The organism is Paraburkholderia sp. RL17-381-BIF-C (assembly GCF_046026435.1).
GTDB lineage: Bacteria > Pseudomonadota > Gammaproteobacteria > Burkholderiales > Burkholderiaceae > Paraburkholderia.
In genome coordinates this window covers 1-57,671 of the sequence record NZ_JARESX010000030.1, presented here as the reverse complement: position 1 = coordinate 57,671, position 57,671 = coordinate 1, and the positions used below count along the sequence as shown (strand labels likewise).

Below are 57,671 nucleotides of genomic sequence, written 5' to 3'. Positions count from 1 at the left end.
TCGGCCAAGTCCTTGTCACGCTTGGCGAACTCGGCCTCGAGCTTGACCTGCGCGGCCTTCGCAGCAGCGGATTCGCGCAGGATACGGTCGGAGTTGACCGCCGCGATCCTCGCCTCCTGCGCATGCGCCACCCCGACCCCCAAGGTCATTGCCAGCGCCAGCGCGCACGCCACACGTTTCGAAAACATACCGGTTAGCAAAGTCATCCTCTCGATACTGTAGTTTGGCCAGCCGCTTCTGGCCGAGCCGCCAGCCGCCCGATCAGAACGCCGTCCCGATCTGGAACTGGAATTTCTGATACTGGTCGCCCGTATGCTTCGTGAGCGGGAAGCCCAGGCTCAGCTTCAGCGGACCGATCGGCGAGATCCACGCCAGACCGACACCATAGCCGTAACGCAGACCGTTGGCGCCGATGCTGTTACCTTCCGTGCCCCACACGTTACCAGCGTCGAGGAACGTGAAGACACGCAGCGTGCGGTCGTAACCCGTGCCCGGCAGCGGGAACGTCAACTCGACGTTACCCACCAGCAGCTTCGAGCCGCCGATCGGGTCGTTCGTCTTGGCGTCGCGCGGACCCAGCGAGCTCGGCTCGTAGCCCCGCACCGAACCGATACCGCCCGCATAGTAGTTCTTGAAAATCGGATAAGGCTTGCCGCCGAGGCCGTTACCGTAACCGCCCTGGAAGTTGAAGCCCAGCACGAACCCGCGCGAGAACGAGTAATAGTACTGCGCGTTGATGTCGGCCTTGTAGTACTGCGTGCCACCGATCGGCGTGCCGTACTCGGCGTTCGCCTGCGTGAAGTAACCGCGGCTCGGCACCAGTGCGCTGTCACGCGCGTCGCGCGACCAGCCTACCGTGATCGGCACGTTGTTCGACACACGGCCGAATTCGTGCACGTAGTCGATATAGCTTTGCGGCGTGTTTGAGTCGATGTCGAGCTGGTTCTGCTCGAGGCCGGCGCCGAAGTAGACCGTGTCCACTTCGGAGAACGGAATACCGAACTTCAGGTCACCACCGATCGTGACGATCTTGAAGCTCGAATCCGTGGAGTAATACAGCGGCTGATACGTGCGGTAATAAACGTCGGTAATCCGCTTGATGCCGTCGACCGTAAAGTACGGATCGACCTGCGTGACCGTCAACGTACGGTACGTCTTCGCGGTATTCACGTTCACCGCGAGACTCGTACCCGAGCCGAACACGTTGTCCTGCGAGACGCCTGCCGAGAGCACCACCTTGTCGGTCGACGAAAAGCCCGCACCCAGCGTGATCGCGCCGGTCGGCTTTTCGGCCACCTTGACGTCCACATCGACCTGGTCTGGCGTGCCTTCCACCGGCACCGTGGTCACGTCGACGTCCGTGAAATAGCCGAGACGGTTGATCCGGTCTTTCGACAGCGCGAGGCGGTTCGAATCGAACCACGAGCTTTCGAGCTGGCGCATTTCGCGGCGCACCACTTCGTCACGCGTGCGGGTGTTGCCCACCACGTTGATGCGGCGCACGTAGACGCGGCGGCTCGGGTCCACCTGCAGCGTCAGGTCGACCTTGTGGTTCGACTGATCGATCTGCGGCTGCGCATTGACGGTGGCGAACGCATAGCCGTATTCGCCCAGTTTGTCGACGATCGCCTTGGTGGTGGCTTGCAGCTTTTCAGCCGAGAAGCGGTCACCCGGTTTGATCTTGATGAGCTTGGCCAGCTCCGGCTCGCGGTCGAGCAGATTGCCTGCCAGCTTGATGCTCGAAATCGTGTACGGCTCGCCTTCATGCAGCGTGACCGTCAGATACATGTCCTTCTTGTCCGGCGAGATCGAGACCTGAGTCGAGTCGATGTTGAACTCGAGGTAGCCGCGATTCAGGTAATACGAGCGGACGTTTTCGAGGTCGCCGGTGAGCTTGTCTTTCGCGTACAGGTCGTTCTTCGTGTACCACGAGAACCAGTTCGGCGTGGACAGCTGCATTTCGTCGCGCAGCGTACCCGTGCTGAACGCCTTGTTGCCGATGAAGTTGATCTGGCGGATCTTCGCGCTCGGACCTTCGGCCACCGAGAACAGCACCGACACACGGTTGCGGTCGATCGGCGTGATCGTGGTGGTGACCTCGGCGGCGTAATAACCGCGCGTGAGGTACTGACGCTTCAGTTCCTGCTCGGCCTTGTCGACGAGCGCCTTGTCGTAATAGCGGCCTTGCGACAAGCCGACCGCGCGCAGCGCCTTGGTCAGGTTTTCCTTGTCGAACTCATGAATGCCGGCGAAGTCGATCGTGCCGATAGCCGGACGCTCCAGCACCTGCACGATGACGACATTGCCTTCGGTCGCGATCTTGACGTCGTTGAAGAAGCCCGTGGCATACAGGGCGCGAATGGCCTCCGATGCCTTGTCGTCGCTGAAGGTGTCGCCCTGCTTGATAGGCAGGTAGGCGAACACGGTACCAGGTTCGACGCGTTGCAATCCCTCGATCCGGATGTCTTGCACCACGAAGGGCGTCGTTGCGTGAGCAACCAGCCCATGCGCGGCGAATGCCGCGGCTATAACCGTCTTTGGAACAAAGCGATGAGGTTTAAACAACGTGCTTCCCCAGTGTGTATAGCTGCATCAGGTCGGGCGGTCGCCATCGTGAACGCCGCCGAACACTTTAAAAATGGATTAAACGAGCCAGATCGTTGAACAGCGCGATCGCCGACAACGCGACGATGCAGGCGAGACCCGCCCTCTGAAAAACGAGTTGCCAGCGATCGGAGACAACTTTACCGGTAACAGCTTCAACCAAATAATATAACAGATGACCCCCGTCCAATACCGGAATTGGTAACAGGTTCAGTACGCCAAGACTAATACTGACAAGGGCCAGGAACGACAGGAATGCAGAAGGACCTAGACGTGCGCTCTTTCCTGCGTAATCGGCGATCGTCACCGGCCCGGAAAGATTCTTGAGCGATGCTTCGCCCACGATCATCCTGCCGAACATCCGCACCGAATACACCGCGAGATCCCACGTGCGGCGCGCGCCCAGTTGCAGGCTTTCAACCGGCCCATAGTGCACGTCGATCGACGGCACCTGGGTAGCCAGTTCCGCGCCGATGCGACCGATCTGCTGGCCCGTCGCTTCGTCACGCTGCGCCTGCGGGACGATGTTCACGTCTTCGAGCTTGCCCGCCGCCTTACCTCCGCGCTCGACCTGCAACGTGACTGGTTTGCCGGCGTGCGATTTTACATAAGCGATAAAGGCCGTGGCATTTTCGGTCGGAATTCCGTCGACGGCACGCAGACGATCACCGGCGACGAGCCCAGCCTTTTGCGCCGCGCTGCCCGGCTGCACACCGGCCACCGTCAGCTTGCCACCACCCGGCTCGAAACCGAGATGCGACATGAAGTCGTCGTCGACGTCTTTTTCGGTTAGGCCGCGCAGATCGAGTTGAAAGTCCGACGTGCCGTGCGCGTCTTTCGCGCTCAGCACGACACGCTTGTGATCGAATGCCGCACCCAGCAGTTTCCAGCGCAGGTCCGACCATGAGCGCACCGGCTCGGATTGGCCGGCGTTCTCGGCACGCACGGCAACGATCGTCTCGCCGCCGTCGAAGCCCGCGAGCGCCGCGGGCGTATTCGGCGTGGGCGCCGCGACCACGGCCGCCGGCTCCGTCACGCCGGTGGCGAAGACGAGCGCGAACAGCACGATCGCCAGAAGGAAGTTCGCGACCGGACCGGCCGCGACAATCGCAAAACGGCGCCACACGGACTGCCGGTTGAACGCATGCGGCAATGCTTCCACGGGAATCGGCTCAGCGCTGTTTTCGCGCTCGTCGAGCATCTTCACGTAGCCGCCGAGCGGCAGCGCGGCAATGGTCCATTCGGTGCCGGTCTTCGGGCTCACCCACTGGAACAGCGGCTTGCCGAAGCCGATCGAAAAGCGCAGCACCTTGACGCCGCACAGGCGCGCCACGCTGTAATGCCCGTATTCGTGGACGACCACGAGTACGCCAATCGCGACCGCGAAGGCGAGCAGTTCGATCAGCAGGTTCATGAGCGCCTCACTGGACGGCGCGTTCCGTGCGACGGGCGCCGTCGGGCAGACGCGCGATGAATTCGGCAGCGGCGCGACGCGCGGCGGCATCCGCTTCGATCACGTCCTCGAGCGCGTGCGCGCTGCGGTTCGGCAGCGCGTTGAGCACCGCGTCGACCACCTGGGCAATTGCCATGAAACCGATCTGGCGCGCGAGGAACGCCTCCACCGCTATTTCGTTCGCGGCGTTCAGCGCCGCGCTCGCGAGGCCTCCCTCGGCGAGTGCCTTGACTGCAAGGGCGAGACACGGAAAGCGCGTGTAATCCGGCTTTTCGAACGACAACGACGCGACCTGCAGCAGATCGAGTTGCGCCACGCCCGAATCGACGCGATCCGGAAACGCCAGCGCATGGGCGATCGGCGTGCGCATGTCGGGATTGCCAAGCTGCGCGAGCACCGAACCGTCGGCGTACGAGACCATCGAGTGGATCACGCTTTGCGGGTGAATCAGCACGTCGATGCGCTCGCCCGGCAGATCGAACAGCCAGTGCGCCTCGATCACTTCGAGGCCCTTGTTCATCATGGTGGCCGAGTCGACCGAAATCTTGCGACCCATGACCCAGTTCGGATGCTTACAGGCTTCTTCCGGCGTGACGTCGACGAGCGTGGCAGGTTCGCGCGTACGGAACGGGCCGCCCGAAGCGGTCAGAATGATCTTGGAGACGCCGCCGTGCAGCGCGGCTTCGCGCGGCAAGCATTGGAAAATCGCGTTGTGCTCGCTGTCCACCGGCAGCAGGACGGCGCCGTTGTCGCGCACCGCGTCCATGAAGATCGCGCCGGACATGACCAGCGCTTCCTTGTTGGCGAGCAGGATGCGTTTGCCGGCGCGCGCGGCGGCAAGGCTCGGCGCGAGGCCGGCCGCGCCGACGATCGCCGCTACCACCGTATCGCAGCCGTCGCTCTTCGACACGTCGACGAGCGCCTGCGGTCCGTACGTGACCTCGGTCTTGCAACCCGCCTCGCGCAATTTCGCGGCGACGCTGGCGGCCGTGGCGGCGTCGCCGACCACCGCGACTTCGGGCTGAAAGCGCAGGCATTGCTCGACGAGCTTGTCGCCGTTGCGATGCGCGCTCAACGCATACACCGAAAAACGCTCGGGATGACGCGCGACGACGTCGAGCGTGCTGTCTCCAATCGAGCCCGTGGAACCGAGCAGTGTCAGACGTTTTTGCATATCTCTTTCTCTAGCCGAGCAGCAGCATGGCAAGCGGCAGCACCGGCAACAATGCGTCGATGCGGTCGAGCACGCCACCGTGCCCCGGCAACAGGCCGCTTGAATCTTTCACACCGGCCTGGCGTTTCATCATGGATTCGAACAGGTCGCCCACCACACTGAATGCGACCAGCAGGGTCAAGGCGAGCAACGTGCGCACGGCGCCCCAATGCGCCAGCAACGCAGAATACAGGGTCGGCTCGAACGCATGCAAAAAGACCGCCGCCGCCGCGACGATCATCACCACCAGCCAGCCGCCGATCGCGCCCTCCCAAGTCTTACCCGGACTGATGGCAGGCGCCAGCTTGTGTTTTCCGAATGCTTTTCCCGAGAAGTATGCGCCGATATCGGCCAGCCATACCAATAGCAGCAACGACAGCACGAACGGCACGCCCTGCATGCGCGCGGCGACGAGAGCATGCCAGCACGCGACGAATACCACAATGCCGGCGAGAAACAGAAAGGAGCGCCATGCGCCTTGGGCGAGCGTGGGCTTGCGCAACAGCACGAACGGGCCGGCGATCACCCAGAAAATCGCGGCCGCCTGAAAGAGCGGCCTCGCCTGCTCGATACCGGTGCCAAGGCGCGTGCTGGCGACGAGCGCCACTGCGGCCACCAGCGCATAAACGACCGGGCCCACGCCGCCCAGCTTGAGCAGGCGTGCCCACTCCCATGCGGCGAACACGACGACGAAGGCGATCAGCGCGCCGAACGCGCCCACAGGCGCGAACAACGTCACCGGCAGAAATACCGCCAGCAGGATGATCGCCGTGATGACACGGGTTTTTAGCATGGAAGCGAATCGACGTTTTGCGATTGCGGCTCGAGTTGAGCACTGGTGCGGCCGAAGCGGCGTTCGCGCTCCGCGTACGAAGCGATGGCGTGGCCGAGCGCGTCGGCGTCGAAATCCGGCCAGAACGTGTCGGTGAAGTAGAACTCGGTGTAAGCGAGCTGCCACAGCAGGAAGTTGCTGACACGGCGCTCGCCGCCGGTGCGGATGAACAGATCCGGCTCCGGCGCATAAGCCATGGAGAGGTGCTCGGCGAACGATTCCTCGGTCACCTCGACCGCCTTGCCCGCCAGCGCCGACTGTTCGGCGAGCTTGCGGGTGGCCTGCATGATGTCCCAGCGGCCGCCGTAGTTCGCGGCGATCGTGAGTGTAAGGCGGGTATTGCGCGCGGTCTTGGTCTCCGCGCGCTTGATCAGGTCGCGGATGCGCGTATCGAAGCGCGACAGATCGCCCACTACCCGCAAACGGATGCCGTTGGCGTGCAGTTTGCCGATCTCGCGCTCCAGCGCGGTCACGAACAGGCGCATCAGGAACGACACTTCGTCGTTGGGACGACGCCAGTTTTCCGAGCTGAAAGCGAACAGCGTCAGATATTCGACACCCTGACGGGCGCACGCCTCGACGGCCGCACGCACCGCGTCGACGCCGCGCGTATGGCCCGCCACGCGCGGCAGGCGCCGCTGGGTGGCCCAACGGCCGTTGCCGTCCATGATGATCGCGATATGTCGCGGCACCGCGGCGACATCAGGCACGCGCACGGTTGAGCTGGTATAGGTCATGGCCGTCGGGACAGTGACTGCAAATAAAGAAGTGGAAACCCTGAAAGTACCGAGTGCCCCCAAACCTGGCGCTTCACGCCAGCCGCCCGAGGGGGCAATCCCCGAAGGGGATGTCCTGCGGGGCGGAAAACCTGGGGCGGCCCGGCGTTTTTCTGAGAGGCGACCGGCCTCAGACCGTCATGATCTCGGCTTCTTTCGTCACGACGAGTTTGTCGATTTCGGCAACGAACTTGTCCGTCAGCTTCTGAACGTCGTCACCGGCACGACGCTCGTCGTCTTCCGAAATTTCTTTGTCCTTCACGAGCTTTTTCAGTTGCTCGTTTGCATCACGGCGCAAATTGCGCACGGCGACCTTGGCCGTTTCCGCTTCGCTCTTGACCACTTTGGTCAGTTCGCGGCGGCGCTCTTCGGTCAACGCGGGCATCGGCACGCGAATCACGTCGCCTTGCGTGGCCGGGTTCAGGCCGAGGTCCGACTCGCGGATCGCCTTTTCGACGACCTGAACCATCTTCTTTTCCCACGGCTGCACGCCAATCGTGCGGGCGTCGATCAGCGTCAGGTTCGCGACTTGTGAAATCGGCACCGGCGAACCGTAGTAATCGCACTGGATGTGATCCAGCAGGCCCGTATGCGCACGGCCCGTGCGGATCTTCGACAGGTCGTTCTTGAACGCGTCGATGGAGCGCTGCATCTTTTGTTCAGCGCCCTTTCGGATATCAGCCACAGACATTTTTAAACCTCCGAACCTTCAAAACGGTGCGAGCCGGCCAGCGCGCGCAAGATGCGGCGACCCGGGCTCGCGTCAAAGCCCACGTTATGTGAACGAGAGTTTACACGTGGACGAGAGTGCCTTCGTCCTCACCTTGTACGATGCGCTTGAGCGCGCCCGGCTTGACGATCGAAAACACGCGGATCGGCAGCTTCTGGTCGCGGCACAGTGCGAACGCCGTGGCGTCCATGACCTGCAGATTGCGGCCGATTGCCTCGTCGAAGCTGATCGTGGTGTAACGGGTCGCGCTCGGGTCTTTCTTCGGGTCGGCGGAGTAGACGCCGTCCACCTTCGTTGCTTTCAGCACGACTTCCGCGCCAATTTCCGAGCCGCGCAGCGCTGCGGCCGTGTCGGTCGTGAAGAACGGGTTGCCCGTGCCGGCCGCGAAAATCACGACTTTGCCTTCTTCGAGCTGGCGAATCGCGCGGGGCCGGATGTACGGCTCGACCACCTGGTCCATGCGCAGCGCCGATTGCACGCGCGCCTCGATACCGGCGTGGCGCATGGCGTCCTGCAGCGCCAGGGCGTTCATCATGGTGGCCAGCATGCCCATGTAGTCGGCCGTGGCGCGATCCATACCCGCCGCGCCGCCTGCGACGCCGCGGAAAATATTGCCGCCGCCGATCACCACGGCCAGCTGCGTTCCGAGACGGACCACTTCGGCCACGTCCGCCACCATTCGTTCGATGGTCGCGCGATTGATGCCAAAGGCATCGTCGCCCATCAGAGCTTCACCGGAGAGTTTGAGCAGGACGCGTTTATAGGCAGTGGGCATAGGGGTATCCAGATCGCGCAGAACAGGGCAACAACAAGGGACTAATGTAGGGGTGAAATGCTGATTCGGGCAAGCGTCGCCAAATTGACGAACCCTGGGGTTCGCCAGTGGCGGCTGCGCCACGAGGGTCAACCCGCGCGCAGCCTTGCGGCGCTGCCGACCGCGGCAAAGTCTTGCTCTGCCGCGGGTCCAACGATACAACAGTGATGCTTGGGTGAGACTTATTGTTGCTTTGCAGCAGCGACTTGAGCGGCCACTTCAGCTGCGAAGTCGTCCTGCTTCTTCTCGATGCCTTCGCCGACCACGAACAGTGCGAACTTCTGCACGCTCGCGTTGCCGGCCTTCAGCATCTGCTCGATCGTCTGCTTGTCGTTCTTAACGAACGTCTGGTTCAGCAGCGACACTTCCTTCAGATACTTCTGCACGCTGCCGTCGACCATCTTGGCGACGATTTCAGCCGGCTTGCCCGATTCGGCGGCCTTCTGTTCAGCAATGCTGCGTTCCTTGGCGATCAGATCCGCCGGCACGTCGTCCGACGACAGCGAAACCGGCTTCATTGCGGCGATGTGCATTGCCACGTCCTTGCCGACCTGCTCGTCCGCGCCCGTGTACTCGACCAGCACGCCGATACGCGTGCCGTGCAGGTACGCTGCCAGCTTGTTGGCGGTGTCGAAGCGCACGAAACGGCGGATCGACAGGTTTTCGCCGATCTTACCGACCAGCGCGAGACGCACTGCGTCGACCGTCGAGCCGTCCAGCGGCAGTGCCGACAAAGCAGCGACGTCAGCCGGGTTTTGCGTAGCGACCAGCTCAGCGACCTTCTTCGAGAAAGCCAGGAAGTCGTCGTTCTTCGAAACGAAGTCGGTTTCGCAATTCAGCTCGACCAGCGAACCTGCATTGCCGCCGATGAACGATGCGACCACGCCTTCAGCCGTCACGCGCGACGCTGCCTTGCTGGCCTTGTTGCCCAGCTTCACGCGCAGCAGCTCTTCAGCGCGCGCCATGTCGCCGTCGGCTTCCGTCAGCGCCTTCTTGCATTCCATCATCGGCGCGTCGGTCTTTGCGCGCAGTTCTGCAACCATGCTTGCGGTAATTGCCGCCATCATTTGCTCCTTGAGTTCCGTCTGTCACACGCCGCCCGCATTTCGATGCCGGCGGCAAGAATTCGTTTCAGCGTTGCGCGTACTTTTTTACGGACAACGCCTGGGCACCGCACGGAAGACTGCCGGCCGCACCCTACTACAATATCGCGGCTTAAAAAAAGGGGGCCTGTAGAAAGCCCCCTTTTTTGCCGGACACGGGGCAGCTTTACGCTTCCGCGTTGACCTCGACGAACTCGTCGCCGTCGCCACCACGTGCAGCCTGCACCACTTCGTTGACTGCGTTCGCACGGCCTTCGACGATCGCGTCAGCCACGCCAGCCGCGTACAGAGCGACAGCCTTCGAGGCGTCGTCGTTACCCGGGATCACGTAGTCGATGCCTTCCGGCGAGTGGTTCGTGTCGACCACGGCGATGACCGGAATGCCGAGCTTGTTGGCTTCGGTCACGGCAATCTTGTGGTAGCCGACGTCGACCACGAAGATCGCGTCCGGAATGCCGCCCATGTCCTTCACGCCGCCGATCGACTTTTGCAGCTTGGCCATTTCGCGTTCGAACAGGAGCGCTTCCTTCTTGCTCATGCGTTCGGTTTCGCCTGCTTCCAGCGCCGCTTCCATGTCCTTCAGGCGCTTGATCGATACCTTCAGCGTCTTGAAGTTGGTCAGCATGCCGCCGAGCCAGCGAGCGTTGACGTACGGCATACCAGCGCGTTGTGCTTCTTCAGCGATGGTGTCGCGCGATTGACGCTTCGTGCCTACGAACAGGATCGTGCCGCGGTTCGCCGCCAGTTGACGCGCGTACTTCAGCGCGTCGTTGTACATCGGCAGCGTCTTTTCGAGGTTGATGATGTGAATCTTGTTGCGATGACCGAAAATGAACGGGGCCATCTTCGGGTTCCAGAAGCGCGTTTGGTGACCGAAGTGGACACCTGCTTCCAGCATTTGACGCATGGTAACTGCCATGAAAATCTCCGCGAGGGTTGGGTCTTAAGCCGGCTGCCGTATCGGCCGCGCCGCCATTTCATCTATCTGGCTGAACGCGACGGACACCCTGGGTGCGCCGGCTTGCGAGTCTGCTGCCTTGTCATGCTTTACTACCTCATAGCGCAGGCAACCAGCGCCATGAGAAGCCGCTCCTGCCAAACTTTTCACTCACATGGAGACCATATGAAGCAATAAAGCAAGACAGAGATCGACTTAGCCAAAGATTATAGCACGCGACTATTGCACGACTCAACCTGCTCCGGTAGCTCCTGTCTGACGCCGCCGGTTGCACCCGCGTACTCGCCGCCCGCCCCCGATCGACCAGCCCGAGCCAGCCGACCCAACCCGCCCTGGCATGGTGCAATGCCGACTGCGGCGCGCCTTCGGCACTCAACGGCATTGCGCCACCGCGGCGAAAGCCGCCCGCTCAATGGACCACCTCAAGGGATCACCTCAGGGACTCGCGCACGAGCCCTCGACAGGCGTCACTCCCGTCGCAAAAGCCTGCGGCGGCAGGAATATGGTGCGATAATCTCGCAATAAATCGCATTTCAGGCCCGACTCATGGCTATTACGCTCAAAAACGAACACGATATCGCGCAGATGCGCGTCGCTTGCAAACTCGCGAGCGAAGTGCTCGACTACATCACGCCGTTCGTCACGGCGGGCATTACCACTGGCGAACTCGACCGCCTGTGCCACGAATACATGCTGAAGGAACAGGGCACGATTCCGGCGCCGCTGAACTATCAGCCGCCCGGCTACCCGCCCTACCCGAAAGCCACCTGCATTTCCGTCAACGACGTGATCTGCCACGGCATTCCGGGCGACAAGACCTTGAAGAACGGCGACGCGCTGAATATCGACGTCACCGTCATCAAGGAAGGCTATTTCGGCGACACCAGCCGCATGTTCATCGTCGGCGAAGGCTCGATCCTGGCCAAACGTCTGGTTCAGACCACCTTCGAATGCATGTGGCTCGGCATCGACCAGGTGCGTCCGGGCGCCCATCTCGGCGACATCGGCTATGCGATCCAGAAGCATGCGGAAGGCCAGGGCTACAGCGTGGTGCGCGAATATTGCGGTCACGGTATCGGCACGGTGTTCCACGAAGACCCGCAGATCCTGCACTACGGCCGCCCCGGTACTGGGCTCGAGCTGCAAACCGGCATGATCTTCACGATCGAGCCGATGATCAATGCCGGCCGCCGCGACATCCGCACCATGCCGGACCAGTGGACCGTCAAAACGAAAGACCGCAGCCTGTCGGCGCAGTGGGAGCATACCGTGCTCGTCACCGAAACCGGCTACGACGTGCTGACCGTTTCGGCCGGCACGCCCGCGCGTCCGCCGATCGTCGCGGCCACCGCCTGACTGACTTCCGAACCCACCGCCGCCTGCCAATGAGTAGTGTTCCAGCCCTCGCCCAATCCCCTGCCAGGTCGCTCAAGGCGGAGTACAAAGTGGCCAAAGCCCAACTGCTGGAACGCTTCAGGACGGCCACCAACGTCGAGGCGCTGATGGCCTCGCTCGCGCGCGCCACCGACGACTCCCTGCGCGCCGTCTGGAACACCTGCGATCTGCCGCCCGAGCTGGCCTTGCTGGCGGTGGGCGGCTACGGGCGCGGCGAACTGGCGCCGCATTCCGACATCGACATTCTGGTGTTGCTGCCCGACGCGCCGATCGGGCATCTGGAAGCCCGCATCGAACGCTTTATCAGTCTCGCCTGGGATTTGGGGCTCGAACTGGGCAGCAGCGTACGCAGCGTGTCGCAATGTCTCGATGAAGCCGCCAACGACGTCACGGTGCGCACCTCGCTGCTCGAAGCACGGCGCATAACCGGCAGCGCGGAATTGTTCGACGACTTCGCGAAACGTTACCGCGACGCGCTCGACCCCAAAGCCTTCTTCCAGGCAAAAGTCCTGGAAATGCGCCAGCGCCACGCTAAATTCCAGGACACGCCTTACTCGCTCGAACCCAACATCAAGGAAAGCCCGGGCGGCCTGCGCGATCTGCAACTGATTCTGTGGATCACCCAGGCGGCCGGTTTCGGCAGCAGCTGGCGCGAACTCGAAGCGCGCGGCCTGATCACCGAGCGCGAGGCACGCGAACTGCGCCGCAACGAGAGTTTCCTGAAAGCGCTGCGCGCGCGGTTGCATGTGATCGCCGGGCGTCGTCAGGACATCATGGTGTTCGACCTGCAAACGGCGGTGGCCGAGAGCTTCGGCTACAAGCCGACCGCCACCAAGCGCGCCAGCGAACAGCTCATGCGCCGCTACTACTGGTCTGCCAAGGCTGTCACGCAACTCGCCACGATCCTGATCCAGAACATCGAGGCGCAACTCTTTCCCAGCACGAGCGGCGTCACACGCGTGCTGTCGGACCGCTTCGTCGAGAAGCAGGGCATGCTGGAAATCGCCAGCGACGACGTGTTCCAGCGCGAGCCGAACGCGATCCTCGAGGCTTTCCTGCTGTACGAACAGACCCCCGGCGTAAAAGGCCTGTCGGCGCGCACCCTGCGCGCGATCTACAACGCCCGCGACGTAATGGATCAGCATTGGCGGCGGGACCCGGAAAACCGGCGCCTCTTCATGGACATCCTGAAGCAGCCGGCCGGCATCACGCACGCACTGCGCCTGATGAACCAGACCAGCGTACTGGGGCGCTATCTGCTCAACTTCCGGCGCATTGTCGGGCAGATGCAGCACGATCTGTATCACGTCTACACCGTCGACCAGCACATTCTGATGGTGCTGCGCAATCTGCGGCGCTTCGCCGTGGCCGAGCACGCGCACGAATATCCGTTCTGCAGCCAGCTGATCGCGAACTTCGACCGGCCGTGGGTGCTGTACGTGGCGGCGCTGTTTCACGACATCGCCAAAGGCCGCGGCGGCGACCATTCCACGCTCGGCATGGCCGACGCGCGGCGCTTCTGCCGCAATCACGGCATTCTCGGCGACGACGGCGAACTCGTCGTGTGGCTGGTCCAGCAGCATCTGACCATGAGTCAGGTCGCGCAGAAGCAGGATACGAGCGACCCGGAAGTCATCAAGCGATTTGCCGAACTGGTCGGCACCGAGCGCCGCCTTACGGCGCTCTACCTGCTGACCGTGGCCGACATCCGCGGCACCAGTCCGAAAGTCTGGAACACGTGGAAAGGCAAGCTGCTCGAAGATCTGTACCGCGCCACCCTCTCCGTGCTCGGCGGCGCACGTCCGGATGCGCATTCGGAACTGAAGTCCCGGCAGGAAGAAGCGCTTGCGCTGCTGCGCCTCGAAACCGTGCCGGAAGGCGCGCAGAGGGCGCTATGGGACAAGCTCGACATCGGCTATTTCCTGCGTCACGACGCGGCGGATATCGCGTGGCAAACACGTGTGCTGTATCGCCATGTCGAAACGCCGACGCCGATCGTGCGGGCCCGTCCGTCGCCGATCGGCGAGGCGCTCCAGGTACTGGTCTATGTGAAGGATCAGCCCGATCTGTTCGCCGGCATTTGCGCGTATTTCGACCGCAATGGCTTGTCGGTGCTCGATGCGCGGGTCAGCACGACCCGTCACGGTTACGCGCTCGATAATTTCCTCGTCGCGCATACCGAAGAAGACGTGCATTATCGCGATATTGCCAATCTGGTCGAACAGGAACTGACCGCCCGCCTCACGGGTGACGGGACCCTGCTTCCGGGACCGTCGAAAGGCCGTCTGTCACGGCTGTCGCGGACCTTCCCTGTTACGCCGCGCGTCGATCTTCGGGCCGACGAGCGCGGCCAATATTACATCCTGTCCGTGTCGGCGAACGACCGGCCAGGCCTTCTTTATTCGATTGCGCGCGTGCTGGCCGAGCATCGGGTCGGCGTCGCTTCGGCGCGGATCAATACGCTCGGCGAACGCGTCGAAGACGTGTTCCTGCTTGATGGACGCGGCCTGTCTGACAGCCGCCTGCAAATTCAGGTCGAGACCGAACTGCTGCGCGCGATTGCAGTGTGAGATTTCATGCGAGTCAAATTAACAGCCAAGCACCCGCGGCCGGCTTCGTCCGAACGCGCCCCTGTCCGTACCGGAAGTCCATCGGCGCGTAAGCCGACGCGCCCGGCGGGGCCGAAGCCTTCTGAGTCGACCGCGGGTGTCGGCGGAGCCCGGAGCGAACGTGCGGGCGCGCCGGCTGGAAGCGGCAAGCGACCGGCCGGCGGCAAGCCGGCGGGCGCCGGCGCTCGTCCGGCACAGGCCGAAGGGTCGTTTTCGCGCGAGCGGACGGCGGGTGGGACTCAGCGCGCCGCGTCGGATCGGCCGCCGCGCCGCGAAGGCGCCGGCAATACGGGTGCGCCGCGCCGGTTTGAAGGCAGCGGCGAGCGCGCTCCGCGTCGCGACGATGGTGAACGCGCCCCGCGCCGGTTTGAGGGCAGCGGTGATCGTAGCGAACGTGGGCCGCGCAGGGCCGAGGGTGAGCGGGCACCGCGCCGCTTTGAAGGTGGCAGCGAACGTGCCCCGCGCCGCGCCGAGGGAGAGCGCGCGCCACGTCGGTTTGAAGGTGGTGCTGACCGCAGCGAACGCCCACTCCGTCGCACCGAAGGTGAACGTGCACCGCGTCGCTTTGAAGGTGGCGCTGACCGCAGTGATCGCGCACCCCGCAGGGCTGAGGGTGAACGTGCACCGCGTCGGTTTGAAGGCAGCAGCGACCGCGCCCCGCGCCGCGACGATGGCGAACGTGCCCCGCGCCGGTTTGAAGGCAGTGGCGATCGTAGCGAACGCGCCCCGCGCCGCGCTGAGGGTGAACGCGCCCCACGTCGGTTTGAAGGTGCCGGCGACCGCGCCCCCCGTCGCACCGAAGGTGAGCGCCCGCCACGGCGGTTTGAAGGCAGCAGCGAACGCGCCCCGCGCCGCGACGATGGCGAACGCCGCCCGTTCAGCAGTGCGCGTCCTGGCACGGGCCGTCCGTCCGAAGGCTCGTCGCGCGGCGATCGTCCGGAACGTCGTGAGCGCGATGCGTCCGACCGTCCGCGCTTCGGCAGCGACCGTGGCGCTCCGCAAGAGCGCCGTGGCGGTGAGCGCGGGCCGCGCAGCGACAGCGCGCCGCGCCGTTTCGAAGGCGAGCGCGGTTCGTCCGAACGCGGTGAACGCAGTTTTGCCAAGCCAGTCAAGAGCGGCTACGGCGAGCGCTCCGACCGTCCGGCACGCGCTCCGCGCGACGAGCGCGGCGATCGCGCGCCGGCCAAACGCGAATTCGGCGACCGTCCTGTGCGCGGCGCGGAACGCACCGAGCGCCCTGCCCGCAGCTTCGACAAGACCTTGCCCGCCGCCGGACGCCGCTTCGGCGACGAGCGTCCCGCGCGCGCCGACAAGCCGCGCGGCACAGCACGAAGCGAGCGCGATTCCGAAGTCGATGCCGCGCCGCGCACGCCGCGTCGCGATTACGAAGACGCGCCGGGCACTTTGCGCCTGTCCAAGCTGATGTCGGAACTCGGGATGTGTTCGCGCCGCGAAGCCGACGAGTGGATCGAAAAAGGCTGGGTGATGGTGGACGGCGAGCGCATCGACACGCTCGGCACCAAGGTTCGCCCGGACCAGCGTATCGAGATCGACCCCGCCGCCGAAGCCGCGCAAGCAAGCCAGGTGACAGTGCTGATCCACAAGACAGTGGGCTTCGTCTCGGGTCAGGCGGAAGACGGTTATCAACCGGCCATCACGCTCGTTACGCCGGAGAACCGCTGGGAAGGCGACCGCTCGGACATTCGCTTTTCGGTCGCGCATTTGCGTCAGCTGGCACCGGCCGGCCGTCTGGACATCGACTCGACGGGCTTGCTGGTACTGACTCAGGACGGCCGTATCGCGAAGCAGCTGATCGGCGGTCATTCGGAAATCGACAAGGAGTATCTCGTGCGCGTGGCGTTCGGCGAGCACACCACCGACGTCGAAAGCCACTTCCCGCCGGAAAGTCTGGCGCTGCTGCGGCACGGCCTGTCGCTCGACGATGTGCCGCTCAAACCCGCGCAAGTCAGCTGGCAGAACGGCGAGCAATTGCGTTTTGTGCTGCGTGAAGGCAAGAAGCGCCAGATTCGCCGCATGTGCGAACTGGTCGGCCTCGAAGTGATCGGCCTGAAGCGCGTGCGCATGGGCCGTGTGATGCTGGGCGCGCTGCCACCTGGGCAATGGCGCTACCTGTCAGCCGACGAATCGTTCTGAAACTATGTGTCCGGTGCTGAGGGCGCGGTTAGATCCTCACCTGGTCGATAGCAAGGCGGCGGTGCAAAACGACCCCACGTTTGTTCGAAAACGTGGGGTCGTTTGCTAATGAGCCGGTCCTTCCGGCGCCTTGCCGCCTGTCAGCGTAGACGACGCTGGACGAGTCTCACGCTTCACCAGGTCCGAGAGTCGCGCCAGTTTGCCGCTATAGGAACACCCGCGGTGGTCCATCACGCCGCGCCACATCACCCCAACAGCTTCAATCGTCGCTATTCGGATCCATATCCGGAAACAGCACTTCCGTGAAACCGAACTTCGCGAAGTCGTTGATCCGCATCGGATAGAGCTTGCCGATCAGGTGATCGCACTCATGCTGCACGACGCGCGCGTGAAAACCCTCCGCGACGCGATCGATCGGTTTGCCGTATTGGTCGAAGCCGTGATACTTGATCATCGAAAACCGGCTCACCGCGCCGCGCAAGCCCGGCACCGACAGGCAGCCTTCCCAGCCCTCTTCCATGTCCTGCGAGACCGGCGTGATGGTCGGATTGATCAGCACCGTTTCCGGCACCGGCGGCGCGTCCGGATAGCGCTCGTTGTGGCCGAAGCCGAAGATCACCACCTGCAGATTGACGCCGATCTGCGGCGCGGCAAGGCCCGCGCCATTGGCGTCATGCATGGTCTCGAACATGTCCTTCACGAGTTCATGCAATTCGGGCGTGTCGAAGTGATCGACCGGATCGGCAATACGCAAAAGGCGCGGATCGCCCATCTTGAGAATTTCGCGGATCATAACTGCCCCTCCAGGAGCTTACGCATACCATCTTCGTCGAGTACGGGAATGCCGAGTTCCTCGGCCTTCGCCAACTTGCTGCCGGCTTCAGCACCCGCCACCACATAATCGGTCTTCTTCGACACGGATCCCGCCACTTTCGCGCCGGCGGCCTCCAGCATTTCCTTCGCCTCTTCGCGCGCGAGGCTCGGCAAGGTGCCGGTCAACACGACCGTCTTGCCGGCCAGCACGCCTTGCGGCGCTTTAGGGGCGGGCGGCCCTTCCGCCCACGTGACTTTGCCCGGCGCGCGCAGTTGCTCGATCACCGTACGGTTGTGCTCTTCGGCGAAGAACTGATGAATCGACTCGGCCACTACCGGCCCGACGTCGTTGACCTCCAGCAAGGCTTCCACCGACGCGTCCATGATCGGATCCAGCGAGCCGAAGTGCTTGGCCAGGTCCTTTGCCGTGGACTCGCCCACATGGCGAATACCGAGCGCGTAGATGAAGCGCGCCAACGTGGTGTGCTTGGCCTTTTCGAGCGAGTCGAGCAGGTTTTGCGCGGACTTTTCCGCAAAGCGGTCGAGTTCGGCGAGCGTCGCGAAGCCGACATTGAACAGATCGGCCGGCGTACGCACGAGATTCTGCTCGACCAGTTGATCGATGATTTTTTCGCCCAGTCCGTCGATATCCAGCGCGCGCCGCTGCGCGAAATGCCACAGCGCCTGCTTGCGCTGCGCGGGACAGAACAGTCCGCCGGTACAGCGCGCAATCGCCTCGTCCGGCAAGCGCTCGATATTCGAGCCGCACACCGGGCAATGCGTGGGCATGACGAACTCGCGGGCATCTTCAGGACGCCGGTCGAGCAGCGCGCTCACCACTTCGGGAATCACGTCGCCGGCGCGCCGCACGATCACCGTGTCGCCGATGCGGATATCCTTGCGGCGCACTTCGTCTTCGTTATGCAGCGTGGCGTTCGTGACCGTCGCGCCGCCGACGAACACCGGCTCGAGCCGCGCCACCGGCGTAATCGCTCCGGTACGGCCCACCTGCACGTCGATCGCGACGAGTCTGGTGAGCGCCTCCTGCGCGGGGAATTTGTGCGCGAGCGCGAAACGCGGCGCGCGCGACACGAAACCGAGCGCCTCCTGCTCATCGCGCCGGTTGACCTTGTACACCACACCGTCGATGTCGTACGGCAGCTTCTCGCGCTTCTCACCAACGGCGTGGAAAAACCCCAGCAAGCCCTCTGCGCCCCGCACCACCGCGCGTTCGCCATTCACAGGCAAGCCGAGTTCCTTGTACCAGTCGAGCAGTTCGCTATGCGTGGCCGGCATGTCCATGCCTTCGAGCACGCCGATTCCGTAAGCGAAAAACGACAGCGGCCGCTGTGCGGTGATCTTCGAATCGAGCTGCCGCAAACTGCCTGCCGCCGCATTGCGCGGGTTGGCGAACTCCTTCTGTTCAGCAGCCCGCTGACGTTCGTTCAGACGCTCGAAATCGCGCTTGAACATCAGCACTTCGCCGCGCACGTCGAGCACGGCCGGCACACGTTTGCCCTTGAGCTTGAGCGGAATGGAGCGGATCGTGCGGACGTTTTCGGTAACGTTCTCGCCGGTCGTGCCGTCGCCGCGCGTGGACGCCTGAACGAACACGCCGTCGACGTAACGCAGCGAGATGGCAAGGCCGTCGAACTTCAGTTCGGCCGCGTAATCGACCGGCACCGGGGGCTCGCTCGCATTCTTGCCGAGCGCGTCGCCGATACGCTTGTCGAACGCAACGATGTCTTCGTCCGCGAAACCGTTGTTCAGCGACAGCATGGGCTGATCGTGCACGACCGGCTCGAAACCGCTGGCCGCCTCGCCGCCCACGCGTTGAGTGGGCGAATCCGGCACGATCAGGTCAGGATGTTCCGTCTCGATGCGCTCGAGTTCCTTGAACAGCCGGTCATATTCCGCGTCGGGCAGGTCCGGCTGGTCGAGCACGTAGTACGCGTAATTGGCGCGTTCGAGTTCCGCGCGCAGCCACGCGGCGCGCTCTGCCGGGGCACTGCTAGCGGAGGGTGAGACGGGGGTTCGGGCCATGCTGTCGGAAGGTTCTTCAGTGAAAATCAGACATTGGATTATCGCAGGAAGCGTGCCCCTTTACATCGGCCGAATGGCCAGTTTCGGCGCGGGGTGCATCCGGTCATCGGCCGCGCGCGAAACCGCCGCCTGAAACGACAACGGCCGCACATCGTGCGGCCGCTGCGGACACCGGTAAAAACGTAAAAGATTACTGGCTGAACAAGCGCCGCGTGGCCGGCGAACCCGCGGGAATCCCCGCCTGTTCGAGCTTCGCATAGAGCGTCATCAACTGCTTTTCGATCGCGAGCAACGCGGTCTCCGGTAACGGACGGCGGCCGTCGTCGACCACTCGCCCGCCAATACGCTCAGCCAACGATTTTGCGTAGTCGCACATCAGGCGGAACGGCAGGATGTCTTCGTCGGCCACCGGCACGTCGAGCACCAGCGTGATCATCTGGCCGCCCTTGTAGGTGAGGTCGTCGCGCAGGAAGTTGGTGTCGCCGAATTGCAGCATGAACACCGGGCTTTGCCGCGCGTCGAGCTTGACGAAACGCGTACCGTCGCGCGACAGCAGCAGCCCGTCTTGCGACGCGATCGCCTGCACGTAGTTGGCGGACCAGGGCGCGCCGTCGGAGAGCACGTTGATCGACAATTGCGCGTCGCACTGCGCGGCGAAGCCGTCGAGTTCGCGCGCCATCGCCACCGTTTCGAGCATGTCGGGAAATTCCGGCGACGCATCCAGCGCGTCGGCAAATTGCTGCACGCCGGTGACGAACTCGGAGAACTCCAGTTCGTTCAACGCGCCGCTGCGATTGGCCAACTGCGCGGCCGCGCGCAACTCTTCGTAGCGCGCGCCGTTTTGCAGCAGTTCCCACGCGCCGCCTTCGAGCTTGCCCTCGATATGCACCGGCTTGCTGCCCGCGCGGCGCAGACGCTGCGCAAGCGGGATCACCTTGTCGCCAGCGACCGGGCCATTCAAACGAATCGGCACGATACAGTCGATGCGGCGATCGACGATAGCCGGCGGCGCGGACGAAATCGTCGTGGCGGCTGGCAGAATCGGCTCGGCCGGTTCGTCGGTCTGGTGAGCGGCTTGCGCGGACTTGCCGGCCTGCGCGTGCTCGCCGCCTTCGGCTTCAGCCACGCCCTCGGCTTCCGGGTAGCCGTTCGGCGTGGTCGTCTCGGCCTGAATATCGGCCGGCGTATCGAGTGGCGCAGCCACTGTAGCGGGCCCGCCGAAAGTCGGCTCGACGCGCGCCGCCGCGGTTTCTCCTGCCGCTTCGGCGCCCACCACCGGCTCGCGGCGCGTGGTCGGCCGGGCCGGCTCGATGAACGGGCTCTGTTCCTCCTGATCGTCCCGCGCGAAGTTCTCGGCGGTGTCGGCCGGCATTGGCCGCGGCATCTTGCGGCGCACCTTCGCGCCCTGCCATGCGTTGTACACGACCACGCCCCCGACCACCACGGCACCCGCGCCGATCAAACCGAGTGTCAACTCGTCCATGCATGCTCCATCAGCAATTCTTTTATCTGCGCGGCTTCTACGCCCGGCTCACGTGTCGCGCGGCCAACGGCCGCTGCGCTGAACGCGGACACCCGCGAATGTCGACTCAAAAGCAATTCAAGCGCAAATCAAGCGCAACTCAAACGATATTCTGGGCGAAACCCGCAGCCGTTTCCATGTCGACGGCAACGATCCGCGACACGCCCTGCTCCTGCATGGTCACGCCGATCAACTGCTGCGCCATTTCCATCGCGATCTTGTTGTGCGAGATGAAAAGGAACTGGGTTTTGTCCGACATCGCACGCACGAGGTTCGCGAAGCGTTCCGTATTGGCGTCGTCGAGCGGCGCGTCCACTTCGTCGAGCAGACAGAACGGCGCGGGATTCAGCTGGAACATCGCGAACACGAGTGCCGTGGCGGTCAGCGCTTTCTCGCCGCCCGACAGCAGGTGAATCGTCGAATTCTTCTTGCCCGGCGGCTGCGCCATGACCTGCACGCCGGCGTCGAGAATCTCGTCGCCCGTCATGATCAGCCTCGCCTGGCCGCCGCCGAACAGACGCGGGAACAGTTCGCCGAAATGCTGGTTCACCTGGTCGAAGGTGCCTTGCAACAGCGTGCGCGTTTCCGCGTCGATCTTGCGGATCGCGTCTTCGAGCGTTTCGATCGCGCTGTTCAGGTCGGCCGATTGCGAGTCGAGGAACGACTTGCGCTCGGTCGCCGCCTTCAGTTCGTCGAGCGCGGCCATGTTGACCGGACCGAGCGCGGTGATCGCATTGTTGATGCGCGTGACTTCGCCCTGCAGATACGACGGCTTCATGTCCGGCGTGAGCTTGGCCTGCAATTGCGCCTCGTCGACACCGGCCGCGGCCAGTTGCTCGATGAACTGCTCGCCGTTCAGGCGCGCCGCCTGTTCCTTCAACTGCAATTCGTTGATCCGGTCGCGCAACGGCTGCAGCGCGCGCTCGGCCGTGAGACGCGTTTCGTCGGCGGCACGCAGCTTGGCGGTGAGATCGTCGAGTTCGAGACGTGCGGCGTGCAGCGCTTCTTCCTTGACGGCGCGAATGTCGAGCGCGTCCTGCAAGCCGGTGTGCGCGGTCTGCTCGTTGATCGTTTCCAGCTCGGCGCGCGCGTCTTCCAGCGACGCCGCGACACGCTCGCTCTGCTCGTGCGCGACCTGAATACTGCGCTTCAATTCGTCGATGCGGTTCGCCATGTTACGCGCGGCAAATCGCGCGTCGGTGGCGGCGCGGTCGAGATCGCGGGCCTGAGCGCGCGCTGCGGTGAGTTGTTCGTCGAGCGCCTCGAACGCCAGCTGATGATCTTCGAAACGCGCCTGCAATTCGGCCAGCTCACCATCGTGACGCTCGAAGTTCGCTTCCGACTCCGCACGCATGGCGCGCTGCTCTTCGATCTGCGCGGTGATCTCTTCGAGTTCCTCGCGAATCTGCGTGCTGCGCTGCGTGTAACGCTCGTGCGCCTGGGTGAGTTTGAGCACGTCCATCTGCAAGGCGTGCACCCGCTGCGTGGCGCGCTCCGCCTGCTGACGCACGTCGGTCAAGGCTTGGGCGGCTTGCGTGTGCGCGGCTTCGGCGCGGATCGCAGCGGCCTTCGCCTCGTCGGCGAGCAAGGCTTGTGCGCGAACCTGGCGCGCCAGATTTTCGATTTCCTGCTGACGGGCCAGCATGCCGGCCTGTTCGGAGTCGGCGGCATACAGCTGCACGCCCACGCGCGTCACCACATGGCCCGCCTTGACGACAAACGAGCCGCCTTCCGGCAACTGCGAGCGCATGGCGAGCGCCTGCTGCAGATCGTCGGCGACGAACGCGAGACCGAGCCAGTCGTTGAGCACCGCGCGGATGCCCGCGTCGTCGATCCGCACCAGCGACAGCAGCGGCCGCAGCGCGGGCGGCGTGACGGACGGCTGCCCGGCCACGGGCGGCGCGTAGAAGGCGAGCTTGGCGGGCGGCGCGTCGGTGGCGAATGCCTTGACCCAGTCGAGGTTCGACACTTCCAGCGCGGCGAGCCGCTCGCGCAGCACGGCCTCGAGCGCGGTTTCCCAACCGGCTTCGACATGCAGCTTTTTCCACAGACGCGGCAAGCCGCCCAGTTCATGCTTTTCGAGCCACGGCTGGATCTTGCCTTCAGTCTGGACGTTTTCCTGCAACTGCTTGAGCGCGGCGAGGCGCGCGTCGAGCTGATGAATCTGCGCGCTTTCCGCCTGCACGCGCTCCTGCGCGGCGCGGCGTTCGCCGTCCAGACGCGGCAGCGTTTCCTGCGCGTCGGCGAGGCGCGTTTGCGCGTCGTGCAGGATTTCTTCGTGCTCGGCAAGCTGCATGCGCAAGTCTTCGAGTTGCGCTTCGTCGGGGGCGTCGAGACCGCCTGCTTCCGACTTCAAACGCTCGTGACGCGCCTGCAATTGCTGCAATTGCTGATCGGCATTGCGCTGATGCGCGGCTTCGAGCTTGAGCGCCTGTTCGGTCTGCGCGATCCCGCCGCGCTCGGCGTTCAACTCCGTTTGCGCATCGCGCCAGCGCGCTTCGAGCGCGGGCATCGCGTCATGCTTGGCGGCGGCTTCGTCTTCGGCCAGCGCGGCTTTTTCTTCGGCAACGGCCAGTTGTTCTTCGGCGTCCGCGAGATCGTCTTGCGCTTTTTGCGCCTGCGACTGCCACTGCTCACGCTGCGCATTCAGCGCGGCGATCTGCGCCTGCACGCGATTGCGCGATTCGACGATGAACTTGATCTCGGCTTCGAGCCGGCTGACTTCAGAATTTGCCTCGTAGAGCGCGCCTTGCGCGCCCTGCATCGCGTCGCTCGCGGAGTAATGCGCGACGCGCAGCGTTTCGAGTTGCGCTTCGACTTCGCGCAGCTTCGCGGTGTGCGCTTCGAGATCGATCTGGGCCTGTTCGATCGCACGCTGCTGGCGTTCCTGCTCGCTGCCGGCTTCGTTCTTGCGCAACAGCCACAAGAGCCGTTGCTTCTCTTCGCCGTCGGTCTGCAATTCCTTGTAGCGCGTGGCGACCACCGCCTGCGCTTCCAGCTTCTCGAGGTTCGCCCCCAGTTCGCGGACGATGTCCTCGACCCGCGTCAGATTCTCGCGCGTGTCGTGCAACCGGTTCTCGGTTTCGCGGCGGCGTTCCTTGTACTTCGACACACCTGCGGCTTCTTCGAGGAACACGCGCAACTCTTCCGGCTTCGCCTCGATCAGGCGCGCGATCATGCCCTGCCCGATGATCGCGTAGGCGCGCGGCCCGAGACCGGTGCCGAGGAAGATGTCCTGAATGTCCCGGCGACGCGCCGGCAGATTGTTGATGTAGTAGCTCGAGGTGCCGTCGCGCGTGAGCACGCGCTTGACGGCGATTTCGGCATACTGCCCCCACTGGCCGGCGGCACGTCCGTCGGCATTGTCGAACACAAGTTCGACGCTGGCGCGGCTACCCGGCTTGCGCGCGGTCGAGCCATTGAAGATCACGTCCTGCATCGATTCGCCGCGCAACTCGGAGGCGCGCGATTCGCCGAGCACCCAGCGCACGGCGTCGATGATATTGGACTTGCCGCACCCGTTCGGTCCGACCACGCCGACTAGCTGGCCCGGAACCTGGAAATGCGTGGGATCGACGAATGACTTGAAGCCAGCGAGTTTGATCGAGGTCAGACGCACGGCGATTTCGCTGTTTGAAAAGGGAAAAAATGGGTGGCTCGTGAAGGCCGCGCCAGCCGTTCGCCGAAAGAGCGACACGGCCCGCGAAACCCAACGAACCCTCGGGACACGGGTGCCGGCTTCACGCAGTGAGGCATGTGCCGGCTAATGAGGGGCAATCATACCATCGCGCGTGGAGGGTTCTTGCCGTCCTTGTGCTCGCCGAGGTCTGCATTGCGTTCATTCACGAGGCTTTCTTCCTGAATGGCCGGATCGGGCGGCATCGCCTTGGTCCGATGCACCCAACTGGACAGCGCCGAGGCCAGCACGATGCACACGCCGCCGGCCCATTCGCGCGGACCGGGCGTCTCGCCGGCGAAAAGCCACGCCGACAACGCCGTGACTACGATCTCGAACAGCATGATGATCGAAGCGCGGTTGGCCGGCACGCGCGCGAGCCCGTACTGCACCAGCATATTGTTCGACGCGAGCAGAAAACCGAGGCCGAGCACCAGTAACGCGGCCGTGCCGAGATGCGCGCCGGTGGGCGGCGCGGGCATCGCCTCGAATAGCGAAGCACAGGCGCCGAAAATCGCCGCGCCGCCGAAGATCGTCGCGGTGCGCATTTCCGGCTTCATATCAGGCAACACGCGGCTCGTCTTGAGAATCAGCACGTTGCTCATGGCAAAGCCCATGCCGCCCGCGAGGCCCGCCCATTCGGCGAGATTGCCCGGCACGGGAATGCCCAGTTGCGGCGACCACAACATGGTCATCGCGCCGGCTAGCGACAGCGCGGCCAGCCCCGCCCCCGACCACGTGAGCCGCTCATGCAGGATGAAGTGCGCGAAGAGCGCGGTCCACGCCGGGGTGAGATAGAACAGCAGCAACACACGCATCACCTCGCCATGAATCGAACCCCACACGAAGCCGAGGTTGGTGATGCCCGCGGCCAGCGCGAGAGCGGGCAGCAGCCAGTGCCAGCGCACAGTCTTGAGCGCGCGATACCGCACCAGCAGCACGAACAGGCAGCCGGCGCCGCTCGTCAGCGCGCTGGCTGCCGTGCCGGTCACGCCGAGCGCATTCAGCATGCGCAATGGATACCAGATCATTCCCCACACCGACGCGCCCAGCATGATCGCGAGCGTGGGCCAACCGTTGCGAAGCCAGTTGGTCATGGTGCGGAACTCCTTGCGGAGGCGTTCGGGGTGTGTCTGTCGCGGACCGCGGCGCTCTTGCGCCTGTTGTGTCCGGATGTCTCCGGGACTGCTGCGTACATTGCTGCTCCTGCTTCTTGCTTGCGCGAACCGTCTGCGGTTCGCGTCGTTCCCGCTGCAGCGCATTGCCTGCGCCGCCTGGCGGGTTGCGCCGGTGCTTGCCGGCGCGATGTCCCTAATCTGCTTAACCGCTCAACTGACCGGGCCTGGCGTGGCGCGGCGCCGCCGGCTCAGGCCCGCCCGCGAAACCCTGCGCCACGGTAGGCCCGCCACGCCAGGCTCACCACGCTATAATCATTCGCTCGCCGCTGCTGCCATCTTTCGAGCGTGTTTTTGCGCTTTACCGCCGCCAGCGCGTGCGCCGCTTCTTTCTGCATCCGTCAGCGCCCATCTTCGATCAGGCTCGATCCGCCCAGTGAACCCGCTACTCGACTCCCTTCAGCCCTACCCGTTCGAAAAGCTGCGCGCGCTTTTCGCGGACGTCACGCCGAACGCCGGCCTCGCGCATATCAGCTTCGGCATCGGCGAGCCGAAACACCCCACGCCGGCGCTGATCCGCGACGCCGTGGTGGCCTCGCTCGGCGGTTTGTCCGCGTATCCGGCCACGATTGGAACGCCTGCTCTGCGCGAGGCGATCGCGAAGTGGGTTACACGGCGCTACAACCTGCCGCCGGTCGATCCGGCCACCCAGGTGCTGCCGGTATCGGGTTCGCGCGAGGCGTTGTTCGCCCTCGCCCAAACCGTGCTCGACCCGAAAAAGAATGCTGACAGCGAGCCTGCGATCGTACTCTGTCCGAACCCGTTCTACCAAATCTACGAAGGCGCGGCGATTCTGGGCGGCGCGCAGCCGTACTTCGTCAATAGCGACCCGGCGCGCAACTTTGCCTGCGACTATTCGGCGGTGCCAGCCGATATCTGGGCGCGCACGCAGCTGCTTTACGTCTGCTCGCCCGGCAATCCGACCGGCGCGGTGCTCACGCTCGACGACTGGCGCGAGCTGTTCGCGCTGTCGGACCGCTACGGTTTCGTGATCGCCTCGGACGAGTGCTACTCCGAAATCTATTTCGACGAAGCCAGCCCGCCGCTCGGCGGTCTGGAAGCGGCCCACAAGCTCGGCCGCGGGTTCGAGCGGCTCATCATGCTGTCGAGCCTGTCCAAGCGCTCGAACGTGCCGGGCATGCGCTCGGGATTCGTCGCGGGGGACGCGGCGATTCTCAAGAGCTTCCTGCTATACCGGACATACCACGGCGCGGCCTTGTCGACCGTGTTCCAGAATGCCAGCATCGCGGCCTGGAATGACGAAGCGCACGTGCGCGAGAACCGCGCGAAGTATGTGCAGAAGTTTTCCACGGTCACGCCAATGCTCGCCGAGGTGCTCGACGTGCGCCTGCCGGATGCCGCGTTCTACCTGTGGGCGGACGTCTCGCGCACCGGTCTCACGGACACCGAGTTCGCCCAGCGCCTCTACGCCGACTATAATGTGACGGTTCTGCCGGGCTCGTTCCTCGCGCGCACTGCGCATGGCGTGAACCCCGGCCGCAATTTCGTGCGCATGGCGCTCGTCGCCGACGTCGACGAATGCACGCAAGGCGCGCAGCGGATCGTCGACTTTTGCCGTGCGCTGGCGGGTTGAGTCTTCACTGATTGCAACCCTCGCGCACCGCACCCCTTCTTCAGACTTCAACTCTTCGATAAAGCACGCATATGTCGCAACAACTTCAGCAGATCATTGACACCGCCTGGGAAAACCGCGCCGAACTGTCGCCGAAGGCCGCTCCGGCCGACGTGCGCGAAGCCGTCGCCCACGCCATCGAGCAACTGGACAAGGGCGCACTGCGCGTCGCCGAGAAGAAAGACGGCGACTGGGTCGTCAATCAGTGGCTGAAGAAAGCCGTGCTGCTGTCGTTCCGCCTGGAAGACAACGCGCCGATGCCGGCCGGCGGTTACTCGCAGTTCTACGACAAGGTGCCGTCCAAGTTCGCCAACTACACCGCTGAAGACTTCGCCGCCGGCGGCTTTCGCGTGGTGCCGCCCGCCATTGCGCGCCGCGGCTCGTTCATCGCGAAGAACGTCGTGCTGATGCCGTCGTACACCAACATCGGCGCGTACGTGGACGAAGGCACGATGGTCGACACGTGGGCCACCGTCGGTTCGTGCGCGCAGATCGGCAAGAACGTTCACCTGTCGGGTGGCGTGGGCATCGGCGGCGTGCTGGAGCCGCTGCAGGCGAACCCGGTCATCATTGAAGACAACTGCTTCATCGGCGCGCGTTCGGAAGTGGTGGAAGGCGTGATCGTCGAAGAGAATTCGGTGATCTCGATGGGTGTGTACCTCGGCCAGAGCACGAAGATTTACGACCGCGAAACCGGCGAAGTCACATACGGCCGCATTCCGGCGGGTTCGGTGGTGGTGGCGGGCAACCTGCCGTCGAAAGACGGTTCGCACAGCCTCTACTGCGCCGTGATCGTGAAGAAGGTCGACGCCAAGACGCGTGCGAAGGTCGGCCTGAACGAGCTGCTGCGAGGCGACTGATGGCGCGCGGCACCAAAACCGTCGTCTACGGCATCCCGAACTGCGACACCGTGAAGAAAGCCCGCGTGTGGCTGGAAGAGCACGGCGTCGAGTTCGAGTTCCACGACTTCAAGAAGCATGGCGTGACCGAACCGCTCGTGCAGGACTGGTTGAAAGACGTGAAGCTCGACGCGTTGCTGAACCGTCGCGGCACCACGTGGCGGGCCCTTTCCGACGACATGAAGGCGGCCGCGGACACGCAATCGGGCGCGATCGCGTTGATGATCCACAAGCCGTCGGTGATCAAGCGGCCGGTGCTGGTGGTCAACGGCCGGGTCAAGTCGCTCGGTTTTTCCGCGGACGAATACGAAGCGCTGTTTGCGTAAGAGCAGCACTGTTCGTCGGATCCGGCGCACGGGGAGTTGAGCGCCGCCGGATCTGCTAGCCGTCTGGCGCGAGTCCATGCGCCGGCGCCGCGAACGCAAAACGTAGTAAAACGCGGCCCTGGTCGCGTGGCTCAAAAGCTGTTGCCGGCTGCGGTGTTCAACCGCCAGCCGGCATTTTTTCATTTTAAAGTGGCTTGTATCGAATCCATGTCCGGCACCCTCGCCCTTACCGAACAACTGATCGCGCGCGCGTCCGTCACGCCCGACGACCAGCATTGCCAGCGCCTCCTGATCGAACGCCTGGCCGCGCTCGGCTTCGAGCACGAGACGATCGAATCGAACGGCGTGACCAACCTGTGGGCCGTGAAACGCGGCGTCGACGGCACTGAGGGCAAACTGCTCGCGTTCGCCGGCCATACCGACGTGGTGCCGACCGGCCCGCTCGAACAGTGGCACTCGGCGCCGTTCGAGCCGACCCAGCGTGACGGCAAGCTGTACGGCCGCGGCGCGGCGGACATGAAAGCGTCGATCGCGGGCTTCGTGGTGGCGAGCGAGGAGTTCGTCGCCGCGCACCCGGCGCATCGCGGCTCGATCGCGTTCCTGATCACGAGCGACGAAGAAGGCCCCGCCACCGACGGCACCATCAAGGTCGTCGAGGCGCTGCAGGCGCGCGGCGAACGCATGGACTACTGCATTGTCGGCGAACCGACTTCGAGCGCGCAGCTCGGCGACATGGTGAAAAACGGCCGGCGCGGTTCGATGTCCGGCAAGCTGATCGTCAAGGGCGTGCAAGGCCATATCGCCTATCCCCATCTGGCGAAAAATCCGGTGCATCTGCTCGCGCCCGCGCTCGCCGAACTGGTGGCGGAGCGCTGGGACGACGGCAACGAATATTTCCCGCCCACCACGTGGCAAGTGTCGAACATTCACAGCGGCACCGGCGCGACCAACGTGATTGCCGGCCACGCGGACGTGATGTTCAACTTCCGTTTTTCGACGGCGAGCACGGTGGAAGGTTTGCAGGCGCGCGTGCACGCGATTCTCGACAAACACGAGCTCGATTACGATCTGCAATGGACCGTGAGCGGCCTGCCGTTCCTCACGCCGCGCGGCGATCTGTCGAACGCGCTTGCCAAGGCGATCAAGGACGAAACCGGCGTGACCACCGAACTGTCGACGACCGGCGGCACCTCGGACGGCCGCTTCATCGCGCGCATCTGCCCGCAGGTGATCGAATTCGGCCCGCTGAACGCCAGCATCCACAAGATCGACGAACATATCGAAGTCGCACACATCGAGCCGCTGAAAAACGTGTACCGCCGCGTGCTCGAACAACTGATTGCGTGACCCAAGGACTATTGCGATGACGCTCCCGTTTTCCACCGTTCGCGACCTGCTGCGTTTCGCGGTTTCGCGTTTCAACCAGGCCGATCTGTCGTTCGGCCACGGTTCGGCCAATGCTTACGACGAAGCCGCCTATCTGATCCTGCACACGCTGCATCTGCCGCTCGATCTGCTGGAGCCGTTTCTCGACGCGCGTTTGAGCGCCGCTGAAATCGACGCCGTGCTGAACGTGATCGAGCGCCGCGCCACCGAGCGCGTGCCGGCCGCCTACATCACGCAGGAAGCGTGGATGCACGGCTTCCGCTTCTATGTGGACGAACGCGTGATCGTGCCGCGCTCGTTCATCGGCGAACTGCTGCAGGACGGTTTGCAGCCCTACGTGGAAGATCCCGAACAGGTGAGCGCCGTGTTGGAGTTGTGCACCGGCTCCGGCTGCCTCGCGATTCTCGCGGCCCATGCGTTCCCGAACGCGGATATCGATGCGGTGGATCTGTCCGCGCCCGCACTGGAAGTCGCCACGCGCAACGTCACGGACTACAAGCTCGACGACCGCATCGCCCTGTTCGAAGGCGATCTGTATGCGCCGCTCGCCGAGCGCCGCTACGACGTGATCATCACCAACCCGCCGTACGTGAACGCAGCGTCCATGCAGGAACTGCCTGCCGAGTACAAGCACGAGCCGGATATGGCGCTGGCAGGTGGCGCCGATGGCATGGACATCGTGCGCCGGATCATCGCCGAAGCGCGCAACTGGCTGACCGATGAAGGCGTGCTGGTGGTGGAAATCGGCAATGAGCGCGCGCACGTGGAAGCGGCGTTCGGCGGCCTCGATCTCGTCTGGCTGTCGACCAGCGCCGGCGACGACAACGTGTTCCTGATTCAGGCGGCCGATTTGCCGGTCTAAAGTTTTGCTGCGCTCGCGCAGCAAAACCACCCGCCTCGAGCCGCACGCGCCCCGAATGCACGCGCGTTCGGTAAGATGGGCGAGCTCAGCTACCCGGCGCTCATCGAGCCAGCCAGGCCAGCCCCTCGCCAACCCTTCGTCCACCTATGCAATTCGACCTGCTTCACATCGGCACGCTGGTCGGCCTCTGCCATATTCTCGGCGTGGTCGCGGCGTGCCATGCGATTCTGAACACCCGCACATCGCAAGGCGCGATTGCGTGGGCCGTGTCGCTGGTCGCAATGCCCTATCTGACGCTGATCCCGTATCTGTTCCTCGGCCGCAGCAAGTTTGCCGGCTATGCGGACGCGCGCCGCGTCGAAAACGAACTGCTGCGCACACGCGCGCATCCGCCGGAATGGGACACGCGCGCTTCGTCGGCGAACCTGCCCACGCTGGAGCTGGGCGGCAGGCTCGTGCATTCGCTCACGCGTCTTGGCGGCATGCCGTTTCTGCCCGGCAACACGGTGCGCACACTGGTCAACGGCGCGGCGACTTTCGAGGCCATCTTCGAGGCGATCGAGAATGCGCGCCGTTACGTAATCGTGCAGTTCTTCATCGTGCGCGACGACGCGCTCGGCGAGATGCTCAAAGACGCACTGATTGCGAAAGCAAAACAGGGCGTGCGCGTCTACTTCCTGTACGACAGCATCGGCAGCTTCGATCTGCCTCACCGCTATGTGGCGGCGCTACGCGCGGGCGGCGTGGAGACGCATCCGTTCGCCACCCATCGCCGCTTCGTCAACCGTCTGCAGGTGAACTTCCGCAATCACCGCAAGATCGTTTCGGTGGACGGCGAACGCGCGTTTGTCGGCGGACACAACGTGGGCGTGGAATATCTCGGCGGCAAGCCACCACTTTCGCCATGGCGCGATACGCATATCGAAGTGCGCGGCCCAGCGGTCGCAAGCATTCAGTTCGTCTTCACCGAAGACTGGCACTGGGCCACGCAGCAGTTGCCCGAATTCGACATGCCGCCCCCTCCGGCCATCCAGCCTGATGGCGGCCAGGGCATGCATTGCCTCGTGGTGCCGAGCGGCCCGGCGGACAAGCAGGAGACCTGCTCGCTCTTTTTCGTCGAAGCGATCAATGCGGCGCGCGAGCGGATCTGGATCACCTCGCCCTACCTGATTCCCGATGAAGCCGTGTTCTCGGCATTACGGCTCGCGGCGCTGCGCGGCGTGGACGTACGCATTCTGATTCCGAGCCGGCGCGATCACCTCGTCGTATTCGCGGCCTCGAAGCTGTATGCGTATGACTCGCTGCGCGCGGGCATCCGGATCTTCCGCTACCAGCCGGGCTTCCTGCATCAGAAGGTCGTGCTGATCGACAGCGTGGCCGCGGCAGTCGGCAGCGCCAACCTCGACAACCGCTCGTTCCGCCTGAACTTCGAGATCATGGTGCTGACCGTGGATCGCGGCTTCGCCGAAGAGGTCGAAACGATGCTGCTGGCCGACTTCGCCGAATCGCGCGAAATCGACCGCAACGAGTACCGGCAGGCAAGCGCTTTAAAGCGCGTGCTCATGCATGTGGCGCGGCTCTTTTCGCCAATTCTGTGAGGCCGCGCTGCTGCAAACAGCGCTGATTCGCCGCAACGGCGTGAATCTGAAGTCGGCGCCCGCGCCCAGCCGGCCGGCTGCCGATTCTAAGCAGTCCAGCAAGGCAGCCGCGCTAAGGACTCACGCCCAGGACTAACCCAAGGGCGTAATTGCACTTGCGCTGCAGCCGTATCGCAGCAGTACCGGCCTTTAGCGACGACGCGAGGCCAACTCTTGTTTCCCACCGCGTCTCACAGCAGCTTTTCGATATCCTCGGTAATCGCCTCGGGCTTCGTCAGCGGCGCGTAACGCTTCACCACGTTGCCGTCACGGTCGATCAGAAACTTGGTGAAATTCCACTTGATCGCCTCCAGACCGAGCACGCCCGGCGCTTCACCGGTCAGGTAGCGGAACAGCGGATGCGCGTTCGCACCGTTCACGTCGACCTTGTCGAACATCGGGAACGTCACGCCGTAATTCTTTTCGCAGAAGCTGCCGATCTGCGCGGCGTCGCCCGGCTCCTGCTTGCCGAACTGGTTGCAGGGAAAACCGAGTACCGTGAGCCCGCGCGCCGCGTAGGTGTCGTACAGCTTTTGCAAGCCGGCGTACTGCGGCGTGAACCCGCATTCGCTTGCCGTATTGACGATCAGCAAAACCTTGCCGTCATACTGCCCAAGGCTCACTTCCTCGCCACCCAGCGTGCGCGCCGAAAACGAATAAATCGATGCCATGTGCTCCCCCCGTAAAAGCCGTCAGTCTATGCCAAAAGCTTCGCCGATACAGTCGGCCGAATGGCCGATCCCGGCTGAGCGCCCGGTGTCAGCCCCGGCAGTCTAAAATAGCGGTTTTCTCCAGTCGGCCTCTTCGTGATCCGCTTTAACCAGTTCAGCCTAGCGCGCGGCACCAAGCCGCTCTTCGACAACACCACGTTCACCCTCAACCCCGGCGAAAAGGCCGGCCTGGTGGGGGCGAACGGCGCGGGCAAGTCGACGCTGTTCGCCGTGCTGCGCGGCGAGCTGCATGCGGACGGCGGCGATTTTTCGATCCCGCCGACCTGGCAGATCGCGCACGTCGCGCAGGAAACGCCGGCCGCGGACAAAACCGCCCTCGCCTACACGCTGGATGGCGACGCCGCCTTACGCACGATCGAAGCGCGCATTGCCGCCGCCTCCGCCGCCCATGACGGCGCGGCCGAAGGCGAGGCGCACGCCGCATTCGCCGACGCCGACGGTTACACCGCGCCCGCGCGCGCCGAAGCCCTGCTGCTAGGGCTCGGCTTCACGCTCGACCAGACACGCGAACCGGTCAGCAGCTTTTCGGGCGGCTGGCGCATGCGGCTGAATCTCGCGCAGGCGCTGATGTGCCGCTCCGACCTGCTGCTGCTCGACGAACCGACCAACCACCTGGATCTCGACGCGATCGTCTGGCTGGAAGACTGGCTGGCCCGTTATCCGGGCACGCTGATCGTGATCTCGCACGACCGCGAATTCCTCGATTCCGTATGCAACGTCACGCTGCATCTGGAGCAGCAGCAGATCAAGCGCTACGGCGGCAATTACTCGCAATTCGAAGTGCTGCGCGCGCAGCAGATCGCGTTGCAGCAAAGCGCGTACGAGAAACAGCAGCGCACGGTCGAGCATTTGCAGAGTTACATCAACCGCTTCAAGGCGCAGGCCACCAAGGCGCGCCAGGCGCAAAGCCGCGTCAAGGCGTTGGAAAAGATGGAGCTGATCGCGCCGGCGCATGCGGCCTCGCCGTTCACGTTCGAGTTTCGCACGCCCGATTCCGCGCCGAATCCGATGATGGTGATGGAAGACGTGCGCTGCGGCTATCGCAGCGAAGACGAACCCAGCATCGAGATTCCGATCGTCGATCACGTCATGCTGTCGATCCAGAACGGGCAGCGCATCGGCCTGCTTGGCGCGAACGGCCAGGGCAAGTCCACGCTGATCAAGACGCTCGCCGGCACGCTCGAGGCGCTCGGCGGCCACGTGCGGGAAGGCAAGGGGCTGCGCATCGGCTATTTCGCGCAGCATCAGCTCGAAACCCTGCGTCCGGACGACACGCCGTTGCAGCACCTCGCGCGCCTCGCCCCGGACACGCGCGAGCAGGAATTGCGCGACTTCCTCGGCAGCTTCAACTTTTCCGGCGAGATGGCGACCTCGAAGATCGCGCCCTTCTCAGGCGGCGAAAAGGCCCGCCTCGCGCTCGCGCTGATCATCTGGCAAAAGCCGAACCTGCTGCTGCTCGACGAACCGACCAATCACCTGGATCTCGAAACGCGTCACGCGCTGACCATGGCGCTCGCCCAGTTCGAAGGCACGCTCATTCTGGTGTCGCACGACCGGCACCTGCTGCGCGCCACCACGGATCAGTTCATGCTGGTCGCGAAACATCGCCTGCAGGAGTTCGACGGCGACCTCGACGACTACCGCGACTGGCTGCTTCAGCATGCGGCCGAACAGCGCGCGGCGCTCAAGGCGGGCACGCCGTCGAACGGCGGCAATGGCGCTGACGGCGGTGCGGACAACGGCGTCAACCGCAAGGAACAGCGGCGCCTCGAAGCCGAAACGCGCCAGAAGCTCGCGCATCTGAAAAAACCGCTGCAAAGCCGGATCACCAAGATCGAAAAGGAAATGGACACGCTCAACGCGGAGAAAGCGACGCTCGATGCGTTCGTCGCCGATCCGGCGAGTTACGAGCCCGCCCATAAAAGCAAACTGACGGAGGCGATCCGCCGTCAGGCAGACGTGAACGCGCGCCTCGAGGCGCTCGAAGCCGAATGGCTCGAGACTCACGAGGAACTCGAACAAATCGGTTAGCGGCACGCTGTTTTAGGTCCGCGCCGGCATCGACGAGAGGTTGGCTTTGTCTTCTGCGACATCATCCGTCTCAACGGCCGCAACGATGGCCGGGGCATCGGCCGGCTCATCGGCCAAGTCATCGACCAACTCATCGGCCAGTCCCGCGCCGCCCGCGCTGCAAGGTTTGCGAGTGCTCGACCTGACTCGCCTGCTGCCGGGGCCGGTGGCCGCCTTGCGGCTGGCCGAGCTGGGCGCCGACGTGCTGAAAATCGAAGCGCCCGGCGCCGGCGATCCCACCCGCACGATGATGCAATCGTCGAGCGATCGCGTGGCCGGGCGGCCCGGCGCGTTCTACCGGCTGGTGAATCGCGGCAAGCGCGAAACGCGACTCGACCTCAAATCCGAGGCGGGGCGCAACGTGCTGTGCGCGCTCGCGGCCGAAGCGGATGTGCTGATCGAGAGTTTCCGGCCCGGCGTGATGGAGCGGCTCGGCATCGGCTACGACACGTTGCGCGCGGTCAATCCCCGGCTGGTCTATTGCGCGATCAGCGGCTACGGTGCGAGCGGTCCATTCGTCGATCACGCCGGTCACGATCTGAACTACATCGGCTACGCGGGTGTGCTCGACCAACTGGCGGGCCGTGACGGCGCGCCGATCCTGCCCAATTTTCAGATTGCCGATCTGCTCGGCGGTGCCTTGAGCGCAGTCACGCAGATTCTCGCGGCGTTATGGCAGGTGTCGCGCGGCGGCACAGGCCGCTTCGTCGACGTATCCATGACGCACGTCACCTACGCGCACAACGTCGTGGCGCAGGTTGCGCTCGCCAATGAAGGCGCGGCGCCGGCCGCAGGCGCCGGTCTGCTGAATGGCGGCGTGCCCTGCTACAACCTCTACCGCACGCTCGATAACCGCTGGCTCGCGGTCGGCGCGCTCGAATTGAAGTTCTGGGAAACGCTCTGCATGGCGCTCGACCGGCCCGAATGGGCCACGCGCCACTGGAGTCTCGGCCAGGCCATCGGTGGCCCGGACGCAGCCGCGCTCACGCAGGAACTCGCCGAGGTGATCGGCAAGCGCCCGCTGGAAGAATGGGTGGTGATGCTGGAGGCGCTCGACTGCTGTGTCTCGCCAGTGCTGACAGCGGCCGAAGCCGCGCGCCATCCGCTGTTCAATCCGCAGGCTTACGATGCGGCAAACGTACGCGGCGAAGACGAGGAAGACCGGTTGGTCCGGTAACGCGCGGGAGAAGCCGCGCCTCAACGCCCTCAACGCCCTCAACGCCCTCAACGCCGCGCGGCAGTCTGCCGCGGCAAAGTCTGACGCGGCGTCTTTTCATCGTCGTACAGCATGTGCTTGCGGCCTTCCACATGACGGTCGATCGTGGCGCGGACTTCGGCAGCCGTGGCGTGTTCGGCCACCACCCGCCGCGAAATCTGCCCCGCCGTGTCGATCCACTCGACGATCCGGCAGGCGCCGCCCCATGGCTGGCGAATGGGCGCGGAGACGCGGCAACCGCGCACCTGTATCGGCCGCTCGGCTACGGTTTCATATGACTGTTTCAAGGCGCGATCCTTTTTCGGGCATCAGAAGGGATGCAAACCCTTGCAGCTTAGGAAAAAGGAATGTCCGGCAGGTTACAGCCAATATGGAGATATTTACCGGCCATTACGGAGCGGCGGGCGCCTGGAGGCGCACGAGCCCCGTCTATTCGAGCGTTCGGACCCGGTCGATGGCCTGTTCGATCCGCTCGACCGCAACGACCTGTAAGCCTTCTATCGGCTGCTTCGGCGCATTGGCCTTCGGAATCACCGCGACTGAGAAGCCCAGTTTGGCGGCCTCCTTCAGACGCTCCTGACCGCGCGGCGATGGCCGGATCTCACCGGCAAGACCCACTTCCCCGAACACCACCAGCCCCTTGGGCAACGGCTTGTTGCGCATGGACGAGTGGATCGCGAGCAGCACGGCCAGGTCGGCGGCGGGCTCGGTAATCTTCACACCGCCCACGGCGTTCAGGAACACATCCTGGTCGAAACACGCGATGCCCGCATGGCGGTGCAGCACCGCCAGCAGCATCGCGAGCCGGTTCTGCTCCAGGCCGACCGCCAGGCGCCGCGGGTTCGGCGCGTTGGCGGCGTCCACGAGCGCCTGCACTTCGACCAGCAGCGGCCGCGTGCCTTCCTGCGTCACCAGCACGCAGGAACCCGGCACCGACTGCTCATGCTGCGACAGAAACAGCGCCGACGGATTGGCCACGCCGCGCAAGCCGCGCTCGGTCATGGCGAACACGCCGAGCTCATTCACCGCGCCGAAACGGTTCTTGATCGCGCGCACGAGACGATACGACGAATGCGTGTCGCCTTCGAAGTACAACACCGTATCGACAATGTGTTCCAGCACGCGCGGCCCCGCCAGCGCGCCTTCCTTGGTCACGTGGCCGACCATGATGATGGTGGTGCCCGACTGCTTGGCGATGCGCGTGAGCTGCGCCGCGCACTCGCGCACCTGGGCGACCGAGCCCGGCGCGGAAGTCAGCGCGTCGGAATAGACCGTCTGGATCGAGTCGATCACCGCGACATCGGGTCGCTGCTCGGCGATCGTCGCCTGGATTTTTTCGAGCTGGATTTCGGCCAGCAGTTGCAGTTCGCTCGCCTTCGAGCCCGGCTCCAGCAGCGAAAGTCGTTGCGCGCGCAACGCAATCTGCGCGGCGGATTCTTCGCCGCTGATGTAAAGCGCGCGTTTGTCAGCGGCGATTTCCGCAAGCGATTGCAGCAACAGCGTCGATTTGCCGATGCCCGGATCGCCGCCGATCAGCACCACGCCGCCCGGCACCAGACCACCGCCGAGCACGCGGTCGAACTCGCTCACGCCGGTGGAAAAGCGCGGCACGTCGGACGCTTCGATATCGGCGAGACGGCGCACCGGCGCGCTCTTCGCGAGCGACTGGAAGCGGTGCGTGGAAGGCGCTTCCGCCACCGACTCGACCAACGTGTTCCAGGCATTGCATGAGGGGCACTGGCCGGCCCATTTCGGCGATTGCCCGCCGCATTCACTACAGATGTACACCGTCTTGGGTTTAGCCACGCGCTTGTTGCCTGTGTTGCTGTTCTTTGGATTGGAACTTCCGCTGGGCGCGAGGCACCAGCCCGCGCCCATGTTCGACCTTTACTTCGCGACCTTTACTCCGCGCGCACCGGCACGCGCGGCGCCACGGCGCACATCAGCTCGTAGCCGATGGTGCCGCATGCCTGGGCGACGTCGTCGATCGGCAGCGCGTTACCCCACAGCTCGACGCGCGAGCCGACGTTGGCGGTCGGAATCGGCGTCAGGTCGACGGTGAGCATGTCCATCGACACGCGGCCGACGACCCGCGTGCGCACGCCGTCGACAATCACCGGCGTGCCTTCCGGCGCGACGCGCGGATAGCCGTCCGCGTAGCCGCAGGCCACCACGCCGATGCGCATCGGGCCGCGCGCCTTGAACGACGAACCGTAGCCGACCGTATGGCCTTCGCTGAGCGTTTGCACGGCGATCAATTCCGAGGCGAGCGTCATGGCCGGCTGCAAGCCGGTGCCGTGGATCGCGGCGTGGACGCCGGAGGGCGACGCGCCGTACATGATGATGCCCGGACGCACCCAATCGAAGTGCGTGGCCGGATGCCACAGCGTGGCCGCCGAATTCGCCAGGCTGCGCGCGCCGGCAATGCCCTGCGCGCCGCGCTCGAACGCCTCCACCTGATAGTCGACGCCGCGATCGCCGTCGGCGTCCGAGAAATGGGTCATCAGGGTGATCTGGCCGACGCCCTGGCAGGCGCGCGCGCGTTCCCACGCGGCACGGAACTTCTCCGGCGTGTAACCGAGGCGGTTCATGCCAGTGTTCATCTTCAGCTGGATGTTGACCGGTTTGGACAGCCGCGCCATTTCGAGCATGCGCAACTGTTCGTCCGAATGGAGCGCGGTGGTCAGGCTGTAACGGTCGATCACGTCGATGTCGGTCGGGCGAAAGAAGCCTTCGAGTAGAAGAATTGGCCCGGCCCAACCCAATTCACGCAACTTCACGGCTTCTTCGAGGTCCAGCAACCCAAAGCCGTCGGTGGCGCGCAGGCCCGGGAAGACGCGCGCAAGGCCATGCCCGTAAGCATTGGCCTTGACGACAGCCCAGATTTTGGATTTCGGCGCGTGGCGCCGGGCGACGGCCAGGTTGTTGGCGAGAGCGGAGGTATGAATCGTGGCTGAAAGGGGGCGCGGCATGGGATATTTTCGTAAAGACGCTTGCGAATCAGCGGCTTACAGGGCGTTTTCAGCGCTCGGCAGCCCGCTGGGCGGTGCGATCAAGGATTTTGCTAGTCCGAATCCAGCTATTTTCATGATATAAAGCCGTGCGCACAACCCATTTCGAACGGCATAAGCCCGGACGCTCAACCAGCGGCCGGGGCGGACAGACCGCAGCGAGGACAGCATCGCATCAGATGAAAAAAGGTTTTTACACCATCATGGCCGCGCAGTTTTTTTCGTCGCTGGCCGACAATGCGCTTCTGATCGCCGCTATCGCACTGCTGAAAGATCTTCACGCCCCGAACTGGATGACACCGCTGCTCAAGTTGTTCTTTGTGCTGTCGTACGTCGTTCTCGCCGCCTTCGTGGGCGCCTTCGCCGATTCCCGTCCGAAAGGACGCGTGATGTTCGTCACCAACACGATCAAGGTGGTCGGCTGCATCACGATGCTGGTCGGCGCGCATCCGTTGATTGCGTATGGCATCGTGGGTTTCGGCGCGGCGGCCTATTCGCCCGCCAAATACGGCATTCTCACCGAGCTGCTGCCGCCTGACCGGCTGGTCGCCGCGAACGGCTGGATCGAAGGCACGACGGTCGGCTCGATCATTCTCGGCACCGTGCTCGGCGGAGCGCTCATCAGCCCGCATATTGCCGCGCCGATCCTGCGGCATCACATTCCCACCGTCAACACGCCCGCCGAGGCGGCGATGCTGGTGATCATGGTGATCTATGTGATCGCCGCCCTGTTCAATCTGCGCATTCCCGACACCGGCGCCCGTTATCCGAAACAGGAGCGCGGCCCGATCAAACTCGTCACCGATTTCGCCGACTGTTTTCTCGTGCTGTGGCGCGACAAGCTCGGGCAGATTTCGCTCGCCGTCACCACCCTGTTCTGGGGCGCCGGCGCGACGCTGCAATTCATCGTGCTGAAGTGGGCCGAAGTGTCGCTCAGCATGTCGCTCTCCGAGGCGGCCATCCTGCAGGCGGTGGTCGCCGTGGGCGTGGCGGCCGGCGCGATTTTCGCGGCCTCGCGCGTGCCGTTGAAAAAGTCGCTCTCGGTGTTGCCGGTCGGCATCATGATGGGCATCGCCGTGATGCTGATGGCGTTTTACACCCGCGATCTGTTCCCCGCCCATTGGGGCCTCTATTTCGGCCGCATGCATGTGCCGGGCTATCTGATCGTCGCGTATGTGTTCCTGATGATCGTCGGCGGCCTGTCGGGCTTTTTCGTGGTGCCGATGAACGCGCTGCTCCAGCATCGCGGTCACGTGCTGCTGTCGGCGGGTCACTCGATCGCCGTGCAGAACTTCAACGAAAACCTTTCCGTGCTCGTGATGCTGTGCCTCTACGCCGTGCTGGTCTGGCTCGACGTGCCGGTCACGGCGGTGATCGTGCTGTTCGGCACCTTCGTGTGCGTGATGATGTGGTTCGTCATGCGGCGCCACCAGGCCAACCAGCGCGCGTTCGACTCGGTCGCGCTGATCGGCGAAGCCAAGCACTGACCCGCGCCGAGTTGTCCGCTCACCTCGGGGCCCGCGCCTTCCTCCTTCCTCGCTTTGCCATGACTCAACCGATTCCCAATGTGCTGACGATCGCCGGTTCCGATTCCGGCGGCGGCGCCGGTATCCAGGCCGACCTGAAGGCTTTCTCGGCGCTCGGCGCGTATGGCGCGAGCGTGATCACCGCGCTCACCGCGCAGAACACGCGCGGCGTCACCGCGATTCACGCGCCGGACCCCGGTTTCATTACCGCGCAACTCGACGCGGTGTTCGACGACATCCGCATCGACGCCGTGAAAATCGGCATGCTGGCGAACGCGCCGATCGCGCGTGCCGTGGCCGACGCGCTGCGCCGGCACAAGCCGAAGCACATCGTGCTCGACACGGTGATGATTTCCAAGAGCAATCACGCGTTGCTGCTGCCCGACGCGGTCGCGGCGGTGCGCGACGAATTGCTGCCGCTCGCCGATCTGCTGACGCCGAATTTGCCGGAAGCCGCCGCGCTGCTCGGTGTGCCGGCCGCGACCGATGAAGCGGGCATGGTCGAGCAAGGCGAAGCGCTGCGCGCGCTCGGTGCGCGTGCGGTGCTGATGAAAGGCGGCCATCTGAGCGCGACGGATAGTCCGGACTGGCTGGTGCAGGAGAGCGGCACGCTGCGTCTGGGCGGCCCGCGCGTGCCGGTGAAGAATACGCACGGGACGGGCTGCACGCTGTCGTCGGCGATCGCGGCGCTGATTCCGCAACGCGGCGATCTGGCGAGCGCCGTCGCCGACGCGAAGCAGTATCTGACCGGCGCGCTGCAGGCGAGCGATCGACTCGACGTCGGCAGCGGCGTCGGGCCGGTGCATCATTTTTATCGGTGGTGGTGAGGGGGGCGTGGGCGGGGCTGACCGGTTGGGTCGGCCGCGTGGGTTCGCCGTCTGCGTCTGCGGCCATATTACGCGCCGGTCTCTCCGCTTCCCCGCTGCTGCTCGCGCGCGTAGTTTTGTGCCTGCTCGGGCCACTCGTCCGGCACGATGAAGCCGCGCGAGCGCTCGATCAGGTTGCCCACGCCATCTTCGGTGAACGCGGCGACCATCGCCGGTCCATGCTGATGCGAGGTTTGCCCGGCGAGAGTCTGCGCATCGACAAAAACCAATCCTGCGGCCTGCGCGTCGTCAGCTGAATGACGCCGCGGCGCAAGCCATTCCAGCCGCGGCAAAGGCCGCCACTTTTGCGTGTTGCCTGCAGCGAAGGCCGGCCAATCGCTGCGCGTCACCCACCAGCCACGGCCATGCGCTGGATCGAGTTCGACGGGATCGAGCGGAGTTTCGCCGTGCCGGTAAAACAGCCAGCCTTTGATGAACATCTGCGGCGTCCACGGCCCCGGATAGCCGACCGATGCGAACTCCTCACGCGCGCTCAACGGCAACTGGTGATTCAGCACATGGGCGAGCTTGAGGTCGAAACGGTCTTTCAGATTCGGGCCAACGTAGTCGGATAGCCCCGTGGGTGACTCTCTTGGTAACCGCGCCGGTGACTGCGCGGGTAACACCGCAGCCAACTCCCCGCGTGCTTCGCCGGCGTGCAGATAGCACTTCACGGCCAGTTCCCAATGCAGACGCGCGCCCCGCCGCGTCTGGACCAGAAAATCGCATTCACCGAGCGTGACGCCCGCGCGGCGCAAGGGCACGCCCGCGGCCACCAGTCGCGCCGCCGGCCCATGTTGCAGAAACCAGCCGAGCAGCCGTTCGGCATAGCGGCCGAGACGCGTGATGCGCGTCGCCGCGAGATCGCGATGCAAGGGTTCGGGCGCGTCGTCGAGCGCGCGCAGCCACGCGACGCTCGCCTGCGCTTCCTGCGGCGTATCGAAGGGATTCGCCAGGATGCCCACCGGTGGTTGCGGGCGCAACAGATCGGCGCTCAGCAATAACCAGGCGAGATCGCGCACGGCGGGATCATGCAAAGTGTCGAGCAGCGCAGCGCGGCTCGCGGCATCCATGCCGGGTGCGCCGGTGGAACCGGCCGCCGGCCCCTCGGCAGCCGTCACTTCGACGCGTTCGACGGCGCACCGCCCGCCGCACGCCACGTGTCGCGCGCGAGGCACAGGTCGGCCCAGGCTTTCGCCTTGTCGGGCAGACTGCGCAGCAGATACGCGGGATGATAGGTGACGATCACGGGCACCCCTTCGTACTCGTGTACGCGACCACGCAGCGACGAAATGCTCGCGTCGGTTTTCAGCAGACTTTGCGCCGCAAAGCGGCCGAGCGCGACGATCAGCTTCGGCTTGACCAGCCCCACCTGACGTTGCAAATACGGCTCGCAACGCGCGACTTCGTCCGGTTCGGGATTGCGGTTGCCAGGCGGCCGGCATTTGATCACGTTCGCGATGTACACGTTGGTGTCGCGCGCGAGCGTCAGCGAACGCAGCATGTTGTCGAGCAGCTTGCCGGCCTGGCCGACGAACGGCTCGCCCAGACGGTCTTCGTTCTCACCCGGCGCTTCGCCGATCAGCATCCAGTCAGCACCGCGGTCGCCGACGCCGAACACCGTATTCGTGCGCTTCTCGCATAGACGGCAAAGGCGGCAGGCGGCGACGCGCTCGCTTAGCGCGTCCCAGTCGAGCGTGTGGATTGCGGGAGCTGCGGGCGCCTCGCTACGGGCGTCCGCGGGCGCGTGGGTCGGCAGGTCGTCGAACCACGCGAAATCGTCGTCCGGTGGCGCGTCGAAAACCGGCGGCTCGGGCATGCGTGATGGCGGCGGCTGGGGTATTGGGTGACGCGTTTCAGCGGGCATTTGCGACCGCTCTTGCGCTGCCTGCGCTGCGTCTTGCGCGGGCCGCACGTGGCGTTCGCCGTGCGCGGCGTCGGCGCTTCGCGCCTCGCCCGCGTGTGGGGCGGCCGAGGCGCTTGCCGGCGCCCGTAGCATGGACGGTGCGGGTTCAGGCGCAGGCAACGCGAACGACGAGGTTTCCGGCGTTCCCGCTGCGAACGACGCGGTTTGCTGCGGACGCACGGCAGACGGTGCGGTTTGCTGGAAGCGCACGGCGGATGGCGCGGTTTCCGGCGCACGCACAGTCTCCAGCGGGCGCGTGACGGCAGCCGCGGCGGGCTGCGCGCGTGCGGTGGGCTGCGACCCGTGCGCATCGTCACGACGCGTGCCCGAGCCGGCCACGTCGCCAGTGCCCTGCCCCGCTAAGCCTTCGGCTTGCGCTTCGACAACAGCCGGTTGCTCGGCCGCAGCCATTCCGCGACGCACCCACAGCGGCGCGAGTCCGAATTCTTCCAGTACCGATTCATGCAGCGCCATCTGCGCCCTCCGTGGCAAACGAGAAACGCATTACGATGGCGTCCTCCCGGCTGCGATGCCGCGCCGGATAATAATTTTTGCGCCGCCCAATCGAAGCAAACCCGAAGCGCTCATACAACCGGATCGCCCGATGATTCGACGGCCGCACTTCGAGCAGCAAGCCGTCGAGCTTTTCGGCGCGGGTGATCCGCACGGCTTCGCGCAGCAGCGCGAGTCCGGCGCCGGCGCCTTGCGCCGCGGGCGTCACGCACAGATTGAGCAGATGCATTTCGTCGACCACCGGCATCAACACGCAATAGCCAATCAAGGTGCCCGTGACATGGCGCAGACAGACGCCGAAGTAACCGTTGCGCAGCGAGTCGCCGAAATTGCCCCGGCTCCACGGAAACTCATAAGCGATCTTTTCGATGGCGGCGACCTCGTCGAGATCGCCCTCGGTCATCGGCGACATATAGCGGTCCGCGAGCAACACGCCACTCATTGCCGGCCCTCGCCGTGAGCCGCGTCGTGCGCGAGTCTGGCCGCCTTTTCAGCTTTCTCGGCGACCCGCTCGGCCGTGGTCTGCGCAACCTTGTCGCGCACGTACTCCGGCGCGGCCTGATCGGCGGGCACCGTGCGGCCGGCGCGCAACGCGCGCAGCGCAGCGTGGGCGAGCGGCACGGCGTGCGGCAGCGCTTCGCCGTCGACGCTGCGCGCCGCCGCGAGCGCCGGCAGCCGCGCGCCGAAGGCCGCGGCGGCGTTGCCTGCCAGCGTGAACGGGACGTCGGGCAACACGAGCCGGTCCGGCGCGTCGAGCGAAGCGCTCTGCACGGTGCGCCATTCACCTTGCGCGTCGTCCCAGGCGTAGTCGGCCCAGTAGATCTCGTCCATGCGGGCGTCGAGCGCGGCGAGCACGCGCGCGGCCGACGGATCGCGCAGGCGGGCGCTTTCAGCGCAGACAAGCAGCGTGCTGATCGGCACGACCGGCAGGTTCAGGCCGAATGCGAGACCTTGGGCGACGCCGGTCGCCGTACGCAGACCAGTGAACGAGCCCGGACCGGAGCCGAAAGCGATAGCGTCGCAGTCCGCCAGCGTCAGGCCGGCTTCGTCGAACAGTTCGCGAATGGCGGGGAGCAGGCGCGTGCTGGAAACCGCGCCGGTTTGCTCGTGGCGCATCCAGACGCGCGGCTCGGCGCGGGTCTCTCCAGTTGCGACGCCGGCAGCATGGCCGGCAACCGACAGAAGCGCTACCGAGCAGAATTCGGTCGAGGTATCGAGGGCGAGGAGCACAGTTTGAGTCATGGACCGTATTGTAATCGGCACTGCGCGCGCAAATGTGGTTTGGCTCGCGCCCCGGATTGAACCGGCTCGCGTCCTGGATGGTCCGCGCTTCGCGCCAAGCCCCGCGTCCTGTGTTTGGAATAAGCCCTCAGCCCCGCAGCGGCATGCAATTGCTATGATCGTCAGCCGACCTTCACCCCTGTCCCGCCCGGCGGGCAAAACGACCATGACCGACATCAATACGCAGTTCACTCAGGCTCAGGAAGATGTGAAACAACTGCCGGAGCGCCCGGGCAACCTCACGCTGCTGCGGCTGTACGCCCTCTTCAAACAGGCTAGCGAAGGCGATGTTCACGGCGACAAGCCGGGTTTCACCGACATCGTCGGCAAATACAAGTATGACGCGTGGGCCGCGCTCAAAGGCACGGCGGAGGAAGCCGCGAAGCAGCAATATGTCGAACTGGTCGAATCGCTGAAGAGCGGCGCCTCGGCCTGAGCTGGCGCCGAAGGCTTACCCGGCGGCCCGATTGGAGATGGCAGGCCATTCGTCCAGTCGGCCGCTGCAACTTTTCTGCCAGGAAGATTCCTAATAGTGGCGCAGTGCAGCAAAACCCTATACAATGCTGCCTGCGCTTCACTGCTTTGCCCGGCTTTCCTCTAGCGGCCTTTGCGGCGCAGCGCCTCGTAGCGTTTAGCTCCAATCCAGTTTAGAACCTGTCCCCTCCTGCCTAGCCCCCTACGGGCGATCATGTCCCAGGCTGGCGGCACGCCGTGTTGGCATGTCGCATCCGATACAGCTTCTAACGAAAAGCTCGCCTTCATTGCCGCGAGCTGCCCCCGTTTTTCGATTTGCTCGCTGCTTCTTTGCTCGCTGAATCCGACGACTTGGGTATGCCGATTGGCGCCGACGTTTTAATTCCGTGTGTACCAAGGATTTACCAAGGATTCTCATGACTTCGAGCAATACCCCCAGCAGCCCGTTGAACGCCATCGCCGACCAAGCCCTCGGTCTCGCCGACGCACCCGCTCAAGCCGCAGCCGTTGCTGCCGCTCCGGAAGCCGTCGCCGCTGAAGCCGCAGCACCGTCCGGCCCGTCGTTCGCGTCGCTCGGTCTGTCCCCGGACGTCGTCTCTGCCCTGACCGCCGCTGGTTATCAAACCCCGACGCCGGTTCAGCAACGTGCAATCCCCGCCGGCATCGCCGGCCGTGACCTGCTGGTCTCGAGCCCGACCGGTTCGGGCAAGACCGCCGCGTTCATGCTGCCCGCCATCGAGCGTTTCTCGCAATTGCAAAAGGCGCAAGCCAGCCAGCCGCGCGAGCCGCGTCCGGCCGACGGCGCCCGCACGCGCCGCCCGCAACCGGTTGCCCGTCCGACCATGCTGGTTCTGACGCCGACCCGCGAACTCGCGATGCAGGTCACCACCGCTGCCGCCACGTACGGCAAGCACCTGAAGCGTCTGCGCACCGTCAGCATTCTGGGCGGCGTCGCTTACGGCCAGCAATTGATGCTGCTCGCGAAGAACCCGGAAATCCTGGTCGCTACGCCGGGCCGTCTGATCGATCACCTGGAACGCGGCCGTATCGATCTGTCGCAACTGCAGATCCTCGTGCTCGACGAAGCTGACCGCATGCTCGACATGGGCTTCATCGAAGACATCGAAACGATCGTTGCCGCTACGCCGGCTACGCGTCAAACCATGTTGTTCTCGGCCACGCTCGACGGCAAGATCGGTTCGCTGACCGGCCGCCTGCTGAAGGATCCGGAGCGTATCGAGATCGTCCAGCGTCTGGAGCAACGTACCAACATCGCGCAAACCGTTCATTACGTCGACGACCGCGATCACAAGGATCGTCTGCTCGACCATCTGCTGCGCGGCGAGGGCCTCGACCAGGCTATCGTCTTCACGGCAACCAAGATGGACGCTGACCAGCTGGCTGGCCGTCTGGCCGACGCCGGTTTCGAATCGGCCGCCCTGCACGGTGACCTGCCGCAAGGCGCGCGTAACCGCACGATCAAAGCCCTGCGCGAGCGCCGTGTGCGCGTGCTGGTGGCCACGGACGTCGCCGCTCGCGGTATCGACATCCCCGGCATCACGCACGTGTTCAACTACGACCTGCCGAAGTTTGCCGAAGACTACGTGCACCGTATCGGCCGTACCGGCCGTGCCGGCCGCTCGGGTATCGCGGTGAGCCTCGTGCATCACGCGGAACAAGGCGCGTTGAAGCGCATCGAGCGCTTCGTGCGCACCCCGCTGCCGGTCAATGTCGTCGAAGGCTTCGAGCCGCGCAAGTCGGCTCCGTCGGGTAACGGCCGTCCTGGCTTTGGCGGCCGCGGCCGTCCGGGCGGTGGCAACGGCGGTGGCCGTCGCTTCGGTAGCGGTTCGGGCAAGCCGGCCGGTAACGGCGGCGGTGCGCGCAGCGGCAGCGGCAATGGCGGCGGCTGGGCCGGCAAGTCGGCTGGTGGTGGTTCGCGTGAAGGCGGCTTTGGCGGCGGTTCGCGTGAAGGCTACGGCGGTTCGCGCGACGGCGGCTACGGCGCACGCCGCAGCGACGGCCCGCGTACGGCGCGTCGCGGCAGCTAATTAGCCGCGAATTGGCCGCTCAGTACTGAGCAGGAGCGCACTCTGCTTCAGGGCACACAGCCCTTTGCGGCGCCCATGCGGTACGTTGCAGCCAGCTAAAAAAGACCCGGACGGCTTTACGCTGTCTGTGGGTCGGAAAAAACCGGTGCTTAGGCGCCGGTTTTTTTTCGCCTGTACGCCGCGCACCCCAAATTTCACGATGTGGAAAATTTTTTTGCGTCGTAAAAAATCGTGCTGCAAGGCACAAGACGACCTATTGCAAGATGGGAAAAGTCTTTTCTCAATGTGAAACAAAGACCATAAGTGACTGATTATAAATAATAATAAATATCACAAAAACATGCTCAGACGGCTACTGCGCGGCCTTCGACTTGCCTAGACTCTTATATAAGACTTCGCCAAGCAAAACGCCCGACCGGGCTGGCCGCTTTGGCGAAAATTGTAAGTTTCCTGTATCGGACCAGAACAAGCGCTCACGCGGCGACGCTGGTCGACAGAGTCATTCAGCCATTGCAGGCAACCAAGGAGCAAATCATGTCCCGTCAAGAACAAGCCAGGCAACTTCAACAGCAATGGGAAACCGATCCGCGCTGGAAAGGCGTGAAGCGCAGCTACACGGCTGACGACGTGATCCGCCTGCGTGGCTCGGTGCAAGTCGAGCACACGCTCGCCAAGCGCGGTGCGCAAAAGCTGTGGGAAAGCGTGAACAACGAGCCGTTCGTCAACTCGCTCGGCGCGCTGACCGGCAACCAGGCCATGCAACAGGTCAAGGCCGGCCTCAAGGCGATCTATCTGTCGGGCTGGCAAGTCGCGGGCGATGCGAACGTCGCCGGTGAAATGTACCCGGACCAGTCGCTGTACCCGGCGAACTCGGTGCCGCTCGTCGTGAAACGCATCAACAACACGCTCACCCGCGCTGACCAGATCCAGTGGTCGGAAGGCAAGAATCCGGGCGACGAAGGCTACGTGGACTACTTCCAGCCGATCGTGGCGGATGCGGAAGCCGGCTTCGGCGGCGTGCTGAACGCGTTCGAACTGATGAAGGCGATGATCGAAGCGGGCGCAGCGGGCGTGCACTTCGAAGACCAGTTGGCTTCGGTGAAGAAATGCGGCCACATGGGCGGCAAGGTGCTCGTGCCGACGCGCGAAAACATCGCCAAGCTGACAGCCGCGCGTCTGGCCGCCGACGTCTCCGGCACGCCGACCGTGCTGCTCGCTCGTACCGATGCGGAAGCCGCCGACCTGATTACGTCGGACATCGACGACAACGACAAGCCGTTCCTGACCGGCGAGCGCACGGTGGAAGGTTTCTACCGCACGAAGCCGGGTCTCGAACAGGCGATCTCGCGTGGCCTCGCCTACGCGCCGTACGCCGACATGATCTGGTGCGAAACCGGCAAGCCGGACCTCGAGTTCGCGAAGAAATTCGCTGACGCGATCCACAAGGAATACCCGGATCAACTGCTGTCGTACAACTGCTCGCCGTCGTTCAACTGGAAGAAGAACCTCGACGATGCAACGATCGCCAAGTTCCAGCGCGAACTCGGTGCGATGGGCTACAAGTTCCAGTTCATCACGCTGGCCGGCTTCCACGCGCTGAACTACTCGATGTTCAACCTCGCGCACGGTTATGCCCGCAACCAGATGACCGCCTTCGTCGAAATGCAGCAGGCTGAATTCGCTGCGGCCGAAAAGGGCTTCACCGCGGTCAAGCACCAGCGCGAAGTGGGCACGGGTTACTTCGACGCCGTGACGCAAACGGTCGAACGCGAAGCCTCGACGACCGCGCTGCACGGCTCGACGGAAGACGAACAGTTCTTCGACAAGCGGGTCGCCTAATCCACCCCGCAGGGCCGATCGCAGCAACAGGGCAACAGACGGACTACCGGCTTTCGTCAGAGAGCCGCCGTCACAGGGAGGAGCAAGGCCGCCGGGGCGCCGGGTCGTGAACGGTTAGCGCCGACGGCTTGAATCTGGGAGAGATCGCAGCAGTGCAGAGAAAGCCAGCGCAACAGATTGCGCGGCGAACACAGCGCGCGCCGGCCTCACCGCCGGCGCGTTTTTTGTGGGCTTCCGGTTTCGGCTCAGCGATACACGATGACCGGAATCTTGGTATGCGTGAGCACCCGCTGCGTTTCGCTGCCGATCAGCAGGCTGCCCAGACCACGGCGCCCATGCGACGCCATGAAGATCACGTCGCAGCCGCCCTGCTCCGCGGCTTCGATGATGCCGAGATACGGCGCCGGGTGCACGCTGGTCCGGCTGTCGACCGTCACGCCGACACGGCGCGCCGCCATTTCCACTTCTCGCAGATGCACCCGCGCTTCGCGCTCGCTGCGCTGCAGGAATTCGGAGGGCGGCTCGACCACCACGTCGGAGAACGGCGAGTAAGGATATTGCGGCAGACACGCGTAGGCGGTCACGCGCGCGTTGACGGCTTGGGCGAGATCGATGGCGCCGTCAATCGCCTTGCGTGACAGGTCTGAACCGTCGGTCGGAACCAGGATGTGCCTGAACATGATGCCCTCCGTCGCCGGCTTCGCGCAGCGCGGCGTGAGCGTCCAACGAGGCGCGGCGCGAAAGCCGCTTCAATCGATTGTAGGTCGCGGAATTGAGCGCATGAATCTGCCAAGGGTCTGTCCGCATATCGGAAACCCCGTATTGCCGGCGACGCAATCGCCGGGCGCGCCATCGCGAGCCCGGCCGGCGTCAGCCCCAGTAACCGGGATGCCCGTACGTATGCTTGAGAAAATCCAGGAACAGTCTCACCCGCAACGGCAAATGGCGGCGCTGCGGAAACACCGCATGAATGCCGATGGGCGGTGCGGCGAATTCGTCGAGCACGCTGACAAGCCGTCCGGCCGCGATATCCGTGCCGACCTCCCACCACGAGCGCCACGCGAGACCGTAGCCTTCGAGACACCACTCGTGCAGCACCGCGCCGTCCGAGCATTCCATCGTGCCGGACACCTTGATCGACACCACCTTGTCGCCCTGCTGGAACATCCAGCCGCGCTGCTGGTTGGCGCTCGCGCCGAGCGCGAGACAGTTGTGATGCGCGAGGTCGGCGAGGCTGTGCGGCGCGCCGCGCCGGCTCAGATACGACGGCGACGCCACGCAGACGCGGCGGTTCTCGCCGAGCTTGAGCGACACCAGCGACGAATCCGGCAATTCGCCGAGACGCACCGCGCAATCGAAACCCTCGTTGACCAGATCGACGAGGCGGTCGGACAGGTCGAGCGTGATCGACACGTCCGGATGGGCGACCGTGAACGACGGCACCAGCGGCGCGACATGCCGGCGCCCGAAGCCCGCCGGCGCGGAGAGCCGCAGATGGCCGCTCGCCTTGACGCCGCCCGCCGACACGCTGGCTTCCGCGTTCTGCATGTCGTGAATGATGCGCTGGCAGTCTTCGAGAAAGGCCGAGCCTTCGAAGGTCAGCGTGAGCTTGCGCGTGGTGCGCACCAGCAATTTGACGCCGAGGCGCTCTTCGAGCGCGTCGATGCGGCGGCCGATGATAGCCGGCGCGACGCCTTCCGCCGTAGCCGCGGCAGACAGGCTGCCTTTGGCCGCGACGGTCACGAAAGTCTCGATCTGCTTGAAACGGTCCATAAGCGATTGAAGCCGCGCCGTCCCAGTACGGAAATTTCGTTGAGAAGCGACGCGCAATGGTGGTCGGTGCGCGTCAGATTAGGTGTATGAAAGTAAAAGATCAAGTGATGTTTAGCCTCTTTTTTAGCACGGAGCATCACTAATACAATCCGTCCTGACCTCTGATAGGAGCGCACGGCAATGTCGGCCACAACGACACATTCCCCTAAAGCAGTGATTTTCGACGCCTACGGCACGCTCTTCGACGTGCATTCGGTGATCGCTGCCGCGGAGCAGATGTTTCCGGGCCACGGCGATGCGCTCTCGCAGCTGTGGCGCCAGAAACAGATCGAATACACGCAGCTGCGCACGCTTGCCGCCCCGGCTGCCGCACCCGGCGCGCACTACCGGCCGTTCTGGGACATCACGCTCGACGCGCTGCGTTTCGCCGCAAAAAAGCTTCAGCTCACGCTCGGCCGCACGGCCGAAAAACGTTTGATGGACGAGTATGCGTGCCTGTCCGCTTTCCCCGACGCCGTGCCCGCGTTGCGCCTCTTGCGCCTGTCGCGCGACGAGTCTTTGATCTCGCAGGCATCCGCCAGCGGCGAATCCGCTTCTCGTGCGCGCCTCGCGATCCTCTCGAACGGCAATCCGCAAATGCTCGACATCGCCGTGAAGAGCGCCGGCATGACGGGCCTGTTCGACCACGTGTTATCCGTCGACGCCGTGCGCGCCTACAAACCCTCGCCTGCCGCTTACGCGCTGGGCACGCAAACCTTCGACGCCGAACCGCGCGAGATCGTCTTCGTGTCGTCGAACGGTTGGGACGTGGCCGGCGCGGCGTGGTTCGGCTTCACGACTTTCTGGCTCAACCGGCAAAACGCACCAGCCGAAGAACTGGGCGTCACGCCGCATGGCGCGGGCGGAGGCATGACCGATCTGCTCGCTTTCCTGAAAACCCTCGCGTCGCCCGGCCGCACCAGCGGCTCCGGCGGCAGCCGCACACGCCACAGCCCTGGCGCGTAACGGCTACTACTGGACTACGCGACGCACACCAACCGCTTTTCAACATTTGCATCTTTGCAATCTGACCGACCAAGGAGAAAACATGGCGAACCCGCAGTCATCGCAATCGTCGCTGCAGCTGCCCCAAGGCATGGAAATCAAGGCTGAGATCAAGCCGGGCTATGAAGCAATTCTCACGCGCGAAGCGCTCGAACTCGTCGCCGCGCTGCATCGCACTTTTGAGCCGCGCCGTCAGCAGTTGTTGCAGGCGCGCGCGGAACGCACCCAGCGCCTCGACGCCGGCGAGCGCCCCGACTTTCTCGCGGAAACGAAAAACGTGCGTGAAGGCGACTGGAAAATCGCGCCGCTGCCGCAGGACCTGCAATGCCGCCGCGTGGAAATCACCGGCCCGGTCGAGCGCAAGATGATCATCAACGCGCTGAATTCAGGCGCGGATTCGTACATGACCGACTTCGAAGATTCGAATGCGCCGAGCTGGGACAACCAGATCACCGGCCATATCAATCTGAAGGACGCGGTGCGCCGCACGATTTCGCTGGAACAGAACGGCAAGTCGTACACGCTGAACGACAAGGTCGCCACGTTGATCGTGCGTCCGCGCGGCTGGCACCTCGACGAGAAGCACGTGAAGGTGGACGGCAAGCGCGTGTCGGGTGGCATCTTCGACTTCGCGCTCTTCATGGTGCACAACGCGAAGGAGCTGGTCGCGCGCGGCTCCGGCCCGTACTTCTATTTGCCCAAGATGGAGAGCCATCTCGAAGCGCGTCTGTGGAACGACATTTTCGTCGCCGCGCAGGAAGCGGTCGGCGTGCCGCGCGGCACGATTCGCGCGACGGTGCTGATCGAAACGATCGTCGCCGCCTTCGAAATGGACGAGATCCTGTACGAACTGCGCGAACATAGCTCGGGCCTGAACGCCGGCCGCTGGGACTACATCTTCTCGGCGATCAAGAAGTTCAAGGCCGACCGTGACTTCTGCCTCGCCGACCGCTCGCAGATCACCATGACCGCGCCGTTCATGCGCGCCTACGCGCTGCTGTTGCTGAAGACCTGCCATCGCCGCAATGCGCCGGCGATCGGCGGCATGAGCGCGCTGATTCCGATCAAGAACGATCCGGCCGCGAACGACAAGGCGATGGCCGGCGTGCGCTCGGACAAGGCGCGCGATGCCGGCGACGGCTACGACGGCGGCTGGGTCGCGCATCCGGGCCTCGTGCCGATCGCGATGGAAGAGTTCGTCAAGGTACTCGGCGACAAGCCGAACCAGATCGGCAAGCAACGCGACGACGTGCTCGTCACGGCAACCGACCTGACGGACTTCCGTCCGGAAGCGCCGATCACCGAAGCCGGTCTGCGCAACAACATCAACGTCGGCATCCACTACCTGGGCGCATGGCTCGCGGGCAATGGCTGCGTGCCGATTCACAACCTGATGGAAGATGCCGCCACGGCGGAAATCTCGCGTTCGCAGGTATGGCAATGGATTCGCTCGCCGAAGGGCAAGCTCGAAGACGGCCGCAAGGTCACGGCCGAGCTGGTGCGCGAGTTGTCGGCGCAGGAACTCGACAAGGTGAAGCAGGCCGTGGGCGGCGATACGAAGCCGTATGAGCGCGCCGCGCAGATCTTCGAGGAAATGTCGACCTCGGAACAGTTCACCGATTTCCTGACATTGCCGCTGTACGAAGAGATCTGAGGCCGGCAGCAGGCCTCACGCAGCAGATGCATCGATAACGGACGACGCAGTAGCAAGCCCGCCTTCGCGTGTGACGGACAGCGCGCGAAAGCGGCTTGAGTCGCAAGGCTGACCGACCGGGCGGCCCGACAGGCGTATGCTTGCCGGGCCGCTTTTTTTATGTGCGCGTGAGGGGTTCAGTCGGCACTGCGGTCGGCACTGCGGTCAGCACTCCAGTCAGCGCGTGCTGCGGTACTCGACCCAGTCACCCGATCGGATTTCGGGCAAGCCTTTCACCGCACCCGGCGCAACGGGATAGAAGCGGCAGTTCACGACATTGCCGTCGACTTTCACCATCACTTCGCGAGCGAGGAAACGATCCTCGACACCCGGATAGACCGCTTCGATTTCGTCGAGCACCGCGACCAGCTGATCGTCGATCTCGTACACGTCGCCGATCACGTCGACACCGGCTTCGTCGACCACGAGGCCCGGGTACAAGCCGAAATCGAAAAGATGGCCGCGGACCGTGGCCGTGCCGAGCAGATTGGGGGCGTCGATCTCGTTGCGCGCCGCCGCCTGGCTGATGTCGTTCACTTCACCGGCGCGCAATGTGCCGTATACAAAGACGGTCTGCATCGTCGTTTGTTCTCCTTGAATAGGGGTTCGGGTGGCCTGTGATTCCGTTCGAGCCTGAGTCCGGCACGAGGTTCAGTTCAGCGCCGCGCTCGCCACGAGCACGCCGTCGATATCCGCGTAGATCCACTCACCGGGACGCACCAGCGCGCCCGGCAACTGTACCGCCACGTCACGCTCGCCGGTGCCGCGCTTCTGGCCACGCCGCGGGCAGGTTGCCAACGCCGCGATGCCGACGTTGACTTCATTCAGTTCCAGCGTATCGCGCACACAGCCGTTCAGGACGATGCCCGCCCAGCCATTCTGTTGCGCAATCTGCGCAAGGTTGCCGCCCACCAGCGCACACCGCAGGCTGCCGCCGCCGTCGACCACCAGCACACGGCCCGCGCCCTGCTCTTCGAGCGTGGCCCGCACGAGTGCATTGTCTTCGAAGACCTTCAACGTCACCGCCTCACCGCTGAAACACTCGGCGCGGCTGAACAGGTGAAAGACCGGCTCGAGCACGCGCAACGTGCCGAGCGCCAACTGATCCTCGTGCGCGTCGCACAAGTCCGCGGTAGCAAAGCTCATGAAGTTCTCCTCGTGTCCGGGTAATCGGGACATTATGCAACGCCGGGTGCCACGCAACACCTACAATGAGAAGCCCGCGGCGGTTTGCCGTAGCGGGCTTCTCATTGCGGCGTCACCGGACTACTTTGCGGGTCCGCGCTTCTCGTGTTCCGTTTTCGGGATCGATCTTCATCATGACTTCGTCCGTCGACTCAGACCTGTCGAGCTTCGTGCGCTTCGCCGACATTCCGCCCGAGTTCCAGCCGACCGAAACGCATCCCATCCGCGTACGCTCCCGGCAAATGCCGTCGGGCTGGCGCATCGCGCGTCACACCCACGCTTGGGCACAGGTGGCCTATGCGTCGCGCGGCGTGCTGCGGGTCGCGACCACCGGCACCACGTGGATGGTGCCGCCATCGCGCGCAATCTGGGTGCCCCCGCACGTGACGCACGAGGTGGTCGCCGTCGAAGACGCCTTCCTGCGCACCCTCTACATCACCGAAAGCACGGTGCCGGCCGGGCTCGATACACCGCGCGTGGTCGAAGTCTCGGACCTGCTGCGCGAAGTGATCGCGGCGCTCGACACACCCGGCATCTCGGCCACCCGCGAGCAGTTGCTCGGCGCGCTCGCACTCGACGAATTGACACGCTCGGAGCCGTTGCCGCTCTCCGTGCCGATGCCCAACGAAAAGCGGCTGCGCGCTTTGTGCGAAGCGGTCATTGCGGATCCGACGCATGGTGAATCGCTCGAGCAATGGGCGTCCAGCGTGGGCGCGAGTACACGCACCATTGCGCGGCTGTTTCGTCAGGAGTTGGGAGTGAGTTTTTCGCAGTGGCGCCAGCAGGCGATTCTGGCGCGTGCGATTCCGCTGTTGAGTCAGGGGCGCCCGCTCTCGCATGTCGCGTTGGAACTGGGCTATCAGAGCCAGAGCGCATTCTCCGCGATGTTCCGCCGCGCGTTCGGCGAAAGTCCGCGCGCATTCATCGAGCGTGGCTCGGAACATCGGGTGGAGCATGGAGAGCATCGCGACGTGGAGACGGACAGCGAGACGGCGGCGCAGGACCGCGCGGATGCCTCGCATAATGCCGAACGCAGATCGAGTGAATAAAACGCGCGCATCGAATCCGACCTTTGCCAACTGCGGCACCTGAGACCGTACGCTTTACACGCGGCCACTAAACCCGTCGCGCCAGATGACGGATCGCGCCCAGCTGCGCAAGCCGCGGCCCGGTCAGCTTATAGCCTTTGCGTTGATAGAGCCGCGCGGCGGGGTTGTCGACGAACACGCGCAGTTGCAACTCGCGCAACCCACGCTCGCGCGCCCATTGATGCGAGACATCGAGCAGATAGGTGCCGGCGCCGAGCCGACGATGGCCTTCGGCAATCTGCACGTCGCGGATATGCAGCGAATCGCCCTCTTGCGTGATGCGCAACACGCCGATCGGCGTGCCGTCCACTTCGAGAATGAAATTCTCCGATTCGCGCCAGCTACCGAGAAACAGATCGCCACGCCACACCAGATGGTGGCGACGATAGTAACCGCCCATGTTGTTGCGAGTCAGCGCCTCGGCGAACTCGAAATCGTCCATGCTGGCTTTGCGCAGATGAAACGGCAACGGAGCTTCGGTGGGATCGAACATGGCGGAGCGACGAAGATGAGTCGGGTCAACGGTAAAACAGGCCGTGCGCGCTGGCAATGGCTGTTTGTCCCGAGCATACCCAGGCGCAATGGAGAGCGGAATAAAAAAAGCCCACTTCTTTCGAAGTGGGCTTTCTCAAATCTGGCGGAGCGGACGGGACTCGAACCCGCGACCCCCGGCGTGACAGGCCGGTATTCTAACCAACTGAACTACCGCTCCAGATTTTTTGCACCGCAATCAATGAGACTGACTCACTGACCACTGCATCGCTCAAACTTCCAACCGAACGACGCCGATATGC

At 64.3% G+C, this 57,671-nt stretch carries 47 protein-coding genes and 1 tRNA gene (1 of these 48 running past the window's edge); 19 read left to right on the top strand and 29 right to left on the bottom strand.

Translation table 11 applies throughout. The features are described 5' to 3' along the window. From P0D70_RS19605 to rpsB, 10 genes are all read right to left on the bottom strand, one after another. Nucleotides 1–200, bottom strand: partial view of an OmpH/Skp family outer membrane protein gene (locus P0D70_RS19605; protein WP_177205078.1) — the 5' portion only. Its footprint begins 322 nt before the window's first position; only the first 200 of its 522 coding nucleotides appear in the window; the start codon lies at nucleotides 198–200; its stop codon lies off the left edge, out of view. A gap of 61 nt (nucleotides 201–261) precedes the next feature. Next, on the bottom strand, nucleotides 262–2,565 hold the full coding sequence (bamA, locus tag P0D70_RS19600) for an outer membrane protein assembly factor BamA (protein ID WP_091793340.1): 2,304 nt from the start codon (nucleotides 2,563–2,565) through the stop codon (nucleotides 262–264). A 67-nt stretch (nucleotides 2,566–2,632) separates the two neighbouring features. Continuing rightward, a complete protein-coding gene (rseP, locus tag P0D70_RS19595) occupies nucleotides 2,633–4,018 on the bottom strand; it encodes an RIP metalloprotease RseP (RefSeq protein ID WP_408185703.1) in 1,386 nt (461 codons plus the stop codon). 7 nt (nucleotides 4,019–4,025) lie between these two features. Further along, nucleotides 4,026–5,231 (bottom strand): 1-deoxy-D-xylulose-5-phosphate reductoisomerase, encoded by a 1,206-nt coding sequence (locus tag P0D70_RS19590; RefSeq protein WP_408185702.1) that lies wholly within the window; start codon nucleotides 5,229–5,231, stop codon nucleotides 4,026–4,028. Nucleotides 5,232–5,241: 10 nt separating this feature from the next. Continuing rightward, entirely contained in the window at nucleotides 5,242–6,063 is an 822-nt protein-coding gene (locus tag P0D70_RS19585; protein ID WP_408185701.1) for a phosphatidate cytidylyltransferase, read from the bottom strand. Further along, a complete protein-coding gene (gene uppS / locus P0D70_RS19580; protein WP_091793334.1) occupies nucleotides 6,057–6,839 on the bottom strand; it encodes a polyprenyl diphosphate synthase in 783 nt (260 codons plus the stop codon). Before uppS ends, P0D70_RS19585 begins: the two co-directional genes overlap by 7 nt. A gap of 169 nt (nucleotides 6,840–7,008) precedes the next feature. Next, nucleotides 7,009–7,569, bottom strand: a complete 561-nt coding sequence (gene frr, locus P0D70_RS19575; RefSeq protein WP_012433445.1) for a ribosome recycling factor — start codon at nucleotides 7,567–7,569, stop codon at nucleotides 7,009–7,011. A gap of 100 nt (nucleotides 7,570–7,669) precedes the next feature. After that, entirely contained in the window at nucleotides 7,670–8,383 is a 714-nt protein-coding gene (gene pyrH / locus P0D70_RS19570; RefSeq protein ID WP_011488865.1) for a UMP kinase, read from the bottom strand. A 221-nt stretch (nucleotides 8,384–8,604) separates the two neighbouring features. After that, nucleotides 8,605–9,486 carry a translation elongation factor Ts gene (gene tsf / locus P0D70_RS19565; RefSeq protein WP_091793333.1) on the bottom strand — a complete coding sequence of 294 codons (882 nt, stop codon included), beginning with the start codon at nucleotides 9,484–9,486 and terminating at the stop codon, nucleotides 8,605–8,607. Nucleotides 9,487–9,691: 205 nt separating this feature from the next. Beyond that, entirely contained in the window at nucleotides 9,692–10,444 is a 753-nt protein-coding gene (gene rpsB / locus P0D70_RS19560) for a 30S ribosomal protein S2 (RefSeq protein WP_408185700.1), read from the bottom strand. A gap of 585 nt (nucleotides 10,445–11,029) precedes the next feature. Between rpsB and map the strand changes: the two genes are divergently transcribed. The 3 genes from map to P0D70_RS19545 are packed head-to-tail and all read left to right on the top strand — an operon-like array spanning nucleotide 11,030 to nucleotide 16,641. Next, complete coding sequence (gene map, locus P0D70_RS19555) at nucleotides 11,030–11,839, top strand: type I methionyl aminopeptidase (RefSeq protein WP_091793331.1); 810 nt, start codon at nucleotides 11,030–11,032, stop codon at nucleotides 11,837–11,839. Between the two features lie 29 nt (nucleotides 11,840–11,868). Next, nucleotides 11,869–14,448 carry a [protein-PII] uridylyltransferase gene (locus P0D70_RS19550; RefSeq protein WP_408185699.1) on the top strand — a complete coding sequence of 860 codons (2,580 nt, stop codon included), beginning with the start codon at nucleotides 11,869–11,871 and terminating at the stop codon, nucleotides 14,446–14,448. 6 nt (nucleotides 14,449–14,454) lie between these two features. Further along, on the top strand, nucleotides 14,455–16,641 hold the full coding sequence (locus P0D70_RS19545) for a pseudouridine synthase (protein ID WP_408185698.1): 2,187 nt from the start codon (nucleotides 14,455–14,457) through the stop codon (nucleotides 16,639–16,641). A 259-nt stretch (nucleotides 16,642–16,900) separates the two neighbouring features. On the opposite strand, the gene def is transcribed toward P0D70_RS19545, so the two are convergent. From def to P0D70_RS19520, 5 genes are all read right to left on the bottom strand, one after another. After that, complete coding sequence (gene def / locus P0D70_RS19540) at nucleotides 16,901–17,434, bottom strand: peptide deformylase (protein ID WP_007181426.1); 534 nt, start codon at nucleotides 17,432–17,434, stop codon at nucleotides 16,901–16,903. Beyond that, complete coding sequence (ligA, locus tag P0D70_RS19535; protein WP_408185697.1) at nucleotides 17,431–19,497, bottom strand: NAD-dependent DNA ligase LigA; 2,067 nt, start codon at nucleotides 19,495–19,497, stop codon at nucleotides 17,431–17,433. The genes def and ligA overlap by 4 nt, the downstream gene beginning before the upstream one ends. 190 nt (nucleotides 19,498–19,687) lie before the next feature. Continuing rightward, nucleotides 19,688–20,980: a cell division protein ZipA C-terminal FtsZ-binding domain-containing protein gene (locus tag P0D70_RS19530; protein WP_091793323.1), complete on the bottom strand. Its 1,293-nt coding sequence runs from the start codon at nucleotides 20,978–20,980 to the stop codon at nucleotides 19,688–19,690. A gap of 139 nt (nucleotides 20,981–21,119) precedes the next feature. Then, a complete protein-coding gene (gene smc / locus P0D70_RS19525) occupies nucleotides 21,120–24,638 on the bottom strand; it encodes a chromosome segregation protein SMC (RefSeq protein WP_408185696.1) in 3,519 nt (1,172 codons plus the stop codon). A 158-nt stretch (nucleotides 24,639–24,796) separates the two neighbouring features. Further along, entirely contained in the window at nucleotides 24,797–25,792 is a 996-nt protein-coding gene (locus tag P0D70_RS19520; protein WP_091793321.1) for a DMT family transporter, read from the bottom strand. A gap of 454 nt (nucleotides 25,793–26,246) precedes the next feature. Between P0D70_RS19520 and dapC the strand changes: the two genes are divergently transcribed. The 6 genes from dapC (at nucleotide 26,247) to cls (ending at nucleotide 32,574) form a co-directional block, all read left to right on the top strand. Continuing rightward, a complete protein-coding gene (gene dapC, locus P0D70_RS19515; RefSeq protein ID WP_408185695.1) occupies nucleotides 26,247–27,464 on the top strand; it encodes a succinyldiaminopimelate transaminase in 1,218 nt (405 codons plus the stop codon). Between the two features lie 71 nt (nucleotides 27,465–27,535). Further along, on the top strand, nucleotides 27,536–28,363 hold the full coding sequence (gene dapD, locus P0D70_RS19510) for a 2,3,4,5-tetrahydropyridine-2,6-dicarboxylate N-succinyltransferase (RefSeq protein ID WP_027213332.1): 828 nt from the start codon (nucleotides 27,536–27,538) through the stop codon (nucleotides 28,361–28,363). Continuing rightward, nucleotides 28,363–28,728, top strand: a complete 366-nt coding sequence (locus tag P0D70_RS19505) for an ArsC family reductase (protein WP_091793317.1) — start codon at nucleotides 28,363–28,365, stop codon at nucleotides 28,726–28,728. The genes dapD and P0D70_RS19505 overlap by 1 nt, the downstream gene beginning before the upstream one ends. 207 nt (nucleotides 28,729–28,935) lie before the next feature. Next, nucleotides 28,936–30,075, top strand: a complete 1,140-nt coding sequence (gene dapE / locus P0D70_RS19500; protein ID WP_408185694.1) for a succinyl-diaminopimelate desuccinylase — start codon at nucleotides 28,936–28,938, stop codon at nucleotides 30,073–30,075. A 16-nt stretch (nucleotides 30,076–30,091) separates the two neighbouring features. Continuing rightward, a complete protein-coding gene (gene prmB, locus P0D70_RS19495; protein ID WP_408185692.1) occupies nucleotides 30,092–30,976 on the top strand; it encodes a 50S ribosomal protein L3 N(5)-glutamine methyltransferase in 885 nt (294 codons plus the stop codon). 146 nt (nucleotides 30,977–31,122) lie between these two features. Further along, nucleotides 31,123–32,574, top strand: a complete 1,452-nt coding sequence (cls, locus tag P0D70_RS19490; RefSeq protein WP_091793313.1) for a cardiolipin synthase — start codon at nucleotides 31,123–31,125, stop codon at nucleotides 32,572–32,574. 230 nt (nucleotides 32,575–32,804) lie between these two features. Here the strand turns inward: cls and P0D70_RS19485 are convergent, their stop codons facing one another. Further along, nucleotides 32,805–33,284, bottom strand: a complete 480-nt coding sequence (locus P0D70_RS19485; protein WP_091793311.1) for a glutathione peroxidase — start codon at nucleotides 33,282–33,284, stop codon at nucleotides 32,805–32,807. A 135-nt stretch (nucleotides 33,285–33,419) separates the two neighbouring features. Here P0D70_RS19485 and P0D70_RS19480 point away from each other — a divergent pair, with 135 nt between their 5' ends. Continuing rightward, a complete protein-coding gene (locus P0D70_RS19480) occupies nucleotides 33,420–35,375 on the top strand; it encodes an ATP-binding cassette domain-containing protein (RefSeq protein ID WP_408185691.1) in 1,956 nt (651 codons plus the stop codon). A gap of 157 nt (nucleotides 35,376–35,532) precedes the next feature. Then, nucleotides 35,533–36,591: a CaiB/BaiF CoA transferase family protein gene (locus tag P0D70_RS19475; RefSeq protein WP_408185717.1), complete on the top strand. Its 1,059-nt coding sequence runs from the start codon at nucleotides 35,533–35,535 to the stop codon at nucleotides 36,589–36,591. A 47-nt stretch (nucleotides 36,592–36,638) separates the two neighbouring features. Here P0D70_RS19475 and P0D70_RS19470 read toward each other — a convergent pair whose 3' ends face one another. From P0D70_RS19470 to alr, 3 genes are all read right to left on the bottom strand, one after another. After that, the gene (locus tag P0D70_RS19470) at nucleotides 36,639–36,917 is read right to left on the bottom strand and encodes a DUF2866 domain-containing protein (protein WP_091793307.1); all 279 of its coding nucleotides are present in this window, start codon (nucleotides 36,915–36,917) and stop codon (nucleotides 36,639–36,641) included. A gap of 142 nt (nucleotides 36,918–37,059) precedes the next feature. After that, nucleotides 37,060–38,436: a DNA repair protein RadA gene (gene radA, locus P0D70_RS19465; protein ID WP_091800361.1), complete on the bottom strand. Its 1,377-nt coding sequence runs from the start codon at nucleotides 38,434–38,436 to the stop codon at nucleotides 37,060–37,062. Between the two features lie 95 nt (nucleotides 38,437–38,531). Continuing rightward, complete coding sequence (gene alr, locus P0D70_RS19460) at nucleotides 38,532–39,602, bottom strand: alanine racemase (protein WP_408185690.1); 1,071 nt, start codon at nucleotides 39,600–39,602, stop codon at nucleotides 38,532–38,534. A 218-nt stretch (nucleotides 39,603–39,820) separates the two neighbouring features. Here alr and lplT point away from each other — a divergent pair, with 218 nt between their 5' ends. Then, nucleotides 39,821–41,128: a lysophospholipid transporter LplT gene (gene lplT / locus P0D70_RS19455; protein WP_091793303.1), complete on the top strand. Its 1,308-nt coding sequence runs from the start codon at nucleotides 39,821–39,823 to the stop codon at nucleotides 41,126–41,128. 59 nt (nucleotides 41,129–41,187) lie between these two features. Then, nucleotides 41,188–41,994, top strand: coding sequence for a bifunctional hydroxymethylpyrimidine kinase/phosphomethylpyrimidine kinase (thiD, locus tag P0D70_RS19450; RefSeq protein ID WP_091793301.1), 807 nt, complete (start codon nucleotides 41,188–41,190; stop codon nucleotides 41,992–41,994). Between the two features lie 68 nt (nucleotides 41,995–42,062). On the opposite strand, the gene P0D70_RS19445 is transcribed toward thiD, so the two are convergent. Genes P0D70_RS19445 through tsaB form a run of 4 tightly spaced genes read right to left on the bottom strand, consistent with a single transcriptional unit; the run spans nucleotide 42,063 to nucleotide 45,694 of the window. Continuing rightward, nucleotides 42,063–43,154: a DUF1853 family protein gene (locus tag P0D70_RS19445; RefSeq protein ID WP_408185689.1), complete on the bottom strand. Its 1,092-nt coding sequence runs from the start codon at nucleotides 43,152–43,154 to the stop codon at nucleotides 42,063–42,065. Continuing rightward, entirely contained in the window at nucleotides 43,151–44,413 is a 1,263-nt protein-coding gene (locus tag P0D70_RS19440) for a uracil-DNA glycosylase (protein WP_408185688.1), read from the bottom strand. The genes P0D70_RS19445 and P0D70_RS19440 overlap by 4 nt, the downstream gene beginning before the upstream one ends. Beyond that, complete coding sequence (gene rimI / locus P0D70_RS19435; protein ID WP_095418979.1) at nucleotides 44,400–44,894, bottom strand: ribosomal protein S18-alanine N-acetyltransferase; 495 nt, start codon at nucleotides 44,892–44,894, stop codon at nucleotides 44,400–44,402. Before rimI ends, P0D70_RS19440 begins: the two co-directional genes overlap by 14 nt. Next, a complete protein-coding gene (gene tsaB / locus P0D70_RS19430; protein WP_408185687.1) occupies nucleotides 44,891–45,694 on the bottom strand; it encodes a tRNA (adenosine(37)-N6)-threonylcarbamoyltransferase complex dimerization subunit type 1 TsaB in 804 nt (267 codons plus the stop codon). The genes rimI and tsaB overlap by 4 nt, the downstream gene beginning before the upstream one ends. 205 nt (nucleotides 45,695–45,899) lie before the next feature. On the opposite strand from tsaB, the gene P0D70_RS19425 reads away from it, so the two are divergent. The 3 genes from P0D70_RS19425 to aceA all read left to right on the top strand — a co-directional run bounded on the left by P0D70_RS19425 (nucleotide 45,900) and on the right by aceA (nucleotide 50,094). After that, a complete protein-coding gene (locus tag P0D70_RS19425) occupies nucleotides 45,900–46,169 on the top strand; it encodes an acyl-CoA-binding protein (protein ID WP_408185686.1) in 270 nt (89 codons plus the stop codon). Between the two features lie 454 nt (nucleotides 46,170–46,623). Continuing rightward, complete coding sequence (locus P0D70_RS19420; protein ID WP_408185685.1) at nucleotides 46,624–48,255, top strand: DEAD/DEAH box helicase; 1,632 nt, start codon at nucleotides 46,624–46,626, stop codon at nucleotides 48,253–48,255. A gap of 534 nt (nucleotides 48,256–48,789) precedes the next feature. Continuing rightward, a complete protein-coding gene (gene aceA / locus P0D70_RS19415; protein ID WP_091793290.1) occupies nucleotides 48,790–50,094 on the top strand; it encodes an isocitrate lyase in 1,305 nt (434 codons plus the stop codon). Between the two features lie 245 nt (nucleotides 50,095–50,339). Here the strand turns inward: aceA and P0D70_RS19410 are convergent, their stop codons facing one another. Together P0D70_RS19410 and P0D70_RS19405 are read right to left on the bottom strand one after the other, a co-directional pair. Continuing rightward, nucleotides 50,340–50,774: a universal stress protein gene (locus tag P0D70_RS19410; protein ID WP_091793288.1), complete on the bottom strand. Its 435-nt coding sequence runs from the start codon at nucleotides 50,772–50,774 to the stop codon at nucleotides 50,340–50,342. 190 nt (nucleotides 50,775–50,964) lie between these two features. After that, complete coding sequence (locus tag P0D70_RS19405; protein WP_091793287.1) at nucleotides 50,965–51,867, bottom strand: LysR family transcriptional regulator; 903 nt, start codon at nucleotides 51,865–51,867, stop codon at nucleotides 50,965–50,967. Between the two features lie 180 nt (nucleotides 51,868–52,047). On the opposite strand from P0D70_RS19405, the gene P0D70_RS19400 reads away from it, so the two are divergent. Both P0D70_RS19400 and aceB read left to right on the top strand, forming a co-directional pair. Next, nucleotides 52,048–52,872, top strand: a complete 825-nt coding sequence (locus P0D70_RS19400; RefSeq protein ID WP_408185684.1) for a (S)-2-haloacid dehalogenase — start codon at nucleotides 52,048–52,050, stop codon at nucleotides 52,870–52,872. An 82-nt stretch (nucleotides 52,873–52,954) separates the two neighbouring features. Further along, complete coding sequence (aceB, locus tag P0D70_RS19395) at nucleotides 52,955–54,565, top strand: malate synthase A (RefSeq protein ID WP_408185683.1); 1,611 nt, start codon at nucleotides 52,955–52,957, stop codon at nucleotides 54,563–54,565. A gap of 216 nt (nucleotides 54,566–54,781) precedes the next feature. Here the strand turns inward: aceB and P0D70_RS19390 are convergent, their stop codons facing one another. Both P0D70_RS19390 and rraA read right to left on the bottom strand, forming a co-directional pair. Next, complete coding sequence (locus tag P0D70_RS19390) at nucleotides 54,782–55,183, bottom strand: gamma-glutamylcyclotransferase family protein (protein WP_091793281.1); 402 nt, start codon at nucleotides 55,181–55,183, stop codon at nucleotides 54,782–54,784. 72 nt (nucleotides 55,184–55,255) lie between these two features. Then, nucleotides 55,256–55,750: a ribonuclease E activity regulator RraA gene (gene rraA / locus P0D70_RS19385; protein ID WP_091793280.1), complete on the bottom strand. Its 495-nt coding sequence runs from the start codon at nucleotides 55,748–55,750 to the stop codon at nucleotides 55,256–55,258. Between the two features lie 173 nt (nucleotides 55,751–55,923). Here rraA and P0D70_RS19380 point away from each other — a divergent pair, with 173 nt between their 5' ends. Beyond that, complete coding sequence (locus tag P0D70_RS19380) at nucleotides 55,924–56,838, top strand: AraC family transcriptional regulator (protein WP_408185682.1); 915 nt, start codon at nucleotides 55,924–55,926, stop codon at nucleotides 56,836–56,838. Between the two features lie 67 nt (nucleotides 56,839–56,905). Here the strand turns inward: P0D70_RS19380 and P0D70_RS19375 are convergent, their stop codons facing one another. Both P0D70_RS19375 and P0D70_RS19370 read right to left on the bottom strand, forming a co-directional pair. Then, the gene (locus tag P0D70_RS19375; RefSeq protein ID WP_091793277.1) at nucleotides 56,906–57,370 is read right to left on the bottom strand and encodes a GNAT family N-acetyltransferase; all 465 of its coding nucleotides are present in this window, start codon (nucleotides 57,368–57,370) and stop codon (nucleotides 56,906–56,908) included. 142 nt (nucleotides 57,371–57,512) lie between these two features. Further along, nucleotides 57,513–57,589, bottom strand: a tRNA-Asp gene (locus P0D70_RS19370). Nucleotides 57,590–57,671: the final 82 nt, after the last annotated feature.

Coding starts and splice junctions, on each gene's coding strand:
- rseP (WP_408185703.1), bottom strand. CDS start 4,018: ATGAACCTGCTGATCGAACTGCTCGCCTTCGCGGTCGCGATTGGCGTA.
- P0D70_RS19590 (WP_408185702.1), bottom strand. CDS start 5,231: ATGCAAAAACGTCTGACACTGCTCGGTTCCACGGGCTCGATTGGAGAC.
- P0D70_RS19585 (WP_408185701.1), bottom strand. CDS start 6,063: ATGCTAAAAACCCGTGTCATCACGGCGATCATCCTGCTGGCGGTATTT.
- uppS (WP_091793334.1), bottom strand. CDS start 6,839: ATGACCTATACCAGCTCAACCGTGCGCGTGCCTGATGTCGCCGCGGTG.
- frr (WP_012433445.1), bottom strand. CDS start 7,569: ATGTCTGTGGCTGATATCCGAAAGGGCGCTGAACAAAAGATGCAGCGC.
- pyrH (WP_011488865.1), bottom strand. CDS start 8,383: ATGCCCACTGCCTATAAACGCGTCCTGCTCAAACTCTCCGGTGAAGCT.
- tsf (WP_091793333.1), bottom strand. CDS start 9,486: ATGGCGGCAATTACCGCAAGCATGGTTGCAGAACTGCGCGCAAAGACC.
- rpsB (WP_408185700.1), bottom strand. CDS start 10,444: ATGGCAGTTACCATGCGTCAAATGCTGGAAGCAGGTGTCCACTTCGGT.
- map (WP_091793331.1), top strand. CDS start 11,030: ATGGCTATTACGCTCAAAAACGAACACGATATCGCGCAGATGCGCGTC.
- P0D70_RS19550 (WP_408185699.1), top strand. CDS start 11,869: ATGAGTAGTGTTCCAGCCCTCGCCCAATCCCCTGCCAGGTCGCTCAAG.
- P0D70_RS19545 (WP_408185698.1), top strand. CDS start 14,455: ATGCGAGTCAAATTAACAGCCAAGCACCCGCGGCCGGCTTCGTCCGAA.
- def (WP_007181426.1), bottom strand. CDS start 17,434: ATGATCCGCGAAATTCTCAAGATGGGCGATCCGCGCCTTTTGCGTATT.
- ligA (WP_408185697.1), bottom strand. CDS start 19,497: ATGGCCCGAACCCCCGTCTCACCCTCCGCTAGCAGTGCCCCGGCAGAG.
- P0D70_RS19530 (WP_091793323.1), bottom strand. CDS start 20,980: ATGGACGAGTTGACACTCGGTTTGATCGGCGCGGGTGCCGTGGTGGTC.
- P0D70_RS19520 (WP_091793321.1), bottom strand. CDS start 25,792: ATGACCAACTGGCTTCGCAACGGTTGGCCCACGCTCGCGATCATGCTG.
- dapD (WP_027213332.1), top strand. CDS start 27,536: ATGTCGCAACAACTTCAGCAGATCATTGACACCGCCTGGGAAAACCGC.
- P0D70_RS19505 (WP_091793317.1), top strand. CDS start 28,363: ATGGCGCGCGGCACCAAAACCGTCGTCTACGGCATCCCGAACTGCGAC.
- dapE (WP_408185694.1), top strand. CDS start 28,936: ATGTCCGGCACCCTCGCCCTTACCGAACAACTGATCGCGCGCGCGTCC.
- prmB (WP_408185692.1), top strand. CDS start 30,092: ATGACGCTCCCGTTTTCCACCGTTCGCGACCTGCTGCGTTTCGCGGTT.
- cls (WP_091793313.1), top strand. CDS start 31,123: ATGCAATTCGACCTGCTTCACATCGGCACGCTGGTCGGCCTCTGCCAT.
- P0D70_RS19485 (WP_091793311.1), bottom strand. CDS start 33,284: ATGGCATCGATTTATTCGTTTTCGGCGCGCACGCTGGGTGGCGAGGAA.
- alr (WP_408185690.1), bottom strand. CDS start 39,602: ATGCCGCGCCCCCTTTCAGCCACGATTCATACCTCCGCTCTCGCCAAC.
- lplT (WP_091793303.1), top strand. CDS start 39,821: ATGAAAAAAGGTTTTTACACCATCATGGCCGCGCAGTTTTTTTCGTCG.
- thiD (WP_091793301.1), top strand. CDS start 41,188: ATGACTCAACCGATTCCCAATGTGCTGACGATCGCCGGTTCCGATTCC.
- P0D70_RS19440 (WP_408185688.1), bottom strand. CDS start 44,413: ATGGCGCTGCATGAATCGGTACTGGAAGAATTCGGACTCGCGCCGCTG.
- rimI (WP_095418979.1), bottom strand. CDS start 44,894: ATGAGTGGCGTGTTGCTCGCGGACCGCTATATGTCGCCGATGACCGAG.
- tsaB (WP_408185687.1), bottom strand. CDS start 45,694: ATGACTCAAACTGTGCTCCTCGCCCTCGATACCTCGACCGAATTCTGC.
- P0D70_RS19425 (WP_408185686.1), top strand. CDS start 45,900: ATGACCGACATCAATACGCAGTTCACTCAGGCTCAGGAAGATGTGAAA.
- P0D70_RS19420 (WP_408185685.1), top strand. CDS start 46,624: ATGACTTCGAGCAATACCCCCAGCAGCCCGTTGAACGCCATCGCCGAC.
- aceA (WP_091793290.1), top strand. CDS start 48,790: ATGTCCCGTCAAGAACAAGCCAGGCAACTTCAACAGCAATGGGAAACC.
- P0D70_RS19410 (WP_091793288.1), bottom strand. CDS start 50,774: ATGTTCAGGCACATCCTGGTTCCGACCGACGGTTCAGACCTGTCACGC.
- P0D70_RS19405 (WP_091793287.1), bottom strand. CDS start 51,867: ATGGACCGTTTCAAGCAGATCGAGACTTTCGTGACCGTCGCGGCCAAA.
- P0D70_RS19400 (WP_408185684.1), top strand. CDS start 52,048: ATGTCGGCCACAACGACACATTCCCCTAAAGCAGTGATTTTCGACGCC.
- aceB (WP_408185683.1), top strand. CDS start 52,955: ATGGCGAACCCGCAGTCATCGCAATCGTCGCTGCAGCTGCCCCAAGGC.
- P0D70_RS19390 (WP_091793281.1), bottom strand. CDS start 55,183: ATGCAGACCGTCTTTGTATACGGCACATTGCGCGCCGGTGAAGTGAAC.
- rraA (WP_091793280.1), bottom strand. CDS start 55,750: ATGAGCTTTGCTACCGCGGACTTGTGCGACGCGCACGAGGATCAGTTG.
- P0D70_RS19380 (WP_408185682.1), top strand. CDS start 55,924: ATGACTTCGTCCGTCGACTCAGACCTGTCGAGCTTCGTGCGCTTCGCC.
- P0D70_RS19375 (WP_091793277.1), bottom strand. CDS start 57,370: ATGTTCGATCCCACCGAAGCTCCGTTGCCGTTTCATCTGCGCAAAGCC.